41 protein-coding genes and 2 pseudogenes are annotated in these 41,861 nt (G+C 59.0%); 19 read left to right on the top strand and 24 right to left on the bottom strand.

Going from position 1 to position 41,861, the window contains the following annotated elements; translation table 11 throughout:
• Positions 1 to 28: 28 nt before the first annotated feature.
• Together VZP09_RS09585 and VZP09_RS09590 are read right to left on the bottom strand one after the other, a co-directional pair.
• Positions 29 to 1,066, bottom strand: a complete 1,038-nt coding sequence (locus VZP09_RS09585; RefSeq protein ID WP_002906792.1) for an NADP-dependent oxidoreductase — start codon at positions 1,064 to 1,066, stop codon at positions 29 to 31.
• Between the two features lie 65 nt (positions 1,067 to 1,131).
• Positions 1,132 to 1,713, bottom strand: a complete 582-nt coding sequence (locus VZP09_RS09590; RefSeq protein WP_002906794.1) for a helix-turn-helix domain-containing protein — start codon at positions 1,711 to 1,713, stop codon at positions 1,132 to 1,134.
• 162 nt (positions 1,714 to 1,875) lie between these two features.
• On the opposite strand from VZP09_RS09590, the gene VZP09_RS09595 reads away from it, so the two are divergent.
• Both VZP09_RS09595 and VZP09_RS09600 read left to right on the top strand, forming a co-directional pair.
• The gene (locus tag VZP09_RS09595) at positions 1,876 to 2,394 is read left to right on the top strand and encodes a GNAT family N-acetyltransferase (protein ID WP_002906796.1); all 519 of its coding nucleotides are present in this window, start codon (positions 1,876 to 1,878) and stop codon (positions 2,392 to 2,394) included.
• Entirely contained in the window at positions 2,391 to 2,840 is a 450-nt protein-coding gene (locus tag VZP09_RS09600) for a DMT family transporter (RefSeq protein ID WP_004180135.1), read from the top strand. Before VZP09_RS09595 ends, VZP09_RS09600 begins: the two co-directional genes overlap by 4 nt.
• Positions 2,841 to 2,848: 8 nt before the next feature.
• Here the strand turns inward: VZP09_RS09600 and VZP09_RS09605 are convergent, their stop codons facing one another.
• Positions 2,849 to 3,082: a YdcY family protein gene (locus tag VZP09_RS09605; protein WP_328795083.1), complete on the bottom strand. Its 234-nt coding sequence runs from the start codon at positions 3,080 to 3,082 to the stop codon at positions 2,849 to 2,851.
• A gap of 16 nt (positions 3,083 to 3,098) precedes the next feature.
• Complete coding sequence (locus tag VZP09_RS09610; protein WP_009484786.1) at positions 3,099 to 4,697, bottom strand: ABC transporter substrate-binding protein; 1,599 nt, start codon at positions 4,695 to 4,697, stop codon at positions 3,099 to 3,101.
• Between the two features lie 269 nt (positions 4,698 to 4,966).
• Between VZP09_RS09610 and VZP09_RS09615 the strand changes: the two genes are divergently transcribed.
• Positions 4,967 to 6,400, top strand: coding sequence for an aldehyde dehydrogenase (locus tag VZP09_RS09615; protein ID WP_004180137.1), 1,434 nt, complete (start codon positions 4,967 to 4,969; stop codon positions 6,398 to 6,400).
• A 13-nt stretch (positions 6,401 to 6,413) separates the two neighbouring features.
• On the opposite strand, the gene VZP09_RS09620 is transcribed toward VZP09_RS09615, so the two are convergent.
• The gene (locus VZP09_RS09620) at positions 6,414 to 7,163 is read right to left on the bottom strand and encodes an alpha/beta fold hydrolase (protein ID WP_004200090.1); all 750 of its coding nucleotides are present in this window, start codon (positions 7,161 to 7,163) and stop codon (positions 6,414 to 6,416) included.
• A gap of 88 nt (positions 7,164 to 7,251) precedes the next feature.
• Positions 7,252 to 7,425, bottom strand: a complete 174-nt coding sequence (locus tag VZP09_RS09625; protein ID WP_002906888.1) for a GhoT/OrtT family toxin — start codon at positions 7,423 to 7,425, stop codon at positions 7,252 to 7,254.
• Between the two features lie 195 nt (positions 7,426 to 7,620).
• Here VZP09_RS09625 and yncL point away from each other — a divergent pair, with 195 nt between their 5' ends.
• Positions 7,621 to 7,713 (top strand): stress response membrane protein YncL, encoded by a 93-nt coding sequence (gene yncL, locus VZP09_RS09630; protein WP_002906891.1) that lies wholly within the window; start codon positions 7,621 to 7,623, stop codon positions 7,711 to 7,713.
• A 51-nt stretch (positions 7,714 to 7,764) separates the two neighbouring features.
• Here the strand turns inward: yncL and VZP09_RS09635 are convergent, their stop codons facing one another.
• Together VZP09_RS09635 and VZP09_RS09640 are read right to left on the bottom strand one after the other, a co-directional pair.
• A complete protein-coding gene (locus tag VZP09_RS09635; RefSeq protein WP_002906893.1) occupies positions 7,765 to 8,016 on the bottom strand; it encodes a hypothetical protein in 252 nt (83 codons plus the stop codon).
• A 137-nt stretch (positions 8,017 to 8,153) separates the two neighbouring features.
• Positions 8,154 to 8,351, bottom strand: coding sequence for a hypothetical protein (locus tag VZP09_RS09640; RefSeq protein WP_016946523.1), 198 nt, complete (start codon positions 8,349 to 8,351; stop codon positions 8,154 to 8,156).
• Positions 8,352 to 8,499: 148 nt separating this feature from the next.
• Here VZP09_RS09640 and VZP09_RS09645 point away from each other — a divergent pair, with 148 nt between their 5' ends.
• Positions 8,500 to 8,622 carry a small membrane protein gene (locus tag VZP09_RS09645; protein WP_004175940.1) on the top strand — a complete coding sequence of 41 codons (123 nt, stop codon included), beginning with the start codon at positions 8,500 to 8,502 and terminating at the stop codon, positions 8,620 to 8,622.
• A gap of 340 nt (positions 8,623 to 8,962) precedes the next feature.
• On the opposite strand, the gene patD is transcribed toward VZP09_RS09645, so the two are convergent.
• The 6 genes from patD to VZP09_RS09675 form a co-directional block, all read right to left on the bottom strand.
• Positions 8,963 to 10,390, bottom strand: coding sequence for an aminobutyraldehyde dehydrogenase (gene patD, locus VZP09_RS09650; RefSeq protein ID WP_004175939.1), 1,428 nt, complete (start codon positions 10,388 to 10,390; stop codon positions 8,963 to 8,965).
• Between the two features lie 22 nt (positions 10,391 to 10,412).
• On the bottom strand, positions 10,413 to 11,219 hold the full coding sequence (locus VZP09_RS09655) for an ABC transporter permease (RefSeq protein WP_004143773.1): 807 nt from the start codon (positions 11,217 to 11,219) through the stop codon (positions 10,413 to 10,415).
• Positions 11,209 to 12,138 (bottom strand): ABC transporter permease, encoded by a 930-nt coding sequence (locus VZP09_RS09660; protein ID WP_328795084.1) that lies wholly within the window; start codon positions 12,136 to 12,138, stop codon positions 11,209 to 11,211. Before VZP09_RS09660 ends, VZP09_RS09655 begins: the two co-directional genes overlap by 11 nt.
• 1 nt (position 12,139) lies before the next feature.
• Positions 12,140 to 13,153 (bottom strand): ABC transporter ATP-binding protein, encoded by a 1,014-nt coding sequence (locus VZP09_RS09665; protein WP_004184243.1) that lies wholly within the window; start codon positions 13,151 to 13,153, stop codon positions 12,140 to 12,142.
• A gap of 16 nt (positions 13,154 to 13,169) precedes the next feature.
• A complete protein-coding gene (gene ydcS, locus VZP09_RS09670; protein WP_002907384.1) occupies positions 13,170 to 14,315 on the bottom strand; it encodes a putative ABC transporter substrate-binding protein YdcS in 1,146 nt (381 codons plus the stop codon).
• 304 nt (positions 14,316 to 14,619) lie between these two features.
• Positions 14,620 to 16,032: an aminotransferase-like domain-containing protein gene (locus tag VZP09_RS09675; RefSeq protein WP_004175937.1), complete on the bottom strand. Its 1,413-nt coding sequence runs from the start codon at positions 16,030 to 16,032 to the stop codon at positions 14,620 to 14,622.
• A gap of 686 nt (positions 16,033 to 16,718) precedes the next feature.
• Between VZP09_RS09675 and VZP09_RS09680 the strand changes: the two genes are divergently transcribed.
• The 5 genes from VZP09_RS09680 to VZP09_RS09700 all read left to right on the top strand — a co-directional run bounded on the left by VZP09_RS09680 (position 16,719) and on the right by VZP09_RS09700 (position 20,028).
• Complete coding sequence (locus tag VZP09_RS09680; protein WP_004151214.1) at positions 16,719 to 18,116, top strand: cytochrome ubiquinol oxidase subunit I; 1,398 nt, start codon at positions 16,719 to 16,721, stop codon at positions 18,114 to 18,116.
• On the top strand, positions 18,116 to 19,126 hold the full coding sequence (cydB, locus tag VZP09_RS09685) for a cytochrome d ubiquinol oxidase subunit II (protein ID WP_002907458.1): 1,011 nt from the start codon (positions 18,116 to 18,118) through the stop codon (positions 19,124 to 19,126). The genes VZP09_RS09680 and cydB overlap by 1 nt, the downstream gene beginning before the upstream one ends.
• The gene (locus tag VZP09_RS09690) at positions 19,126 to 19,251 is read left to right on the top strand and encodes a DUF2474 domain-containing protein (protein WP_002907461.1); all 126 of its coding nucleotides are present in this window, start codon (positions 19,126 to 19,128) and stop codon (positions 19,249 to 19,251) included. The genes cydB and VZP09_RS09690 overlap by 1 nt, the downstream gene beginning before the upstream one ends.
• A 95-nt stretch (positions 19,252 to 19,346) precedes the next feature.
• Complete coding sequence (locus tag VZP09_RS09695) at positions 19,347 to 19,649, top strand: acid shock protein (RefSeq protein ID WP_114262012.1); 303 nt, start codon at positions 19,347 to 19,349, stop codon at positions 19,647 to 19,649.
• A gap of 148 nt (positions 19,650 to 19,797) precedes the next feature.
• Positions 19,798 to 20,028, top strand: coding sequence for a DUF2554 family protein (locus VZP09_RS09700; protein ID WP_004143781.1), 231 nt, complete (start codon positions 19,798 to 19,800; stop codon positions 20,026 to 20,028).
• A 12-nt stretch (positions 20,029 to 20,040) separates the two neighbouring features.
• Here the strand turns inward: VZP09_RS09700 and VZP09_RS09705 are convergent, their stop codons facing one another.
• The gene (locus VZP09_RS09705) at positions 20,041 to 22,002 is read right to left on the bottom strand and encodes a peptidase U32 family protein (RefSeq protein ID WP_002907469.1); all 1,962 of its coding nucleotides are present in this window, start codon (positions 22,000 to 22,002) and stop codon (positions 20,041 to 20,043) included.
• Between the two features lie 33 nt (positions 22,003 to 22,035).
• Between VZP09_RS09705 and VZP09_RS09710 the strand changes: the two genes are divergently transcribed.
• Entirely contained in the window at positions 22,036 to 22,203 is a 168-nt protein-coding gene (locus VZP09_RS09710; RefSeq protein ID WP_004220096.1) for a hypothetical protein, read from the top strand.
• A gap of 10 nt (positions 22,204 to 22,213) precedes the next feature.
• On the opposite strand, the gene VZP09_RS09715 is transcribed toward VZP09_RS09710, so the two are convergent.
• Positions 22,214 to 22,783 carry a helix-turn-helix domain-containing protein gene (locus VZP09_RS09715; RefSeq protein WP_002907473.1) on the bottom strand — a complete coding sequence of 190 codons (570 nt, stop codon included), beginning with the start codon at positions 22,781 to 22,783 and terminating at the stop codon, positions 22,214 to 22,216.
• Between the two features lie 185 nt (positions 22,784 to 22,968).
• Between VZP09_RS09715 and VZP09_RS09720 the strand changes: the two genes are divergently transcribed.
• Positions 22,969 to 24,135 carry a benzoate/H(+) symporter BenE family transporter gene (locus VZP09_RS09720; RefSeq protein WP_009307732.1) on the top strand — a complete coding sequence of 389 codons (1,167 nt, stop codon included), beginning with the start codon at positions 22,969 to 22,971 and terminating at the stop codon, positions 24,133 to 24,135.
• On the opposite strand, the pseudogene VZP09_RS09725 reads toward VZP09_RS09720, so the two are convergent.
• Positions 24,112 to 24,980: pseudogene (locus VZP09_RS09725) on the bottom strand (helix-turn-helix domain-containing protein). The gene VZP09_RS09720 and the pseudogene VZP09_RS09725 sit on opposite strands and share 24 nt — an antisense overlap.
• A 180-nt stretch (positions 24,981 to 25,160) precedes the next feature.
• On the opposite strand from VZP09_RS09725, the gene VZP09_RS09730 reads away from it, so the two are divergent.
• The gene (locus VZP09_RS09730) at positions 25,161 to 26,057 is read left to right on the top strand and encodes a DMT family transporter (RefSeq protein WP_004175913.1); all 897 of its coding nucleotides are present in this window, start codon (positions 25,161 to 25,163) and stop codon (positions 26,055 to 26,057) included.
• 46 nt (positions 26,058 to 26,103) lie between these two features.
• On the opposite strand, the gene VZP09_RS09735 is transcribed toward VZP09_RS09730, so the two are convergent.
• The 3 genes from VZP09_RS09735 to tehA all read right to left on the bottom strand — a co-directional run bounded on the left by VZP09_RS09735 (position 26,104) and on the right by tehA (position 28,630).
• Entirely contained in the window at positions 26,104 to 26,772 is a 669-nt protein-coding gene (locus tag VZP09_RS09735; RefSeq protein ID WP_004184252.1) for a DUF3313 domain-containing protein, read from the bottom strand.
• A 260-nt stretch (positions 26,773 to 27,032) separates the two neighbouring features.
• Complete coding sequence (gene tehB, locus VZP09_RS09740) at positions 27,033 to 27,629, bottom strand: tellurite resistance methyltransferase TehB (RefSeq protein WP_004891517.1); 597 nt, start codon at positions 27,627 to 27,629, stop codon at positions 27,033 to 27,035.
• Positions 27,626 to 28,630: a dicarboxylate transporter/tellurite-resistance protein TehA gene (gene tehA, locus VZP09_RS09745; RefSeq protein WP_328795085.1), complete on the bottom strand. Its 1,005-nt coding sequence runs from the start codon at positions 28,628 to 28,630 to the stop codon at positions 27,626 to 27,628. Before tehA ends, tehB begins: the two co-directional genes overlap by 4 nt.
• A gap of 111 nt (positions 28,631 to 28,741) precedes the next feature.
• On the opposite strand from tehA, the gene ydcK reads away from it, so the two are divergent.
• Entirely contained in the window at positions 28,742 to 29,722 is a 981-nt protein-coding gene (ydcK, locus tag VZP09_RS09750; RefSeq protein ID WP_004175903.1) for a YdcK family protein, read from the top strand.
• Here ydcK and rimL read toward each other — a convergent pair.
• Positions 29,708 to 30,286, bottom strand: a complete 579-nt coding sequence (rimL, locus tag VZP09_RS09755; RefSeq protein ID WP_032415040.1) for a 50S ribosomal protein L7/L12-serine acetyltransferase — start codon at positions 30,284 to 30,286, stop codon at positions 29,708 to 29,710. The genes ydcK and rimL overlap by 15 nt on opposite strands.
• A gap of 53 nt (positions 30,287 to 30,339) precedes the next feature.
• Entirely contained in the window at positions 30,340 to 31,995 is a 1,656-nt protein-coding gene (locus VZP09_RS09760) for a glucan biosynthesis protein D (RefSeq protein WP_002907489.1), read from the bottom strand.
• A gap of 437 nt (positions 31,996 to 32,432) precedes the next feature.
• Here VZP09_RS09760 and VZP09_RS09765 point away from each other — a divergent pair, with 437 nt between their 5' ends.
• Positions 32,433 to 33,521, top strand: coding sequence for an NAD(P)-dependent alcohol dehydrogenase (locus VZP09_RS09765; protein ID WP_328795086.1), 1,089 nt, complete (start codon positions 32,433 to 32,435; stop codon positions 33,519 to 33,521).
• 46 nt (positions 33,522 to 33,567) lie between these two features.
• Here the strand turns inward: VZP09_RS09765 and VZP09_RS09770 are convergent, their stop codons facing one another.
• Both VZP09_RS09770 and hglS read right to left on the bottom strand, forming a co-directional pair.
• Entirely contained in the window at positions 33,568 to 35,073 is a 1,506-nt protein-coding gene (locus VZP09_RS09770) for a carboxylesterase/lipase family protein (protein WP_023278953.1), read from the bottom strand.
• 41 nt (positions 35,074 to 35,114) lie between these two features.
• Complete coding sequence (hglS, locus tag VZP09_RS09775; protein ID WP_328795087.1) at positions 35,115 to 36,458, bottom strand: 2-oxoadipate dioxygenase/decarboxylase HglS; 1,344 nt, start codon at positions 36,456 to 36,458, stop codon at positions 35,115 to 35,117.
• Positions 36,459 to 36,697: 239 nt separating this feature from the next.
• Between hglS and pcaH the strand changes: the two genes are divergently transcribed.
• The 4 genes and pseudogenes from pcaH (at position 36,698) to VZP09_RS09795 (ending at position 41,830) form a co-directional block, all read left to right on the top strand.
• Entirely contained in the window at positions 36,698 to 37,438 is a 741-nt protein-coding gene (pcaH, locus tag VZP09_RS09780; protein WP_002907552.1) for a protocatechuate 3,4-dioxygenase subunit beta, read from the top strand.
• Positions 37,435 to 38,055, top strand: a complete 621-nt coding sequence (gene pcaG / locus VZP09_RS09785; RefSeq protein ID WP_004184258.1) for a protocatechuate 3,4-dioxygenase subunit alpha — start codon at positions 37,435 to 37,437, stop codon at positions 38,053 to 38,055. Before pcaH ends, pcaG begins: the two co-directional genes overlap by 4 nt.
• 177 nt (positions 38,056 to 38,232) lie before the next feature.
• Positions 38,233 to 39,156 carry a LysR substrate-binding domain-containing protein gene (locus VZP09_RS09790; RefSeq protein ID WP_004143800.1) on the top strand — a complete coding sequence of 308 codons (924 nt, stop codon included), beginning with the start codon at positions 38,233 to 38,235 and terminating at the stop codon, positions 39,154 to 39,156.
• 300 nt (positions 39,157 to 39,456) lie between these two features.
• Positions 39,457 to 41,830: pseudogene (locus VZP09_RS09795) on the top strand (membrane-bound PQQ-dependent dehydrogenase, glucose/quinate/shikimate family).
• Positions 41,831 to 41,861 lie beyond the last annotated feature (31 nt).

A 41,861-nucleotide genomic window follows, 5' to 3' on the forward strand; every position in this document is an offset into this window, starting at 1 on the left:
GGGGCCTGTTAAGTCGAAGCCCGCCAGGCTAGTCGTCCGCCGCGACGCGGATCACTACCTTACCGAAGTTCTCACCTTTTAACAGGCCGATCAGCGCCTGCGGCGCCTGGTCCAGACCGTCGATCAGCTGTTCGCGATATTTAATTTTCCCCTCCTGCACCCAGCGCCCCATCTGCTGCTGGAATTCGGCGATCCGATGCCCGTAATCCTGGCCGATAATAAAGCCCTGCATCCGGATGCGCTTTTTGAGGATGGTCGCCATCAGCAGCGGCAGACGATCTGGCCCGTCCGGCAGCCCGGTGGCGTTATAGCCGCTCACCAGCCCGCAGACGGGTACCCGCGCTGCGGTATTCAACAGCGGCAGCACCGCGTCAAAAACCTTGCCGCCGACGTTTTCATAATAAACGTCAATACCCTGCGGGCAGGCCTGGGCCAGCTGTTCGGCAAAATCATCCGCACGATGGTCAAGGCAGAGATCAAAGCCTAACGTCTCAACCGCATAGCGGCATTTTTCCGCGCCGCCAGCGATGCCGACGGTGCGGCAGCCCTTAATTTTGCCGATCTGTCCAACCGTGGCGCCAACCGGCCCGGTCGCCGCGGCGACCACCAGCGTTTCGCCCGCCTTTGGCTGGCCGATGTCCAGCAAACCCATGTAGGCGGTGAAGCCGGGCATCCCCAGAACTCCCAGCGACCAGGACGGGTGTTGCGGATTGTCACCCAGCTTCACCAGTCCGCTGCCGTCGGAGAGTTCATAATCCTGCCAGCCGCTGTAGCCCAGCACCCAGTCGCCGGGTTGATAATCGGCATGATTTGAGCTGACCACGCGACTCACGGTCCCTCCCACCATCACCGCGCCAATGGCCACCGGCGGCGAATAGGACGGCGCGTCGCTCATGCGCCCGCGCATATACGGGTCGAGCGATAAATAAACGGTACGCAGCAGCACTTGACCCGGGCCTGGCGTCGGCACTTCGCTCTCTTCCAGGCGGAAATTCTCTGCCGTCGGTTCACCATGGGGACGGGAAGCCAGCACCCAGCGGCGATGGCGTTGCGGTTGATCTGTCATAGCAAACTCCTCTTGTTAGCAGACTGTACTGAGGCTAGCTGCTTTATGCGTATTATGCTTTAACATTAAGAGCCGGATGGCGATTGATTAAGGCGAACCACCAGATAGACGCAGGTCTCTGCGGATTCATTAATAAAGCGACAATCGTTGGGCGGGCCAAGCTCCAGACAATCCCCCGCCTGCATCTCATGGCGGGTATTGCCTTCGACAAACACCAGCTCGCCCTGTTGCAGCCAGATTAGCTGGCGGGCAAGCGCATAGGACGCGGCGGGCATCGGCACATCGCTACCGGGCGGCAGCTCAATCTGCACCAGATCGATCGGCAAATCGCTGCGCGGCGAAACGTGGCGGCGGAGATAGTGGCTTTGCGGGTCGCGCCATACCGGCTGGCTGGCAAAGCGCAGCAGCTTGCCCTCCTGCATTTCCGCGCGGGCGATCAGGGTCGACATACTGATGCCGAAGGCACCGGAAAGGCGGCCCAGCATCGAGGCGGTCGGGCTGCTTTCGCCACGCTCGATTTTATGGATCATCGCCCGCGAGGCGCCGGCCCGTTCGGCGAGGTCGTTCAGCGACCAGCCGCGGGACTCGCGCTCGATGCGGATGCGCGCGCTGATGCGCTGATTGAGGTTGTCTTCTATAGTATTCATAACGTAACACTATAGTGTGCGCCCCCCCATTACACAACCATCCACCGAGACGCGTTATTCCCGGGTTAGCCGTTAAAATTATGCTGAAAACGGATGACAGCGTGGCGTTCATTATTGTAATAGTATTGTACTACTATAGTGTACGAAAAATTGAGGTTTGCTATGTCCATTCGCCCTGCCATTAAAGACGACTGCGCGGCGATCGCCGAGATCTATAATCATGCCGTCGTCCATACCGCCGCCATCTGGAATGATAAAACTGTGGATACCGACAACCGCATCGCCTGGTTTGAAGCCCGCCAGCTGGCTGGATTTCCGGTACTGGTGAGCGAGGAAGACGGCGTCATTACCGGTTATTCCTCGTTTGGCGACTGGCGGGCATTTGACGGCTTTCGCCATACCGTGGAGCATTCGGTGTACGTTCATCCCGAACACCAGGGGAAAGGGCTGGGCCGCAAGCTGCTGGTCGCCTTGATCGCCGAAGCGCGACGGCTGAATAAACATGTGATGGTCGCCGGCATCGAGTCGCAGAATCACGCTTCGCTGCATCTGCATGAAACGCTGGGCTTTATCACCACCGGGCAGATGCCGCAGGTGGGCACCAAATTTGGCCGCTGGCTGGATCTGACCTTTATGCAGCTGCAGCTGGATGCGCGTCAGGACCCGGACGGCAAAGCATGAACGCGTCGCTCACTCTCGCCTGCCTGATCGCCGCCGGCGTTGGCCTGGTAGTGCAGAACACTCTGATGGTGCGCATCACCCAGTCGGCGTCGACGATCCTTATCGCTATGCTGCTCAATTCGCTGGTCGGGATCGTTATCTTCGTGACGATGTTACTGCTGCGCCAGGGCGTCGCCGGCTTTCAGGAGCTGGCCCTGAGCGTGAAGTGGTGGACGCTGATCCCCGGCCTGCTGGGGTCCTTTTTCGTCTTCGCCAGCATCAGCGGTTATCAAAACGTTGGCGCGGCGACGACCATTGCGGTACTGGTGGCCAGCCAGCTGGTGGGCGGGTTGATCATGGATTTAGTTCGCGCCCACGGCGTGCCGGTGCGGGCGCTGATCGGACCGTTATGCGGGGCGGTGATGCTGGTGGTGGGCGCCTGGCTGGTGGCCAGACGCCAGTTCTGAGCGCATCTTCAGAGGATCGCGCCGCCTTTGGTCAACTGCTCGCTGCGCGCGTCCTGCTCTTCCTGATGCTGTCGCCCATGATGGGCGATGGCGGTGCGCAGACGCTGCTGTTGGATATAGCGTTCCTCACGACTGAGTTGCGCATCATCACTCAGGGCGATTAGCAGCTCATTCATATGCGCGATAACGCCCTCGGCCAGGGTGTCATCGACTTTGACGATAACCTCATCCAGATGTGCCATCCTGTTCTCCTTTCGCTTAATTCAGCTTCGCTTTGGAAAAATCGCTCCCCATCATGCTGACGGTGTAGCCGCTGACGTTGCTGCGCGTCGCATAGAAGGTTTTCCCGGTCGCCAGGGTGATCCATGGCGCCTGCTGATAAAAGATCTCCTGCGCCTGTTCGTAGAGTTTGGCCCGCGCCTGCGGATCGCTCACCAACAGCGCTTTCTTTACCAGCGCGTCATAGGATTTGTCACACCAGCGGGCGGCGTTGGAGCCGGTCTGGATATTATCACAGCTGAGCAATGTGCCAGCAAAGTTGTCCGGATCGCCGTTGTCCGACATCCAGCCATACAGGGCGCTGTCGTGCTCCCCTTTACGCATACCGGCAAGGTATTCGCCCCATTCATAGCTGACAATTTTGGCTTTCACCCCCACTTTCGCCCAGTCGTTTTGGATCATTTCGGCAATGCGTTTTGAGTTTGGGTTGTAGGGGCGCTGGACCGGCATTGACCACAGGGTCACTTCCGCGCCTTGCTCCAGACCCGCCTGCTTGAGCAGCGCTTTGGCTTTCTGCGGATCGTAGTCATAGTCCGGGAGATCTTTCTTATACCCGAGCATCGTCGACGGGATCGGTGATTTCGCCACGCTGCCGGAATCGAGGAATACCGCCTTGACGATCGCCTGCTTGTCGGTAGCGTAGTTTAACGCCTGGCGCACCAGCACATTATCAAACGGTTTTTTCTCGGTGTTAAACGCCAGATAGCCGACGTTCAGCGCCTCAATCGCATGCAGCGCCAGATCTTTATTGCCCTTAATCACCGGGAACTGTACCGGCGACGGCGCGGGAATAATCTGGCACTCGTTGGTCTGCAGTTTCGCCAGACGGGTCTCGACGTTCGGCGTAATGGAGAAGATTAAGTGCTTGGTCGGTACCTCGCCTTCCCAGTAGTGGGGATTGGCAATATAGCGGATTTGCGAATCCACTTTATACTGCTGCAGCGCATACGGCCCGGTACCGACAGGCCAGTTATCAACGTTTTCCGGCGTTCCTTTCTTCAGCATCGCCTCACCATACTCTGCCGACAGAATAGAGGCGAAGTCCATGCCCCAGTCGGCAAGAAACGCCGCGTTCGGCTCGTTGAGCTCGAACTGGACATGGTAATCATCCACCTTTTTCACCGATTTAATCAGCTTATCGAGGCCCACGTCGTGGAAGTATTCATAGTTCCCCTGCGACACCTTGTGATAAGGATGCTGAGGATCCATCTGGCGCAGCACGGAGAACAGGACGTCGTCGGCGTTAAAATCGCGGGTCGGTTTGAAGAATTTGTTGCTGTTGAACTTCACCCCCTGACGCAGAGTAAAGGTCCAGGTTTTGCCATCCTCAGAGACGTGCCACTCGGTGGCCAGCGACGGGATCGGCGTATTTTTCACCGGGTCAAAGCTCACCAGACGGTTATACAGTACCTGCGAGCTGGCGACGAACGACGGACCGGAGCTGGCGATCTGCGGATTGAAGGACTCCGGAGAGGCTTCTGAGCAGTAGACCAGAGTGTCATTGCCTGCGGCCCAGGCGGCGCCGGCCGGCAGCAGTGCGCTCAGCAGCAGCGCCAACGTGGTTTTCCCTGTAGACATGGTTATAAGTCCTGATTATTGATTATAAGATCAGTAATAACAGCACAGCCGCCTGACGGCGGCAAATAATCAATGGCTATCACCTTATGCAAAACGCGTGGAATTTGCTGGTTTAATCGACGTTGCGCTGCTTTTTACGCCAGAGGGCTTCGGGATGATGTGAGCCACACAAAATTCCTGCAAAAAAATGTGCGATAACCGCCCGGCTCACGCTTCCCGTCAGTGCCGCCCGGTACACTGGGGGAACCGCAGAACAAGAGGTTTCCACCATGACAATCACCTGCAATCTGTACATTAACGGCCAGTGGCACGATGCCGAAGGCCGCCGCACCTTTACCCGACGCCACCCGGCCCACGATGAGGCAGCCTCGGTGGCCGCTGCCGCCAGCCTCGCCGACGGCAAACGCTGCGTCGAAGCCGCGGCCTGCGCCTTTCCGCTGTGGCGCGATACTGCGCCGGCGGAACGACGTCGCTTACTGCTCGAGGCGGCGGAACAGATGCTGTTGCGGGAGGCGAAATTTATCGCCGCCATGGCGGCGGAGACCGGCGCGACCGCGCACTGGGCCGGATTTAACGTTCATCTGGCGGCAGATATTCTGCGTGAAGCGGCGGCGCTGACCACCCAGATTGAAGGGCAAATAATTCCGTCCAACGTGCCGGGTAACCTGGCGATGGGCGTCCGCCAGGGGGCGGGAGTGGTGCTGGGCATGGCGCCGTGGAACGCGCCGCTGATTCTGGCCACCCGGGCCCTGGCGACGCCGCTGGCCTGTGGCAACACGGTGATCCTTAAAGGCGCCGAACTTTCCCCCGCCACTCAGGGACTGATTATCGACGCCCTTGACGCGGCGGGCTTCCCGCCGGGCGTGGTGAACTATCTTACCTGTGCGCCTGAAGATGCGCCGGCGCTGGTGGAATCGCTGATCGCCCACCCGGCGGTGCGGCGCGTTAACTTTACCGGCTCCACACCGGTGGGGCGCATTATCGCCCGCACCTGCGGACAGTATCTGAAACCAGCGGTGCTCGAGCTCGGTGGAAAAGCGCCCCTGCTGGTGCTGGACGATGCTGATATTGAGCAAGCGGCGGCGGGCGCTGTTTTTGGCGCCTTCGCCAACGCCGGGCAGATCTGCATGTCCACCGAGCGCATTATTGTCGACAATGCCGTAGCGGAGGCGTTTATCCCGCTGCTGGCCAGGCGCGCCGCCGCCCTGCCTGCCGCCCTCACGGGCCCGGTTGTCGATATGAACACCATCGCCCGCTGCAACGCGCTCATTGACGATGCGTTAGCGAAAGGCGCTCGCCTGCTGACCGGTGGTAGAGCCAACGATACCCATATGAGCCCGACCCTGCTGGACGGCGTGACCCGCGAGATGCGCCTGTGGCGTGAAGAGTCCTTCGGTCCGGTGAAAGCGATTATTCGCGTTCATAGCGAAGAGGAGGCGCTGGCGGTGGCCAACGACAGCGAATATGGTCTTTCCGCTGCGGTCTACAGCCGCGACAGCGCCAGAGCGTGGAACGTAGCGCAACGTCTGCATACCGGGATTTGCCATATCAATGGCCCAACGGTGCATGATGAGGCGCAAATGCCGTTTGGCGGCTGCAAAGCCTCCGGCTATGGCCGCTTTGGCGGGCGGGCCGGGATCGCGGAATTCACCGAGCTGCGCTGGATAACGATCCAGACCCAGCCCCGCGAGCTTCCCTTCTGAGGCCCAGCGCCTCTTAACTATGGCTGGCGATAAGCTGCGCCAGCCCCTGCGGATTTTCCCACGCCATCGAGTGTCCGGCATGGGGCACGATGCCGACCGGGATCCCTTGTGCCTGAACGAGGTCGCTATCCGCGTAAGGGAGCGACCGCTCTCCGACGATCAGCATTTTCTGGCAGCGCAGCTGGCATAGCTGGGTAAACCAGGGCGTGTCGCTGCCGCGTATCAGGCTGCTGGCAGCCCGCCAGACGGCCCAGGGGGCGCTGTTTTGTAAACAACCCGCCCACGGCGAGCGCTCCTCCGCCAGCAGCCTGGCATAGCCGTCAGCGACAAAGGCTGACTCTGACTGCGCCGCAATGCGCCTGCTGTACTCGCCGCCGCCGGCGAACAGGTTGGGTTCCGAGACCAGCAGCGTGGTCACCCGCTCGCCCAGTAGCCCCGCCGCTTCGATGGCGATGCTCCCTCCCATGCTATGCCCGAACAGCGCGAAGCGCTGCAGGCGCAGGTGGCTGAGGAACTGCTCCAAAACTAAAGCCTGCTCATGTATGTTGTAACTAAACACGCGCGGTTTATCGCTATAGCCGAAGCCCGGCAGATCGATGAGTATTTTGCGCCGTTCTCGGAGCGCGGGATCGCTGGCAATGCGGGGATAATCGTAGGATGACGCGCAGCCAAGGCCGTGGATAAACACCACCGGAAGGCCATCTCCCGGGAAATCGTGCCAGCGCAGCGTGGCGCCAGCGACGGACGAATAAAAACCGTTCACCTGTATGCCTCCATGATAAGGTTACTGTTTTTTTATACAGTAACCTTATCCTTTGTGCTACCCCTTTCTGCCGTCTAGCGCCTGAGGGTTAAAACAGCGAGACGAGCAGCGCCATCGGGAAGCTGAACGGCCAGGTGGCGCCGATCAGCAGGGCCGCCAGCAGGCGGATCATCCGGCTCTCTTTGGTTAAAAACCAGCTAATCACGGCGCATATCACGCCCATAATGGCGTAAAACACCAACATTTTTTGATATAACGTCATTCTTACTTTTTCCTTCCCTGANNNNCGTTCCATGGTGGGATGATTATCTGCCATGACGTCGTGATTCAGAGATACCTGTATAACAAAATCAGAAACGGGCTGAATATTCAGAATAAAGCCTGATTCGTCTTAATCTGATAGCGCAACCGCTGGCGCCGTACTATACCTTTAGGACTTACTCATTAGGGTGGCGCTATGGATGTCTCCAGTAAAACCGTCGTTATGATTAATGTCTGCGCCGCGTTCGCGCTTATCAGCCTGCTGTCCGTAAGATTTGGCTGGTTTTAATCATTTAATTCAGCAACGAAACCTAAAAAAGCAGCCCCGGAGGCTGCTTTTTTACGCGCGAACAACAGAGTTGTTATCTTGCTGTCGGGCGGCGGGGGCTAACTGCGCGGCAGCTATTACCTTATTAAGACTGGGGTTATAGCGCGGCAGTACATTGACTTTTTCACTATCCCATTCGGCGGCGGCGCAGACGGCCTGCCCTACGCCCATCTTCTCACAGCTTTGGATTCGTTTCGCCGGGGCATTACCATAGCTCAGCGCCACAGCGCCGATAGCCAGCAGAATAAAAGCAAAAATTTTCACAGCGACATCAACGTCAAAACCTAATATGCCCTAAATGATCGCATGAGCGGCGGCGGAAAGTCAAACCCGGGGCGCGCTACCGGGCGGCATCCGGTATTTGCCTCTGCCTCAGGGCTATAAAATATTCAGAACAAATATCATGCGATAACCGTAAATATTAAAAGCTTATCTCTAGCCGTGAAATACTTTCTGTTCAGGGGAGTTAATTTCGCTAATAAGGAAAATATTTCGCCGTCGGCAAAGGGAAAAGGATCGCCGCCTTCGCCACAGGCGCAATATATCGCGCGGGCCGTCATCGTAAGAAGATAAATGGCGATGGCAAGCCGTTGTAACATAACCTCTTCATCTCCGTCATCACGGATAAGAGCCAGAAATAGCGCTAAATGACAACAAATATCATTTGCCTTCGCGTCAGATAATACTTACATTCATAACCATTGGTAATGCTTTAGCGCAGTTCGCGCTTTGAATTTCGAGGTGGATATGTCCGGAATCATCACGCTGGTCATCGCGCTAATCCTGCTGGTCGCGGCGGTGTATAATCTTATTTCCTACATTCGTGACCGGCGCAGCGCCAGCCTGCCCAGCAAAAAAACCAAGCGCTGAAAGTAATTAAAGCGGTATTCTCGTTACCCCGGCGCGACTGGCCGGCTCATCTCTTCGCTCTTCTGCGAGCACAAAAAAGCCCCTGCCGACAGACAGGGGCCGCAATTCGGTCGCGAACCGCGATGTTGCCGCCCCACCCGCCGGGCGCTGTGCGCCCAGGGTGACTGGCGGACCCCATCCGGCGCTTATCTCCGGCACTCATGATGGCTTAGCTCTTGAAGGGGCATCAGAATAATCTCATATCCCCTGGGTTGAGTTTTGACAATTTTTGCCATTGTGACTATTAGCGGCCTAACACACCCATCGCGCAATAGTCGCCTGGCGCTAAATGGTCAATCCTTTAGCTATGCTTAACCATCACATGGCGGACCACGGTATAATCCTCAAGGCCATACATCGACATGTCCTTGCCGTAGCCTGACAGCTTCTGGCCACCGTGCGGCATTTCGCTGACCAGCATAAAGTGGGTATTGACCCAGGTGCAGCCGTACTGCAGCCTGGCGCTAAGACGATGGGCGCGACCGACATCTTTCGTCCATACCGAGGAGGCCAGGCCATACTGAGAGTCATTCGCCCAGCTCAGGGCCTGCGCTTCATCGCTGAAAGGCGTCACGCTGACTACCGGACCAAACACTTCGCGCTGGACAATAGCGTCTTCCTGCCGGGCGCCGGCGAGCAGCGTCGGCTGGAAGTAATAGCCCGCGCCGTCAGCCCGACTGCCGCCGGTGACCACTTTAATGTGCGGCAGCGCCCTGGCGGCTTCCACCGCCGCGCTAACGCGCTCAAGATGGGCCAGCGAGCTCAGCGGACCCAGTTCGGTGGCAGCGTCCTCCGGCGCCCCCATTTTCAGGCTGGCCACCGCCGCCCCAAGTTTCTCCACCAGCTGGTCATAGATACCCTGCTGGGCGTAGATCCGGCAGGCGGCCGTGCAGTCCTGGCCGGCGTTGTAAAAACCGAAGGTCCGCACCCCATCCACCACCGCATCGATGTCCGCATCGTCAAAAACGATCACTGGCGCCTTACCGCCCAGCTCCATGTGGGTGCGTTTAATCGACGAGGCGGTATGGCCGATGATATGGGCCCCGGTGGCAATCGATCCGGTCAGGGAGACCATTCGCACTTTAACGTGGGCGGTCAAGGGGTCGCCCACCGTTTTACCGCGGCCAAACAGCACGTTGATAACCCCCTCCGGGAAGATATCTTTTGCCAGCTCCGCCAGCTTCAGCGCCGTCAGCGGGGTGATCTCCGAGGGTTTTATCACTACGCAGTTGCCCGCCGCCAGCGCCGGGGCCAGCTTCCAGGCCGCCATCATCAGCGGATAGTTCCACGGCGCGATGGAGGCCACCACGCCCACCGGATCGCGGCGGATCATTGAGGTATGCCCTTCGAGATACTCTCCGGCCGCCATCCCCGGCAGGCAGCGAGCGGCGCCGGCGAAGAAGCGGAAGACGTCGGCGATGGCCGGCATTTCATCATTAATCACGCAGTGCAGCGGCTTGCCGCAGTTCAGCGACTCCAGCTGCGCCAGGGTTTCAGCCTGCGCCGAGATGGCGTCCGCCAGCTTCAGGAGACATTCCGCACGCGTCTTCGGCGTCGTCTGACTCCAGGCATCGAATGCCCGGTCCGCCGCCTCAACGGCGGCATCGACCTGGGCCGCTGTCGCTTCGGCAATCTCCAGGATCACTTCGCCGGTTGCAGGGTTATATACCGGAACCTTCTCGCCTTCACCTGCCACTAACTTACCGTTTATCAATAGGTTGTGTTGCATAGCATTATCCTGTTTCATGGTTTTATTTCCCGTTTCCGGCGTCGTTATCGCCGTCGCGGGTGAGCCACCAGGCCCCTAAGATTGGTATCGTCGTTACCAGCATCACCAACAGCGCGACAACGTTGGTGACGGGCACATCTCGCGGCCGCCCCAGCTGATTCAGCAACCACAGCGGCAAGGTGCGTTCATGCCCCGCGGTAAAAGTGGTAACGATAATTTCATCAAACGACAGAGCGAATGCCAGCATTCCCCCCGCCAGCAGCGCCGACCCCAGATTGGGCAGCACTACGTAACGAAAGGTCTGCCAACCGGTAGCGCCTAAATCCATCGAGGCTTCCACCATACTCCACGAAGTCCGGCGGAAGCGGGCGATGACGTTGTTAAACACCACCACCACGCAGAAGGTCGCGTGCCCCACCACGATCGTCAGCAGGCCAGGCTCAAGGCCGACCGCTTTGAACGCCGTCAGGAGCGCCAGGCCGGTAATGATCCCCGGCAGGGCGATAGGCAGCAGCAGCAGTAGCGACACCGCGTTTTTGCCAAAAAAGGCGCTGCGCCACAGGGCTCCNGCAGCCAGCGTGCCAAGCACTAAGGCAATGGCGGTCGACAGGGCGGCGATCTTAAGTGACAGTGTCACTGCCTGCAGAATGTCGCTGCGCCCGGCCGCCTCGCTGAACCAGCGCAGCGTCAGCCCCTGCGGCGGAAAGCTAAAGGCTGCATCTTCCGTATTAAAAGCATAGATGGCGATAATCAGCAGCGGAAAGTGGAGGAATATCACCCCGCCCCAGGTCGCCAGTCGCAGATACCAGGGCGCGCGTTCAGAGTGCATCGAAGGCTCCCAGACGTTTCACGAACGCCAGATAGAGGGCAATCAAGACGATAGGCACCAGGGTAAACGCCGCCGCCATCGGCATATTGCCGATCGCCCCCTGCTGCGAGTAAACCATATTGCCGATAAAGTATCCCGGCGGGCCCACCAGCTGCGGCACGATAAAGTCGCCTAGCGTCAGCGAAAAGGTGAAGATCGACCCAGCGGCGATGCCGGGAATGGCCAGCGGCAGCACCACGTAGCGAAAGGTCTGCCGCGGGGCCGCGCCCAGATCGGCCGAGGCCTGTAGCAACGATCCCGGAATACGCTCCAGCGCCGCCTGCACCGGCAGGATCATAAACGGCAGCCAGATGTAGACGAACACCAGAAAGCGTCCAAGGCCGGAGGTGGACAAGGTATTGCCACCGACCGCCGGGACGCTCAACAGCGCGTTCAGCGCCCCCTCCAGTCCAAGATGACCGAGGAACCACTGCGCCACGCCATCTTTCGCCAGCAGCAGCACCCACGCATAGGCTTTGACGATATAGCTGGCCCACATTGGCAGCATGACCGCGATATAAAAGAAGGCCTTCATTTTGCCGCTGGTATAGCGCGCCATATACCAGGCCATCGGCAGCGCCAGCAGCGCGCTGGCCAGCGTGACGCACAGCGCCATCACCAGGGTCCGCACAATAATATCGTAGTTGGCAGGGTTGAACAGCGCCCGCAGGTTAGCCAGCGTGAAATCGCTGGCCACTGACATGGTGAAGTCGTCAAAGGTATAAATGCTCTGCCACAGCAGGGTCAGCAGCGATCCCAGATACACGATGCCAAACCACATCAGCGGCCCGAGCAGCAGTAAAAACAGGCCCAGCGCCGGTCGGCGCCAGAAGATCCCCGATATGCGCCCGGTCTGCGCAGGAATTATTGCCATGGTCATCTCAGCCTCCGCTTTCCAGCGGGGTCATCGCCGAGCGCGACCATGACGCCTGTACTATTTCCCCGGTTCGCGGAACGCTGGCCGCCGCCGCGCCATCGATGTTGGCCTGGCTGACCAGCAGTTTGTCGCCATCCGCGAGGCGGAGCTCGATCCGCGTCGCCGCCCCCTGATACTGCACCGCCTGCACCACGCCCTGCACCTGCACCTCGCCGCCGCCCTGCAGGCGAACATGCTCCGGACGCAGCGACCAACTGCCCGCCATCCCGCACAATCGTCGGGCCGCCTCGGCTGCAAAAACGTTGGCGGTGCCGACAAAACCGGCCACAAACGCGGTCCTGGGGTGCAGATAGAGATCCTGCGGGGCATCCACCTGCTCAATGCGCCCGTTGTTAAACACCGCCACGCGATCCGACATCGACAGCGCTTCGCTCTGGTCGTGGGTCACGAAGATGAAGGTGATCCCCAGCGACTGCTGCAGCTTTTTCAGCTCCACCTGCATCTGCTCGCGTAGTTTCAAATCCAGAGCGCCCAGCGGCTCATCGAGCAGCAGCACCCGCGGCTGGTTCACCAGCGCCCGGGCAATCGCGACCCGCTGCCGCTGGCCGCCGGAGAGCTGGGAGGGCTTGCGATGATGAGCAAAGCCAAGGGCCACCTTCTCCAGCGCCTCCTGGGCGCGGGCATGGCGCGCTTTCTTCGCCATGCCTTTGACCATCAGGCCGTAGGCGACGTTGTCAAGGATCGACATGTGGGGAAATAGCGCGTAGTCCTGGAACACGGTATTCACATCCCGCTGCCAGGGCGGCAGTTCGCTGGCCGGCTGACCAAAGATATGGATGGTTCCGCCGGAGAGCTGCTCAAAACCGGCAATCAGCCGCAGGCAGGTGGTTTTACCCGAGCCGGACGGACCCAGCATCGAGAAAAATTCTCCATCGCGTATGCCAATGCTAACCCCATCCACCGCCCGCACATCGCCATACAGGCGCGATACATTCTGGAACTCAACCGCGTACGTCATTGTTTGCCTCCGATCCTTAGCGGCCGCCCATTATCGCAATATAGTCCTGAGTCCAGCGGCTATAGGGCACGTATTTCCCGCCTTCCGCAACCGGCGTTTTCCAGAAGTGAATGCGGTTAAACTGCTCATAGCCGTTGGTCTCACAACCTTTATCACCGAGCAGCGCGCTGGCTTTACAGCCCTCAGGCACCACCGGCAGCGAACCGAACCATGCCGCCACATCGCCCTGCACCTTCGGCGTGAGCGACCAGTTCATCCATTTATAGGCGCAGACCGGGTGCTTCGCCTCGCTGTGCAGCATGGTGGTATCCGCCCAGCCGGTTACCCCCTCCTTCGGGAACACGGTGGCGACCGGCTGGCCTTCCGCCTTCAGGCCGTTGGCTTGATAGGGCCACGAACTGGAGGCGGCTACCCCTTCGTTTTTGAAGTCGTTCATCTGTACGGTGGCGTCATGCCAGTAGCGATGGATCAGCGGTTGCTGGTCGCGCAGGACTTTCAGCACCGCGTTGTACTGGGTTTCGGTCAGTTGATAGGGGTCTTCGATCCCCAGCTGCGGCTGGGTGGCTTTGACAAACAGCGCGGCGTCGGCGATATAGATCGGGCCATCATAGGCCTGCACCCGCCCCTGGTTGGTTTTACCATCCGGTAGATCCTGCTTGACGAACACCACGCGCCAGCTGTCCGGCGGCGTCGGGAATACGCGGGTGTTGTACATCAGCAGGTTCGGCCCCCACTGATACGGCGTGCCATAGACTTTACCGCCGACGTTAAACCACGCCCCCTTCGCAATACGCGGATCAAGGGAGCCCCAGCCGGCAATCAGCGCCGTGTTGATCGGCTGCACGCGTTTGCCCATGATCAGGCGCAGCGAAGCATCACCCGAGGCGGTGACCAGATCGTAGCCGCCTTTGGCCATCAGACTGACCATCTCGTCAGAGGTGGCAGCGGTTTTGACATTAACCTGGCAACCGGTGTCCTTTTCGAACTGACTCACCCAGTCGTACTGTTTGTCGGTCTGACCGCGTTCGATATATCCCGGCCAGGCAATAATATCGAGCCGCCCTTCCGGTTTATCCAGCGAGGTGAGCGGCTCTGCCGCCTGAACGGTCAAACAAGCCATACCCAGCACATAAAGGCTGCAACGGGCAATTTTTTTGCTCATCAGGTGTTACTCCTGTCACAAAGGAATTAGCGGCAGCCGTGCCGTAAAAATATCTCCTGAAATAAGGGTAGTCAGCGGATTAACGCCCCCAGGGGAATTTATTCAGGTTGTGACCCGGGACGCATTACGTAAAAATCGCCAACACAAGCAGGACTTTATGGATTATAGACAACGAGTTAGGGAATGAGGAGGGGTATGCATATTTCCTATGGTGAGCGCCGGTAAAATAATGACCGGCCTCGATAAAAATCCTCTTTCGCTTATTTTCGCAGAATGTTTATGATGAGAAAAATAAACGACAGGGTCAGGCAAGCTGTTCGCGAATAAGCTCCCCCAGGCGCTTCACCCCCTGCTCTTCGCGTTCCCCCCAGCCCCAGGCGGTATTAAAACGGAAAAACGAGGTCCAGCTGTCGGAGGTGGAGAACATTTTCCCTGGGGCAATGCTGATGTGCGACGCCAGCGCCCGGGCGCTAAGTGCGCTAGCGTCGGCCCCTTCCGGTAGTTCGATCCACAGAAAGTAGCCGCTGTCGCTGTGGTGGACGACGACCTCCGGCGGCAGATGGCGCAGCAGCGCCTGCCAGGCCTGCTGTTTACGCTCCGCCAGCTGACGACGTAGACGGCGCAGGTGGGCGTCATAGCGCTTGGTGGACAGGTAATCCACCAGGGCTAACTGCATCGGCGAACTGGTGGAAAGCGTACTCATCAGCTGGAGCTGCTGGATCCGCCGCGCCTGTTTGCCGGCCGCCACCCAGCCGATACGAAAGCCGGGTACCAGACATTTTGAGAACGAGCTGCAGTGCAGCGTCATCTCCTGGCGATCCCAGAACTTCGCCGGTAACGGCTTTTCGCGGCCAAAATAGAGCTCGCTGTAGACATCATCTTCGATCAACATCACGTTATAGCGCGCCAGCAGCGCCACCAGCGCCGCTTTTTTTTCAGCGCTGAGGGTGAAGCCGAGCGGATTCTGGCCGTTGGTCATCAGCCAGCAGGCCTTCACCGGATAGTTTTGCAGGGCCGCCTCCAGCGCCGTCAGATCAATGCCTTCCCTGACGTCAGTGGCCACCGACAATGCTTTCAAACGCAGCCTCTCCAGCGCCTGCAGGGCGCCGTAGAAGCAGGGGTTTTCCACCACCACCCAGTCTCCCGGCTCGGTCACCGCCTGCAGGCTGAGGTTAAGCGCCTCCAGCGCCCCGGCGGTGATGACGATCTCGTCCGGCGAGACGTTCATCCCCTGCAGGGCATAGCGACGGGCAATGGCATGCCGAAGTTCTGCATTCCCCGGCGGCAGATTCTCAATGACGCTCATGGCGGTGGCGGTTTTACTCACCTGCGCCAGCGAGCGGTTGAGCTGCTGCAGCGGGAAGAGACGCGGGTCCGGAAAGGCCGAGGCAAAGGGCAGCATCGACGCCTGGCGGCTGGCCTGGAGCACCTCAAAGATATAGGTATTGATATCGACGGCTTCATCGCGAGTGACCTGGGCAGGCGGCGCCGGCTGGCGGAGCTTCACCGGCTGGGGGGCAACATAATAACCCGACTGCGGACGGGCGACGATGCGCCCCTGGCTTTCCAGCAGCTGATAGGCATGGCTGACGGTCATAAAGCTCATGCCGCTGCTGATCACCTGCTCGCGCAGCGACGGCAGCCGATCGCCAGGCAACCAGACGCCAAGGGCGATCTGCTCGGTCAGTTGCTGCGCCAACTGTTGATACTTTTTCATTGCGGCCGTCCCCGTACGATAACGTCCCATTATCATATATCAGTTATAAAAAAATCATAGTTTCCTGTAACTGTTATATCTGCAGCGGCGGCCGCGTCGCCGTGATAGCACGGGATGGGTTTAAAATATCACCACCCAGAATAGCGAGATTAAAACAAACCAGAAGATAATCATTACGCCAAGCGTAATGCACAGACTCTGTAATCCTTTTTCAGACATTGGCATTCCCTTTTATTTATTCCCGAGCTCATACAGTACAAATTAGCCGCGGAGCCGACAATTTATTATTATTTAATTTACGATTAACCGGCTCAGCGTTTTTACTTATTCTCATACTAATGAGTGACAATAAATCAGAGTAAAAATCCGTGGCGGATTTCGTAAGCCAAAATATGCGCCACGGCGGGTGGTAAGGATATATTATGCCGACCAGGTGACTACGCCATACCGGCGGCAGGGCCGCGTAGCCAGCCGTTAGCAATAATATGACAGACAGCGGAATAGCGCCTAATCACCTTCCGCAGGGATTAATCAAGGTTGCGCAAGGATATTTTCTCGCCCTGGCAACAGCTGAAAAATCATAACAGCGGCCAACTGTTATGATAAAAAATGGCGTGACTGCCTCTGCCCCTCAGTCGTCACCCCACCTAAAATTGCGCTGAATCAATTTTGTTGTGGAGTCCTGCATGTTCGGTCTTGATGCATTCCATCTGGCGCGAGTTCAATTCGCTTTTACGGTCTCATTTCATATTATCTTCCCCGCCATTACCATCGGACTGGCCAGCTATCTGGCGGTGCTCGAAGGCTTATGGCTAAAAACAAAAAATCCCGTCTGGCGCTCGCTGTACCATTTCTGGTCGAAGATTTTCGCCGTCAACTTCGGTATGGGGGTCGTTTCCGGGCTGGTGATGGCCTACCAGTTCGGCACCAACTGGAGCGGTTTCTCACAGTTTGCAGGCAGCATAACCGGCCCTCTGCTGACCTATGAAGTCCTGACGGCATTTTTTCTGGAAGCGGGCTTCCTCGGGGTGATGCTTTTCGGCTGGAACCGCGTGGGGCCGGGGCTACACTTTTTCGCCACCTGCATGGTGGCGCTGGGTACTATCATCTCCACCTTCTGGATCCTCGCCTCTAACAGCTGGATGCAGACCCCGCAGGGGTTTGAGATCGTTGATGGCCAGGTCGTGCCCGTCGACTGGCTGGCGGTGATCTTTAATCCGTCGTTCCCCTACCGATTATTGCATATGACAGTAGCGGCATTTCTCAGTAGCGCGCTGTTTGTCGGCGCCTCGGCGGCCTGGCATCTGCTGCGCGGCAATCAGTCGCCGGCGATCCGTAAGATGTTCTCGATGGCGCTATGGATGACGCTGCTGGTCGCCCCCGTCCAGGCGCTGATCGGCGATATGCATGGCCTGAATACCCTGAAGCACCAGCCGGCGAAAATCGCCGCCATTGAGGGGCACTGGGAAAATCCGCCGGGTGAGCCAACGCCGTTGCTGCTGTTTGGCTGGCCCGATATGGACCAGGAGCGCACCCGCTACGGGCTTGAGATACCGGCCCTGGGCAGTCTGATCCTCACCCACAGTCTTGATAAACAGGTGCCGGCGTTGAAAGAGTTCGCTCCTGAGGAGCGCCCGAATTCTACTGTGGTGTTCTGGTCATTTCGCCTGATGGCCGGGCTGGGCATGTTGATGCTGCTGCTGGGCGTGCTGGCCCTGTGGCTGCGTCGCGGCGACCGGCTATACCACTCGCGGCCGTTTCTGCGTTTTGCCCTGTGGATGGGGCCATCCGGCCTGATCGCTATTCTCGCCGGCTGGGTGACCACCGAGGTGGGCCGCCAACCCTGGGTGGTGTATGGCGTTCAGCGCACCGCCGATGCCGTTTCCGCTCATGGCGATCTGCATATGTCGGTCAGTTTATTGACCTTTATCGTAGTGTACAGCGCCGTCTTCGGCGTCGGCTACAGCTATATGCTGCGCCTGATCCGCAAGGGGCCGCAGGAGATGCTCCCGGCGACAACCGGTACGCCAGCCCGCCCGCTGTCCGCCGCCACTGAAGGTTATCTGCAGAAGGAGTCCCGCTAATGGGTATCGAATTATCGGTGATCTGGTTCGTGATTATCGTCTTTGCCACGCTGATGTACATCGTCATGGATGGCTTTGATCTGGGCATCGGCCTGCTGTTCAGCACGGTGCGGGGCGGCGGGGATCGCGACGTAATGGTCAACAGCGTCGCGCCGGTATGGGATGGCAATGAAACCTGGCTGGTGCTCGGCGGCGCCGGCCTGTTTGGCGCCTTTCCCCTCGCCTACGCGGTGATCATCGACGCCCTGTCGATCCCCCTGACCCTGATGCTGATCGGCCTGATTTTTCGCGGCGTCGCCTTTGAGTTTCGCTTCCAGGCTACGCCGTCGCACCGGCCATTCTGGGATCGCGCCTTTTTTGGCGGCTCCCTGCTGGCAACCTTCAGCCAGGGCGTGGTGGTCGGGTCGGTGATCAACGGTTTCACCGTCAGCGGTCGCGCCTTCAGCGGCGGCATGTTTGACTGGCTGACCCCGTTCAGCCTGTTCTGCGGACTCGGACTATGCGTGGCCTATGCGCTGCTCGGCGCCACCTGGCTGGTGATGAAAAGTGAAGGCGCGCTGCAGCAGAGAATGCGCAGCGCATCGCGGCAGTTGCTGGGTGCCCTGCTGGCGGTGTTTGCCGTCATCAGCCTGTGGACTCCGCTGGCGCACCCGGCGATTGCTGCCCGCTGGTTCAGCCTGCCGAATCTCTATTTCCTGCTGCCGGTACCGCTGCTGGTGATCCTCGTTAGCGGCTGGCTGTGGCGCACGCTGCATCAGCGCGACCGCCATGTTTCGCCCTTCACGCTGACGCTGGGCCTGGTCTTTCTCGGCTTCAGCGGACTGGGGATCAGCATCTGGCCGCATATTATCCCGCCGGCCATCACGTTGTGGCAGGCTGCCGCTCCCCCGCAAAGCCAGGGCTTTATGCTGGTGGGCGCCCTGCTGATTATTCCGGTCATTCTTGGCTACACCTGCTGGAGCTATTACGTGTTCCGCGGCAAAGTTCAGCCTGGGGAGGGATATCACTGATGCATACTGCCTGGCCTAAACGTCTGCTGTGGCTGATCGCGCTCTGGGGAGGTAGCGTACTGACGCTGGCCGCCATAAGCCTGCTGTTTCGCCTGCTGATGACCGCCGCAGGGCTAAAAGTCTGAGTGGGATGCAGAGAAGTCCGAAAAGGGACTTCTCCATCTTATCTTCACTTTTGCCTGATGAAATACGGCGCTACATCTGAAGAAAGGATATTGCTATGAAGAAGTTAGCTATACTCTCCGCCATAATGACGCTGGGAATGTCGTCATGGGCTTTCGCTGCCGACAACCCGCCGCCGCCGGAAAAAGGCGCGCAGCATCAGGGTAAACCGCCGGTGAAAAACGGCCAACACGATGGCAAGCAAGCGCAATACAACAGCAAACAGCCACAACGAGACGGCAAACAGTCACAACGAGACGGCAAACAGCCGCAGCACGACGGTAAACAGCCGCAGCACAACGGCAAGCAGCCGCCAAAAGGGAGCGAGCACAGCGGGAAACCGCTGCCGCCGAAAGCGTAGCACTCTGGCCTGGNTTCCGCGTCAGGCCTTTTTTCATCCTTCGTCAGCCATCGTTGACAAACTCTTGCCGTTCTTTGAGATGCCCGAAAAAAAGCCTGCATTGCGCCTGACATAGTATGTCCACGCCATTGTTCCGTCGAGAAAAGGTATGTTAAAGAGAAGCATAAGCGCCCTGCTGTTGCTGTGCGCATTATTTTCCGGGCATCTGTTGGCCCATCGTCAGGGACACGAGTACTTTCCGGTGCAAAGTCTCGAACAGCAGCTGCTGCACGAAGCGGATAGCGATGAGCTTCGCAGCCAGCACGAGGAGGCCGCCGCAGACCTGCGCGAACATCACCGCTGGCAGGACGACCGTAAACCGCGGGCATCCTGCCAATAGCATCGACTCGAATCAGGCCCCTTTGCGCTTCGGCAGCGTCTTCATCAGATCGTCCGGGCTGACGGAGGCCACAATGCTGCCCGGGTGCGGCATTTTGAGGATATGGTTTTTGATCTTGCCGACCACGTGCATTTCGCACGGACGGCAGTCAAACTTCAGGGTCAGGACCTCATCGCCATGGATCAGCTGCATCGGCGTGGCTTTCCAGCTCTTGATGGAGCCTTTCGCCTGCTTCGGGCAGAGGTTGAAGGCGAACCGCAGACAATGCTTAGTGATCATCACCGGCACATCGCCCTTCTCTTCGTGCGCTTCATAGGCGGCGTCGATCAGCTGTACGCCATAGCGCTGGTAGAACGCCCGCGCCTTGTGGTTATAGACGTTGGCGAGGAAGGAGAGATGGGTCTCAGGGTAGACCGGCGGCGGTACGGAGACCGGCTTGCGGGTGCCGCGCTGCCAGGCGTTGAGGCGCGCTTCATCCAGCATCTCCGCAGTTTCCCGACGCAGCTGGTTGAGCAGGCTGTTGGGCACAAACAGCGGCGGCAGATTAACCTGCACCTCGCGCGCATAGTAGATGGTTTGCCCCAGTTTTGTGACACCGTCACGCAGGTTGGCCAGCGCTTTCTCCGCCTGGTTAGCTTCGGCGAACTCCCCGTCAAGGGTGTGGGTCACGCTGACGCCATCTTCACAGGTCATGGTGAGAACCAGCTGCTCCTGCCAGCCGCTCAACGTCACATCTACCGCGATGCGGCGTTCGCTGGAGGTCTTTAGCAGCGCCTGTTGCCAGTTATGATCGAGGTTGCGGTTGAGCGGCTGATGGGGGCGCACTTTATGCAGATCCGCTGGCATCTCGTTCGGCCATACCCGATAACGGTTTTCGCCGGTTTTTTCCACGGTATTAGCACGGAAGCCCACCACTTCGCGCTTAATCATCACGTTGAGACCATCGCCGTTGGTTAACGGTTCACTGACTTCAACGTCGAGATGGTCTTTGCCTACCTTCAGAACTTCACCTACCGGCAGGCCGATAAATTTCGGCGAATCAAAGGCGCCGATATCGCCTTTGCGGGCATTAACAAAGTAGTCAGTGCTGCCCCGGTGGAAGGTTTTATCCGTGGACGGGATAAAGAAATGCTCAGTGCGTCCAGCCGAGGCGCGCGCCAGGTCGCCGCGATCTTCGATAATGGCATCCAGCATTTGACGGTAGTGCGCAGTGATGTTTTTCACATAACTCATGTCTTTGTAACGGCCTTCAATTTTGAAGGAGCGTACGCCAGCGTCGATCAGCGCCGCCAGGTTGGCGGTCTGATCGTTATCCTTCATCGACAGGAGATGTTTCTCATAGGCCACCACCCGCCCCTGATCGTCCTTCAGGGTATACGGCAAGCGGCAAGCCTGCGAGCAGTCGCCGCGGTTGGCGCTGCGTCCGGTCTGGGCGTGCGAAATGTAACACTGCCCGGAATAGGCCACGCACAGCGCGCCATGGATAAAGAATTCGATGGTGGCGTCAGTGTGGTCGTAAATGGCTTTGATTTGACTGAGGTTCAGTTCGCGCGCCAGCACGATCTGACTGAAGCCGGCGTCGGAGAGAAACTTCGCTTTTTCCACGCTGCGAATATCGCACTGGGTGCTGGCGTGCAGCTCAATCGGCGGCAGATCCAGCTCCATGATCCCCATATCCTGGACGATAAGCGCATCGACGCCTGCGTCGTAGAGATCGGTAATCAGCCGCTGCGCCGGCTCCAGTTCATCGTCATGCAGAATGGTGTTCAGCGTCACAAATACCTTTGCGCCAAAGCGATGAGCGAAAGGCACCAGCCCGGCGATATCGCTCAGACTGTTGCTGGCGTTGTGGCGGGCGCCAAAGCCAGGTCCACCGATGTAAACGGCATCGGCGCCGTGAAGGATCGCTTCGCGAGCGATACCGGCGTCGCGGGCAGGACTAAGAAGTTCAAGACGATGATTGTGCAGGCGCATACGCGTGTTGTTATCCAGTATAAGGGGGTCGAAATGGCGGCTATTGTAGTCAGAACCGGGCGCAGACGAAAACCTTTTCCGCCGTCACACGACGACGAATTTTCACTTTTCAACAAAGTATTGACGGAAAAGATATTTCCCTCAAATCACGGCGAAGAGTACTGTCATCACGTATTCCGGATTTTCCTCGTCACGTTGTGAGTGGTTATCATCAGTCATCTTGTCTGGCCGCGGGTTCGCTCGCGGTTTTTTCTTTTGGATAATGGATAAGAGAATGGAAATGGGCCGCCTGGGCGCCGCGGTTACGATACGCATGCGTCGCGTCGCCGGCGAAACGCCTACCCTCACCCGCCTGCAGCGAGTGCCACTCCCCTTGTAAGCACAAATCCAGCGTACCACTTATCACTACCACATGCTCAATCACCCCTTTCTCATGCGGCGTTGATTCGCTCAGCGCGCCGGGGGCAAGGGTTATCGAAAAATGGTCAAAGCGCAGCTCGGGATCCCACGGGAATACTGGCGTCACCACCATCGCCTGCTGCTGCGGATCAAACGCGGAGGGCGCGGCGCTGGCGTCCGGGACGATGAACGCCGAAAACGGTACGTTCAGCCCGGTGGCAATCTTCCACAGCGTCGCCACCGTTGGACTTGATTCATTCCGCTCAATCTGCCCGAGCATGGCTTTCGACACCCCGGTCTCTTCCGCCAGTCGCGACAGGCTCCAGCCTCGCTGCTGGCGCAGGGTTTTAAGCGTTGCCGCCAGATGTTGCGCAATATTCATCCTTCCTCCCGTTTTTACTGCGCAAAGTATACCGCCATTTGTCTGATTTTTTCAGGACGTTTAACGGCATCGTACGCCACTGGCGGCGAGTTTTTCTCCCAGGGTAGCTGCGCGAACCACCGCTTGTGCGTTATAACGCACAATGATACAGTGAATGGATGTTATAACGCACATGAGAATCATCGATGCGCTCGTTTAGTCTTCCGCTTCCCACTCTGTTCGCTGGCTTCGTCGCCGTGTTGGTGGGGTACGCCAGCTCCGCCGCCATCATCTGGCAGGCCGCCGCCGCGGCCGGCGCTACCCCCGGGCAGATCGCCGGCTGGATGACGGCTCTTGGCCTCGCCATGGGCATCAGTACTCTCGCGCTGAGCGCCTGGCGGAAAGTTCCTGTGCTCACCGCCTGGTCAACGCCGGGCGCTGCGCTGTTAGTTAGCGGCCTGCAGGGGGTGACCCTCGCCGAGGCCGTGGGGATCTTTATTTTCGCCAACGCGCTGATCGTTATCTGCGGCGCCACCGGCCTGTTTGCCCGGCTGATGAAGATCATTCCCCATTCGCTGGCCGCCGCGATGCTGGCTGGGATCCTGCTACGGTTTGGTTTGCAGGCCTTCGCCGGCTTACAGGATCATCTGCCGCTGTGCGGCGGGATGCTCGCCGCCTGGCTGCTGTGTAAAGCGCTGTGGCCCCGCTTCGCCGTGGTGGCCGCGCTGGTGATTGGAGCGCTGATTGCGGCGGCGTCCGGGGATGTGGCTAGCGCCGCCGTGCCGCTGGCATTTGTGACGCCGGAATGGGTCGCCCCGCAGTTTACTCCGGCGCTTTTGCTCAGCGTCGGTCTGCCGTTCTTCCTCGTCACCATGGCCTCGCAGAACGCTCCAGGGTTCGCCACCCTGCAGGCATCAGGCTATACCGTACCGGTCTCCGCACTGATCGTCGTTTGCGGGGGGTTGGCACTACTGCTGGCGCCGTTTGGGGTTTATTCCATCTGCATCGCGGCGATCACCGCCGCCATATGCCAGAGCCCGGAGGCGCACCCGGATCCGAACCAGCGCTGGCTGGCGGCCATAGCCGCGGGCGGTTTTTATCTGCTGGCCGGTCTGTTCGGCGGGTCAATCACCGCCCTGATGTCGGCCCTGCCGCCGGCGTGGATCCAGATGCTGGCGGGTCTGGCGCTGCTCGGCACCATCGGCGGGAGTCTGTTTCAGGCAGTGCATCAGGCCAGTGAGCGCGATGCGGCAGTGCTAACCTTCCTGGTCACCGCCAGCGGGGTGACGCTGGCGGGAATTGGCTCCGCCTTCTGGGGCGTGGTGCTCGGCGGGGTGAGTTACGGCGTGCTATCCGCGCTGCGCCGCCCGTAGCTGGGAGGGCGTCAGGNGGTGGCGGCTTTGACCCGATGGCTGAAATGGCTGGGGGAGCTAAAACCACAGGCCAGCGCTATCTCGGTTAACGGCAGCGCGCTATGGCAGATCAGGTTTTGCGCCTTCGCCATTCGCTGCTGCATGACGTACTGATGCGGAGCCATATTTAGCGACTGACGAAACATACGAGCAAAATGAAACTCGCTCAGACCCGCCTGCTGCGCCAGGTCGGCCAGGGTCAAGGGCTGATCGAGATGAGCATCGATCCAGGCCAGTACGTGACGCTTTACGCCTGGCGCCAGCCCGCCGGTGACCGTCGGCAAACGCCACTGCACGGTGGAATAGTGCTGGATCAGATGGGTAAGCAGTAAGCTGCTGGCGGCGCTGAGGGTCAGCTGGTTCGCCGGCTGCCGCCAGTCGTTAGCCAGCAAAAACTGACGATACACTGCGGTGATTTTATCATCGCTGGCGAAGGTCTTTTCCTGCAGGGTGAAGTTCGCCGGGCTGCGGTCCCACACCTCCTCGCCGACGCGACGCAGGTGCGCATCGGTACAGTAAAGATGCACAAACGACAGATCGCCGCGGATATCCCATACGCTTTCATCGCCTTTCGGCATCAGACAAAAACGATCCGGGCCGCCGCCATTTTTCCAGCCGTGCGGCGTCTTTTGATAGCTTTCGTAGCCATCAGCGACGTACAGACTTAAAGTATGATGGTCGCTGCGCACCGTCACGGTATCGCAATTGTTATACCAGGCGGCCAGTTGAATACCGGAATTCAGCTCCACGGTCCCCTTCAGCACCGCGTTCTGTCGCCGTAATGTTTCAAATGTCCCGTAACCCATCGTCTTCACACATTGTCTGTAAAAGCCCTAGTCTAGGGAGACTACGGCGCGGTTTCCAGTCCTCACCGCCAGCGGATAGCAAATAAGCGCAAGAATTTGCAAGCCGACAACAAACCGGTGAAAGCCGTAGCAGGCGGCAGCCGGCATACTCCTCCCATCAACAGGTAGAGGAGAACCAGGGTGAACGCATTACTCTATGCACTCGTTGTCGTGATCTGGGGTACAACGTGGATTGCGATTTTTTTACAACAGGGACCGGTGGCCGCGCCGGTATCGATTTTCTGGCGTTTCGCCGTAGCCAGTGTCACGATGCTGGCGATTCTGCTCGTCACACGACGCCTGCGGCCGCTGGGCGCGAAAGATCATCTCTGCTGCCTGCTGCAGGGCTGCTGCGTCTTCTGCTTTAATTTCTGGTGTTTTTATACCGCCGCCGCCTGGATCAATACCGGTCTGGAATCGGTGATCTTTTCGATGGCGGTACTGTTTAACGCCATCAACAGCTTTCTCTTTTTTCGCCAGCAGCCGCCGGGCCGCTTCTGGGCCGCCGCCGCGCTGGGTCTCGCCGGTATCGTCATCCTGTTCTGGGACGACCTGCTGGCCAACGGACTGAACGCCTCGCTGCTGTGGGGGATCGGGCTGAGCGCCCTGGGCACCTACGGTTTTTCGCTCGGCAATATGTTCAGTATTCGCCACCAGCGCCGCGGGCTGGAAACGCTGACCACCAACAGCTGGGCGATGCTCTACGGCACGCTGGTGATGGGGGCGATCGCTCTGCTGCGCGGCGATAACTTTATGCCAGAATGGACCGTCAGCTATCTGGGCGCCCTGCTTTACCTGGCGCTGTTCGGCTCGGTCATCGCCTTTGGCGCCTATTTCACTCTCGTTGGGCGCATCGGCGCCAGCAAAGCCGCCTACAGTACGCTGCTGTTTCCGCTGGTCGCCTTATCCATTTCCACCGTCTATGAAGGGTATGTCTGGCACAGCAACGCCGTGATCGGGCTGGCGCTGATCCTGCTGGGTAACCTGGTGATGTTTGCCAAACCGGAACAGCTATTGCTGCGCCGAAGGCTGGCCTGAGGAGGCTGAAGAAAAACAGCGCCGTCGTCAGACGGCGCTGGCACGATTAACGCTGAGAGGGATCGAATTTAACGGCGTCGACCGCCATATCATCGATAACCTGCTTCAGGGTATCGACGGTCAGCGGTGTATTCTCATTCGCCAGGGTTTTGCCTTCCCCTTTACGTACGACCTTGATGACCGGCTTATTGGTGCTGGCGTCAATGACCTCCGCCTCAAAGTACAGATCGGTGTCCATGGTACGATGGCCGGTGGCGGCCTGGGTGCCGGCGACAATCATAGCGACCGGGATCACTTCATAGAACTGCAGCCCCTCTTTGCTGGAGTCCACCCCGGTGATCGCCCCGCGGAAGATGAGGCTGCGCTTGCCGGCGGTAGTGGCCAGCGGTTTACGCTCGGAAATAGCCTGTTTCAGCTCTTTGTTGGTGTAGTTAAGAATATCCTGCAGCGCCTTCTCCCCTACCTGGGTGGTCGGCTTCGGTACCGGATAGTAGGTCACCGGGTGATAAACGATATTGTCATAGTTGGCCGGATTGAAGTTCGGATCGATCCAGCGCAGCTCCGGCTTGCCGGAGGCAGAGGTCGTTTCTTTCAAACTGGAATAATCTTTTAAGAAGCCCGAATACTGATCCGGTTGCGCCACTTTCGCCGCACAGCCGGTCAACGCCAATATTCCCGCCAGAGCGGCGACTTTCAGTAAAACGCGAGTACGCATAGAGAGATCCCTGTAAATGCAGTTTTTTTTCGGCAGACGTTATAGCAAATAGGACCCACTAGTTTTGTGACAAAAAAANGGCTTCGTCAAGGAAGATTTATAAATATTGATTGCCTGAACATTACGTTAATAAATAATCACTTAAAAGGGGTATCGCGCGGTTTTCCAGGCTCATTTTCGCCGCAACGGGTCTCTGTCTTGCCCAGGCTCTGGCGGGGAATGCGGCGCGGGCCATGCTCAGCTTCCCACGCCGCGGCGAATCAGGCAGGCTTGCGCGCCAACAGGGTGGCGAAGCGCAATTTGATGCGATTGCCGTTGGCGTCGGTGCGATGCAGCTCACCGACGTCCTCATTGTATTTCAGCAGCTCCCAGCCCTGGTAATAATCACGAAGCTCATCAGGTTTAAAGGCAAACGGGAAGCCGACGGTGCAGGGATAGTCTTCGGTATCCATCGCCGCCACAATCAGGTTATAGCCGCCGGCGGCGGTGCAGCGCTGCATATTGGCGATCAGGCCGGGGATGGTGTCAGGCTCGAGGAACATCATCACTACGGTGGAGAGGATCAGGTCATACTCGCCGTCAAAGCTCAGGCTGTTGAGGTCTTTCACCGCCGTTTGCAGATTATCCAGTCGCTCGGCGGCGCGAATACTTTCCAGATTGTTGAGGCTCATCGGATTTTTATCCCACGCCGTCACCGCGAAGCCGTTCGCCGCCAGATAAAGGCTGTTACGCCCGTTGCCGCAGCCCAGATCCAGCGCCCGCCCCGGCGGCACAATCGTCGCGGCATGCAGCACCTCGGAATGGGTGCGGGTCAGGCTGTATTTTTGACTAAAATAATCCGCGTCACGCTTTGTCATGATCCTTCCTTCTTATTCAGGAGTGTTTCCCGGTCGACCTGGAGCAACAGTTTTCCGCTGACCAACAGCAACGCTGTACGCAGCAGCAGCAGGCCGACAACCANATTGCTAAAAATAAACAGCGGCATCGCCAGATGATGAAAAAAGCCGTCTCCCCTGGCCTGGCCGAGATGCAGACCGGTGGTGGCCAGCGCGGAAATGCCGAACGAGAAGCTCCAGAAAGAAGCATTGAACGGCTGACGAAGATACCAGGGCATCAGACGGAGCATAAACAGTAGCTGCAGCAGGCCGTAACCAAACAGCAGCTTAGCGAAGGTATCGGCCTCCCCGCCGTTGACGCTGAGCCAGGCGCTGCAGGCCACCAGCGCAGGCGCCAGCTGGATCCCCAGCGAGGTGCGCAGCGGCGTCGGCAGCTCGCCTGCGCTGCGCAGACGCTGGAGGATCGCCGGCTCGAGGCTCAGCCAGGAGAAGACCCCGGCGCCGAGGAACACCAGTCCGGCATCGGAAAATCCCAGCGCGCCGCAGGCCATCGCGCTGATAAAATTATTGGCTACTGTCGGTAGATACAACCCCGGCGTGGTGGCCTCGCGAGGATGGTTCCCCCGCCATAGCCCACCGCTTTGCCAGGCGGCATAGGCGAGCTGCAGCGCCACGCCCGGCACAAACAGCCCGATCGCCAGCGGCCGGCACCAGGGAGCCAAACCAATCGCCACCAACAGCGTGGTGGCCGGAAACAGGCTGACGAAGCTGCTGCTCACCGGATGACGCATCTCCCGCAGCACGCTCGCCGGAAAGCGGATCGCCCGGCTGATAAACGCCATGCTGAGCAGGACCCACATCGCCATCGCCAGCGTCACCAGCCCATCACCAATGCTGCGGCTGACCGGCCAGAGGGTGCTGGCGTAACGCCAGGCGAAGCCCATTCCGATGGTGCCGAGCACCATGCCAAAATAACCCGCCGGCAGGTTTAGCACCTGCCGCGGCGTTTGCGTTTTATTCATTTTATTGATGATATCAATTTAATTTGAAGTTGCATTCTAAAGGAACCTTATCCCGCGCGCTATGGCGATCTTTGCTATGTTTATGTTAACCATAAGTAATAAGGATCGGCCATGCGTAAATACCGTCTCAGCGAACAGACCCGGCAGTATTGTTATGAGGAAGAGCATGGCAAACAAAGCGTCACCCTGCGCCAGATAGTGGCGCTTATTGATTTCGCTGACGTTAAAGCGGGCAGCGAAGGCGGCTGGGTGGATGAGGAATGCGCTCTCAGCCAGCAGGGGGAGTGCTGGATCTACGATGTCAACAGCGTGGTCTTCGCCGGGGCGCGCATCCGTGACGACGCCCGCTTAACCGGGTTCTGCGTGGTCAGCCATGAGGCCACCATCGGCGGACGGGCCTGCATTCACGCCTCGCAGATCAGCCATCACGCGCAGATCAGTGACAACGTCACGGTTATGCAGAGCCAGGTGCGCGGTTATTGTCGCCTTGCCGACGAGGCGCGTCTTCTCCCCCACTGCCAGGTGATTGCCGCGCGCGGGTTAACCGCCGATCGCGACAAAGTCCTGCAGATCTATCAGCGAGCCACCGTCAGCGCCTCGCGCATTCTCCACCAGGCGCAAATCTACGGCGATGCCTTCGTTGAGCATGCGTTTGTCGAACATCGGGCGGAAGTGTTTGACCAGGCAAGACTTGAAGGGAACGAAGAAAACGACGTCTGGGTATGCGATAACGCCCGGGTATACGGGCACGCGCGTCTGATCGCCGGTCGTGGAGAGGATGCCATTCCCACCGTGCGCTACAGTTCGCAGGTGGCAGAGAATGCGGTGATTGAAGGCAACTGCCTGCTGAAGCATCGGGCGATGGTCGGCGGCGAGGCGCAGCTGCGAGGTGGTCCGATTCTGCTCGACGACGATGTGCTGATCCAGGGGCGGACAGTCATCATCGGCGATGTGATCGTTGAGCACCAGGTCTCCATCAATGACGAGGTGCAGATTGCCGCACAGGAGGGAGAGGCCATTCATCTGCGCGGCCCGAAAACGCTTGACGGCCAGCAGCACATCACCCGCACGCCGCTGTTAGGCGCGCTTTAATGCCTCATCGCGGTCAATAATGCGGGCGTAGATATTCTGATCGTCATAGCTACCTTTCAGATACTCGGCTTGTCGGAGACAGCCTTCCAGAACAAACCCGTTGCGCAACGCTACCTGGTTGCTGCGGGTGTTCGCCACCCGGCATTTGATCACAAACCGGCGCACCAGCCCGCTGGCGGCATAATGGCGGATAAAGGCCTGTAATGAACGGGAAAGCAGCCCTTGCCCCTGGTGCTCTTCATCGATCCAGTAGCCAATATAGGCCGTTTTATTCTGCGGCTCGATCTGATTGAACGACAGGACGCCGACTAGCTGCTTATCGAGAAACAGCAAAAACATTTTGGCGTAATCCCGCTGATGCAGCATCACGTTGCCCTGCACATGGCGGCGGGTCTCGTCTTCGCTGCGCACCTCGGCGGGCCAACTGAGCGACTGCTGTAGCCAGCGCTGGTTTTTGACCACCAGCTGGTGCAGGTCGCTAACGTAGCGCTCATCAATGGCGATTAGCGTCAGCGCGTCGGTTACCGGGATCGACTCAGGTACTGCTGGGATATCTGCGGTCATAGCGCTCTCTTCTGGCCCGCAGGGACTGCCTGCGGGCGTCGGGTGACTCAGGGTTATTTCATGATCCGGTCGTCAACGTAGTTGCGTTTATCTGCTGCCGGCGGGAAATACTGATAGAGCCAGGTTTCGCTGATGGCTTCTCCCTGACAGCGCAGGAACAGACGCATCTCCACCGGGTCGGTTGAGTCGGTGGTCGGATACCAGTCGAAAAGGATCCGGTAGCCATCGAACGGCTCGACGTAGAGGATCTCAATCTGCTTCGCTTCCCCGCTGGAGAGGGTGATCACCGGTTCAATACCGCGCGGCGCGGCCGCCTTCAAATCGCCGCCGACAAAGTCGATGGCAAAACGACGCGCCCACTTATCCGGGTAGTGTTCACCCGGCGCCCATCCCTCGGGGAAGCCCCCCATCCCGGTGCGGGTGGCCAGAACGCGCGCCAGCGGAGTGCTCACCGGCGGCTGCGCGCTCCAGTAAAGACGGTAGCGGAAGTCCAGTTCGTCGCCCGCCTTCACCGCCTTTTCCGGCTGCCAGAAGCAGACGATATTATCCAGCGTTTCGCCGGTAGTTGGGATCTCCATCAGGCTGACCGCCCCTTTGCCCCACTGGTTACGCGGCTCAACCCACAGGCTGGGACGCTTGTTATACCAGCCCATCACATCCTGGTAGTGGGAGAAATCACGGTCCAGCTGCAACAGACCAAAGCCGCGCGGGTTCTTGTCCTGGAAGGCATTGAACTGCAGCTTCTGCGGGTTATTCAGCGGCCGGCAGACCCATTCCCCGTTGCCCAACCACATTGACAGCCGATCGGAGTCGTGGATTTGCGGATGGATGGTGTCGCACATCCGCCGCTCATTATTGCCGCAGCTGAACATACTGGTCATCGGCGCGATACCCAGCTGTTTGATATCCTTGCGGGCGTACAGGTGGTTTTCCACGTCCATGATAACCTGGGTATCCTGGCAGTGGATGGTGAACTTGTAGGCGCCAGTGATGCTCGGGCTGTCCAGCAGCGCGTAAACGGTAAACACCGTGGCGTCCCCTTTGACCGTTTCGAACCAGAACGACGTAAAGTCGGGAAACTCTTCCGGGGTATCGGTAAAGGTATCCACCGCCAGACCGCGGGCCGACAGGCCATACTGATAGGTGCTGTCTACCGCGCGGAAGTAGCTGGCGCCGAGGAACGCCACGATATCGCGGCGCGCCAGCTCCGGCGCTTTAAACACCCGGAACCCGGCGAAGCCGAGGTCAGACTGTCCTTCCAGCTGACGGGTATCCACACCGGCGTCATTGTACTTAAACAGCTCCGGACGGAAGTGGATCTCGCGCGCCTGCTGGGTGCTGGCGTCTAAAGAGAACATCCGCACGCGGCGACGGAACCCCATCCCGACGTGGAAAAACTGGATGTCCAGCTTACGCTCTTCAATATTGTTCCACAGCGAGTGGTTGGCATCGTACTGGATGCTGTTATAGGCCTGCGGGGTGAGATTGGCGAGCGTCGGCGGCAGATCGCGCGGGGCGCCGCCCCACGGCTGGCGCGCCAGATCGTGAGCCATCGCCTGCAGAACAGCATAATCAAAACGACGCGTTTGCCCGTCGGCAATGCCCGCGTCTTCGGCAAAAGCGGCCTGACTGAATAAGGAAGCGACTCCTGACGTTCCGCATACGGCGGCAACAGCCATGGAAGATTTAAGAAAACGTCTGCGGTTCATGCCTGAGAAAGCGTCCTTCTGCACGGGTGAATTGATTCGCAACGCGTCATCACGCTGCGTGATAATTTCCGCCCACTCTAGACAAAAACGATTAATAATCCAATTGTTGCCAGCAGAAAAAAGGTAAAAAAGCCCTGTCCAGAGGAACAGACTGTTTTTTTCATTTCCTCTGACGTGTAGCCTGGGCATACACGCTGCCTGCCGCTTTTTACCCCTGACTATTCAAGGGAAATCTATTCTCCAGTGCTGAATATTCACCCCATGTATCGCTCCTCGCCGCGCGCGTTTTTTAGGCACGATTCGCGCAAATTCCCATCGCGCCTGGTGCTAACTTTTCCCCGATAACCGCTATCTTTCTTCACGTTAGCGGCCAACAGGGGAGAGCCGTTCGGGCTGTCCCGCCACGCTCTCCAGGGAATTCATTCAGGAGTCATGCCATGCAAGTGAAAGCAGCCGTTACGCTGGGCTACCAGCAGCCTTTTGTCATCAAAGACGTCGAGGTCGCCCCGCCGGGGAAGGACGAGATATTAGTGAAAATTGTCGCCACCGGCGTCTGCCATACCGACGCCGTGATGCGCGACAACCCCGGGGTGGTGCCTATGCCGGCGATCCTCGGCCATGAAGGCGCCGGGATCGTTGCCAGCGTCGGCGAGGCGGTTAGCGGCATCAGAGTAGGAGACCACGTAGTGCTCAGCTACGCCGCCTGCCACCACTGCGAAAATTGTTTAAGCAACCACCCTTCGGCTTNCGAAGATTTTAATACGCTTAATTTTGGCGGCCGACGCGAGGATGGCACCACCCCCTACCGGCTGGGAGACCAGGATCTGTCCCTGTTCTTTGGCCAGTCGTCTTTCAGCCAGTATGTGGTCACCCGCGCCAGCAACGCGGTCGTGGTCGACCCGGAGGTTGATCTCACCCTGCTCGGCCCGCTGGGCTGCGGTATCCAGACCGGTAGCGGGACGGTGCTCAACCGCCTGAAACCGGTGGTCGGCGAATCGCTGGTGGTGTTTGGCTGCGGCGCGGTGGGGCTCAGCGCCATCATGGCAGCGAAATTAACCGGCTGTTCGCAGATTATCGCGGTGGATATCCATGCCAGCCGCCTCGCCCTGGCGCGCGAACTGGGCGCCACCCATCAGATCAACGGTAAGGAACAGGATGCCGTCGCCGTGATTAAACAAATCACCGGTAAAGGCGCCCACTACGCGGTGGAAACGACCGGCGTCTCCGCTATCGTTCTGCAGGCCGTACACGCGGTGAAACCGCTGGGAACGGTGGCGATTGTGGGCTTTACCGGAGATATCACCCTTAACGTGCAGAACGACCTGATGGCGGAGGGAAAATCGCTGGTCGGGGTGATTGAAGGCGACGCCGTGCCGGCGCTGTTTATTCCGCTGTTGGTGCAACTCTATAAACAGGGAAAATTCCCTATCGATAAGCTTATCGCCCGCTATCCGTTGGCCGATATCAACCAGGCCTTCGCCGATTCGGCGTCCGGCAAGGTGATCAAGCCGGTGGTGGTCGTGTGAGATAACGTCGCCACCGGTCGGTGGCGACAGTTGCGCATTATGGGATTTATTCCAGCGTCACGTGATGCTTCATCACCCGGCGAAACAGCGCCAGTCTGGCGCGCATAAAGCGGTTCTCCACTTTAAACCCGGCGCGCTTATGCAAGCCAATGCGCAACAGGCGATCCCGCCCGCGCAGGCACGCCGGCCAGCGCACCGCGCCGGAAAGCGTCTGCTCGCCGCTGGCGAGGCGGGCAAACTGCGCCCAGTAGTCAGCGACCTGAGCGGCGAAGGCCAGATCCGCTTCGCTGGCGTACTGCCGCACCGGGTCGGTCAACCGCAGGTTATCAAACACGTAGGGCACCTCGTTGCCATGCCAGGCCCCATGCGGGTAGGCGTCATGCTCCGCTTCCGCGACATAATCAAACCAGTAGCGCCAGCACGGCTGACCCACGCGCTGTTGCGCCTGCATCACTACATAACCAAGGGTGGTGAAGGCCATGTCGCGGCATACTTCCCGCCCCAGCGCTTCATCGCCCTTCACGCCGGGATAGAGGAGTTTGATCAGCCCCAGCCCCAGACGGCGCTCTCGGCGCAGCTTCTGGATCTGCCCGGCAATATCGACGCCGAACACGGCCATCACGCTGGCTTCATCGCTATTGGAGCCGATCATCACCGGTATCGGATGCTGGCGGCCGGCAAAGAAGGTCTCCAGCATCGGCTGCGGCAGCACCGCGTCTCCGGCAATAGGCGCTGGCCCGGTATTCAGCGGCGCGGTGAGCGACCAGAAGGCCTCCGCCGGGATCGCCCGCAATTCCTCAGCGCTGGCTTGCGGTAAGGCGAAGTGTTCCGCCAGCAGGCGCCCTTTTTCCAGCGCTTTTTCCCGCGGCAGATCGGGTAGCGTATACCCGCTCTGAATAATCGCTTTATGAAACAGCCCTTTCGCTTTCGGGGAGGCCATTAGCGACAGCACGCTGCGCGCCCCGGCGGATTCGCCAAACAGCGTGACGTTGGCGGCATCCCCGCCGAAGGCGTGGATATTCTCCTGAACCCACTGCAGAGCGGCAATCTGATCGAGCAACGCGAAATTATAGAGACGTTCGCCCGCCTCTTGTTCCAGCGCCGGATGGGCGAAAAAACCGAGATGGCCCAGCCGGTAGTTAACTGTCACCACCACCACGTCGCGGCTGGCAAGCGCTTTGCCATCGTAAGGCGGCAGGCTGCCGGCGCCGATGGTAAACCCGCCGCCGTGNAGCCAGACCATCACCGGCAGCGGCTGCGCTGCGCTGGCCGGGGCCCAGACGTTGAGATATAAGCAGTCTTCGCTGAAGGCGCCAGGATCGCCGCCGCCGAGCTCGCGGCAGTAGTCAATGTCCTGCCAGCTGGCGGCGGAAAAGGTCTCAGCTGGACGTACCCCCTGCCAGCGGGCGGCTGGCTGCGGCGCGCGCCAGCGCAGCGGGCCCACGGGCGGCGCGGCGTACGGAATGCCGCGCCAGATATGAATCCCCTGTTCTGCGCTCCCGGCAAGCGTTCCCTGACGGGTTTTCGCCAACGGTTTCGACGGATGTTGCATAACCTGCTCCCTGTAAGGCTGATGCCAGCAGGGTACTGATTTTACAGCAGACCGCAACGTCGTTTGCTGCGCTCCTCCGCCTGTCGGTATAGTTCAAACTCATCCTGCACCGGGCAGCCCAGAGCTGCCTCAAACGCCTCGCGACTGGCGTTCCCGTGGCTGCGCGCCTGGGTTTCGTTGCCCAGATTGGACTGAAAAATGCCCGCCGCGCTGACCGGTAAAAAATCTTCATAAATAATCGGCTGGGCGACCACCCACCCGCGCTCAATCAGCGGCTGCGGATCGTCGCCCGGGCGAAACGCCTGGCGATGTGCCNCACCCGTGGGCGTCAGGCGGTAGCGAAACCAGGCCAGCCCCTGCTGACGGAGCAGAAATTCGCTGTCGGGAAATTCGCTAAACACCTCCTGTAGATGCTGCTGGTGGCTGAGATTATCTTTCCCGGTTCCTGCCGCCTGCAGCAGCCGATCGTACAGCGCGCGCCCTTTCGGCGTCAGCGCCACGCCCCGCTGCTCAATTTCGCCAAAGCGGGCGCTATGGGTGCCTCGGTGTTCTCCGGCGAACATCACCGGCTCCTCAAGCGCCTTAAAGCTGGTCTGCCGCAGGAGGATCGGGACCTCCCGGCGCGGTGGCCCTTCAATCAACGCTTTGGGTTCAATACCGCACTCCGGCATCAGGGACTGGACGCGGTCAATATCCAGCGTCCGCGGCGTGAGATGGTTGATATGACACCCCGGGAAACAGACCACATCGGCAATCAGGCGGTGCTCGCGATGCAGAGCATGGTAAGTCTCCTCATCGACGGTGGCTTGCCGGTGCCAGCGGAACGTCTCCAGCGCCTCCTGGACAAACTCGCGCGCGTCGGCAGAGGTGAATTCGCCCTCTGCTTCATACTGCGCAATCAGCGCCAGGCAGCGGGGGGTGAAGATTTTGCGCCGCGCGAGGATCGCCTCGGCCCGCTCGCGCAGGGCGCGATTTTCAATCAGCTCCAGGCGCAGCAGCGAGGTGAAAATCCGAAATGGATTGCGCGCCAGCGCGGCATCGTCGATGGGACGAAACGCCGTGGAGTGGACCGGCACGCCGGCCTGCGAGAGATCGTAATAGCTAACGGGATACATCCCCATGATGGCAAACATGCGACGGAGCGTCGCCAGTTCTTCCGCTGTGCCCACGCGAATCGCGCCGTGGCGCTCCACGTTTAAGCGCGCCAGCTCGTCAGCGTTAGCGAGCTGTTCATGCAGCTGCGGATTATTTTCCAGTACCGCCAGGTTGACGTCAGCCACCAGCTCCAGCAGCGTTCCGTACTGCGGAACTTCCTGCTGGTACATGGCCGACATGGCCTGCGAAAAGTGCTCCCGAATCTCATCAGCCGTGATGGTGTTCGCCATGATGTGTTACCTCCAGTGAATACTTCCTGGAGTGTAGGAAAGCTGCCTCGCGGCGGGGGGAAGAATTTACAAACTGTGATGGCGATAACCTGCCGCCGGTCCAGGTCATTGCGCAAAACATAACCCATAGTTATGAAAAACACCCTGTAATTTCACTTTAAATTAACAATACATTTACACACACTGCTTCTGGCGACATTACAACAATATGCCCCTCTACCGTCTACACGGAGTACCCTATGAACGACAAATGGTCCCCACGTGAGGTTGTCCATCGCGATTACAGTAGCCACCCGCCCGCTTACGCGCCGGGCTATAAAACCAGCGTCCTGCGCTCGCCAAAAAACGCCCTCATCTCTCTGCAGAACTCGCTGTCAGAGATCACCGGCCCGGTATTTAGCCGCGACGACCTGGGCCCTCTGGATAATGACCTAATCCTGAACTATGCCAAAGAAGGCCTGCCTATCGGCGAGCGGATCATCGTCCACGGTTACGTGCGCGATGGATTCGGCCGACCGATGAAAAATACGCTGGTGGAAGTCTGGCAAGCCAATGCTGGCGGTCGCTACCGGCATAAAAAAGATCAGTATCTGGCGCCGATTGACCCGAATTTTGGCGGTTGCGGCCGGGTGCTTACCGATGAAAACGGCTATTACTGTTTTCGCACCATCAAACCCGGCCCCTACCCCTGGCGCAACCAGGCCAGCGACTGGCGTCCGGCGCATATCCATTTTTCTCTCTCGGGCGACGCCTGGGCCCAGCGCCTGATCACCCAGATGTATTTTGAAGGCGACCCGTTGATTAAGCAGTGCCCGATCGTCAGGACTATTAATAATGACGACGCCGTGCGCACGCTGATCGCCGAGCTGGACATGCACGCCGCCGTACCGCTGGATTGTCTGGCCTACCGCTTCGACCTTGTTCTGCGCGGCCACCGCGCCACGCTGTTTGAAAATCGCACTCAGGGGGCCGCCCGATGAAAGAGTATCTGCCTGAAACCGCCTCGCAGACGGCGGGACCCTATGTTCATATCGGCCTGGCGCCGGACGCCGCAGGCTTTCATATTTTTGAGAAAAATTTTGGCCCGGTCCTCACTACCGCCGATACCGCCGGGGAGCGCATCACCATTGAAGGCCGGGTTATCGACGGCTCCGGGACGCCGGTCCGCGATGTGCTGCTGGAGATCTGGCAGGCCAACGCCGCGGGTCGCTATAACCATCCTGACGATCGTCAACAGCAGAAAGCCGTCGACCCGGCCTTCCGCGGCTGGGGGCGTACCTGCTCTGATTTCACCTCCGGCATTTGGCGCTTTGAAACCATCAAGCCGGGCCCGGTGGTCGGTCGGGATGGCCGGCTGATGGCGCCGCACGTCAACCTGTGGGTGGTGGCGCGGGGGATCAATATTGGCCTGAATACGCGGATGTACTTTGCCGATGAACACGAGGCCAACGCCAGCGACCCGGTGCTGAATCTCATCGAGTGGGAGGTGAGACGCAAAACCTTAATCGCCGAGCGCGAGGTTCGCGGTACGGAAGTGGTCTATCGTTTTGACATTCATCTGCAGGGCGAGAACGAAACCGTCTTTTTCGATATTTAGCCGTCGCGGTGACCACCACCTTCGCCCCGTTTCTGCGGGGCGAAGGCGTTTTCAACCACAGGGAAAGATCTTGTCATGTAACCAACCCAAATGTTAATAATATTTTGCTATCTGGTTATCAAATTTAAACAAGTCCGCTTGTCTCTTTCACCGCTGTGTTTTTAACATCATCTTACTATGGAAAAAAATGGTCTCTTCAGTCAGCGCATTCGCTTGCGCCATCTACACACCTTCGTGGCCGTCGCTCAACAGGGAACGCTGGGGCGCGCGGCTGAAACATTAAATCTGAGCCAGCCAGCACTCTCGAAAACGCTTAACGAGCTAGAACAGCTGACCGGTACCCGGCTGTTCGAGCGGGGTCGTCTTGGGGCGCAGCTAACCCTGGTCGGCGAACAGTTTCTGACGCATGCCGTTAAGGTGCTTGACGCCCTTAATTCGGCCGGCCAGGCGCTGAACCGCAAAGAGGGCCTGAATAACGATATCGTGCGCATCGGCGCGCTGCCCACCGCCGCGCTGGGGATCCTGCCGACGGTGATCGGCCAGTTTCACAAGCAGCAAAAAGATATCACGCTGCAGGTCGCCACTATGAACAACACCATGCTGCTCGCCGGCTTAAAATCCGGGGAGATCGACATCGGCATTGGACGTATGTCCGACCCGGAGCTGATGAGCGGGCTGCATTACGAACTGTTGTTCCTTGAATCCCTGAAGCTGGTGGTTCGCCCGGGACATCCCCTGCTTCAGGAGACGGTGACCCTTAGTCGGGTGATGGAGTGGCCGGTGGTGGTCTCACCTAAAGGCACCGTGCCGCGGCAAAACGCCGAAGCGCTGCTCCAGAGCCAGGGCTGTAAGATGCCCGCCGGCTGCATCGAGACCCTCTCCGCCTCCCTGTCGCGCCAGCTGACGGTGGATTTTGACTATGTCTGGTTTGTCCCTTCCGGGGCGGTAAAAGACGATCTTCGCCGTGGCGTGCTAACCGCCCTGCCGATCGCCACCCAGGGCGCCGGAGAGCCCATCGGCATTTTAACCCGCGTCGATGCGACACTGACCCCGGGTACGCAGACGCTGCTCAGCGCTATCCGTAAGTCCATGCCTGCCTGACCCCCCTTTCTCCCCGGCCCGCAGCGGCCGGGGAACCTGCAAACGCGCCGACGCCGCTCCCCATGACGTTAGACATATTCGGCAAAATAATCATTTAGTGCGAAATTATTTATTAACATTTGCGCAAACTTCTTTAACAGATCTATCATGTCTCGATTTCACCAAATGGTTCACTCGAAATCTAATCAAGCAACAAATACAGTCTTATGAAGGTTAAAACCACTTCATTCAAAAATGATTCAAAAGCAACATGTTTCATTTGGTTCACAGTGAGGTGGCTGGTGTGGTTAAGGAGATTACATGGCAACTGGCAACGCGCCNNCGCGGATTCCCCCGGATCCTGCAGTGGCTTCTCGCCGGACTGATGCTCATCATCGGTCTGGCTGTGGGTATTCTTGGGGCAAAACTGGCCCTCGTCGGCGGTACACTGTACTTCGCGCTGATGGGCGTGGTCATGGTCATCGCGGCGGTGTTGATTTTCCGCAACCGCCGCGGCGGTATTCTGTTATACGCCGTGGCGTTTATCGCCTCGGTGATCTGGGCGATTAGTGACGCTGGCTGGAACTACTGGCCGCTCTTCTCGCGCCTGTTTGCGCTCGGCGTACTGGCCTTCCTGGCCGCCCTGGTCTGGCCTTTCCTCGCCAGCCCACCGGCGAAAAAAGGCCCGGCCTATGGCGTCGCCGCCGTTCTCGCCGTGGCGCTGGCGGTGAGCTTTGGCTGGATGTTCAAATCCGCACCGCTGGTCAGCGCGACTGAAGCGGTACCAGTCAAGCCCGTCGCGCCAGGCGAACAGCAGAAAAACTGGGCGCACTGGGGTAACACCACCCACGGCGACCGTTTCGCCGCCCTCGACCAAATCAACAAACAAAACGTCAACCAGCTGCAGGTTGCCTGGGTAGCGCATACTGGCGATATCCCGCAGAGCAACGGCTCCGGCGCGGAAGATCAGAACACCCCGCTGCAGATTGGCGATACTCTCTACGTCTGTACCCCTTACAGTAAAGTGCTGGCGCTGGATGTGGACAGCGGAAAAGAGAAATGGCGCTATGACTCCAAATCCTCTTCACCCAACTGGCAGCGCTGCCGCGGCTTAGGGTATTACGCAGATAGCCAGGCGCAAACCGCGCAAGCGTCAGGCACGCAGCCGGCCGCCTGTTCCCGTCGTCTGTTCCTGCCGACCATCGACGCCCGCCTGATCGCCATTGATGCCGATACCGGCAAACTGTGCGAAAGCTTCGGCGATCGCGGTATTGTCGACCTCAGCGTCGGCATGGGTGAAGTGAAAGCGGGTTACTATCAGCAGACCTCCACCCCGCTGGTGGCGGGCAATGTGGTGGTGGTGGGCGGCCGCGTCGCGGATAACTACTCCACCGGCGAACCGCCGGGCGTGGTCCGCGCGTTTGATGTCCACACCGGCAAACTGGCGTGGGCGTGGGATCCGGGCAATCCAGCGCTGACCGGTGTTCCGCCGGAAGGCCAGACCTACACGCGCGGTACGCCAAACGTCTGGTCGGCGATGTCCTATGACGCGAAGCTGAATCTGATCTATCTGCCCACCGGCAACGCCACGCCAGATTTCTTTGGCGGCGAACGTACCGCGCTGGACGATAAATACAGCTCCTCTATCGTGGCCGTGGATGCCACCACCGGCCAGGTGCGCTGGCACTTCCAGACCACACACCACGATCTGTGGGACTTTGACCTGCCGTCTCAGCCGCTGCTGTACGATCTGCCTGACGGCAAGGGCGGCACCACCCCGGTGCTGGTGCAGACCAGCAAGCAGGGCATGATCTTTATGCTCAACCGCGAGACCGGCGAGCCGGTGGCCAAAGTGGAAGAGCGTCCGGTGCCGGCGGGCAACGTCAAAGGTGAACGCTACTCGCCGACGCAACCTTACTCGGTAGGGATGCCGATGATCGGCAACCAGACGTTGACCGAGTCCGATATGTGGGGAGCGACACCGATCGACCTGCTGCTGTGCCGTATTCAGTTCAAAGAGATGCGCCATCAGGGCGTCTTTACCCCGCCAGGTGAAGATCGTTCCCTGCAGTTCCCGGGCTCGCTCGGCGGCATGAACTGGGGCAGTGTTTCGCTGGATCCAAACAACAGCCTGATGTTTGTCAACGATATGCGTCTGGGCCTGGCCAACTATATGGTGCCGCGCGCGAAGGTGGCGAAAGACGCCAGCGGGATCGAGATGGGCATCGTGCCGATGGAGGGCACGCCGTTTGGCGCGATGCGCGAACGTTTCCTGTCGCCGCTGGGCATTCCGTGCCAGAAGCCGCCGTTCGGCACCATGTCCGCGGTAGATCTGAAAACCGGGAAACTGGTGTGGCAGGTGCCAGTTGGCACCGTAGAAGACACCGGGCCGCTGGGCATACGTATGCACATGCCAATTCCAATCGGCATGCCGACCCTTGGCGCATCGCTGGCAACGCAGTCCGGACTGCTGTTCTTCGCCGGCACCCAGGATTTCTACCTGCNCGCCTTTGATACCGCGAACGGCAAAGAGATCTGGAAATCGCGTCTGCCGGTCGGCAGCCAGTCCGGCCCGATGACCTACGTCTCACCGAAAACCGGTAAGCAGTACATCATTATCAATGCCGGCGGCGCCCGCCAGTCACCGGATCGCGGCGATTACATCATCGCCTACGCGCTCCCAGACCATCACTGATCGACATACACAAAAGGGCCCATCCGGGCCC

Origin of the sequence: Klebsiella sp. EMBS2024, assembly GCF_036233805.1 — a bacterium.
In the GTDB taxonomy this organism is placed as follows: domain Bacteria; phylum Pseudomonadota; class Gammaproteobacteria; order Enterobacterales; family Enterobacteriaceae; genus Klebsiella; species Klebsiella pneumoniae.

Coding starts and splice junctions, on each gene's coding strand:
- VZP09_RS09665 (WP_004184243.1), bottom strand. CDS start 13,153: ATGACGTACGCGGTTGAGTTCCAGAATGTATCGCGCCTGTATGGCGAT.
- VZP09_RS09585 (WP_002906792.1), bottom strand. CDS start 1,066: ATGACAGATCAACCGCAACGCCATCGCCGCTGGGTGCTGGCTTCCCGT.
- VZP09_RS09760 (WP_002907489.1), bottom strand. CDS start 31,995: ATGAACCGCAGACGTTTTCTTAAATCTTCCATGGCTGTTGCCGCCGTA.
- VZP09_RS09615 (WP_004180137.1), top strand. CDS start 4,967: ATGACAATCACCTGCAATCTGTACATTAACGGCCAGTGGCACGATGCC.
- VZP09_RS09595 (WP_002906796.1), top strand. CDS start 1,876: ATGTCCATTCGCCCTGCCATTAAAGACGACTGCGCGGCGATCGCCGAG.
- VZP09_RS09625 (WP_002906888.1), bottom strand. CDS start 7,425: ATGACGTTATATCAAAAAATGTTGGTGTTTTACGCCATTATGGGCGTG.
- VZP09_RS09705 (WP_002907469.1), bottom strand. CDS start 22,002: ATGCGCCTGCACAATCATCGTCTTGAACTTCTTAGTCCTGCCCGCGAC.
- ydcS (WP_002907384.1), bottom strand. CDS start 14,315: ATGAGCAAAAAAATTGCCCGTTGCAGCCTTTATGTGCTGGGTATGGCT.
- VZP09_RS09715 (WP_002907473.1), bottom strand. CDS start 22,783: ATGAATATTGCGCAACATCTGGCGGCAACGCTTAAAACCCTGCGCCAG.
- VZP09_RS09790 (WP_004143800.1), top strand. CDS start 38,233: ATGGAAAAAAATGGTCTCTTCAGTCAGCGCATTCGCTTGCGCCATCTA.
- pcaH (WP_002907552.1), top strand. CDS start 36,698: ATGAACGACAAATGGTCCCCACGTGAGGTTGTCCATCGCGATTACAGT.
- pcaG (WP_004184258.1), top strand. CDS start 37,435: ATGAAAGAGTATCTGCCTGAAACCGCCTCGCAGACGGCGGGACCCTAT.
- VZP09_RS09720 (WP_009307732.1), top strand. CDS start 22,969: ATGCGCTCGTTTAGTCTTCCGCTTCCCACTCTGTTCGCTGGCTTCGTC.
- yncL (WP_002906891.1), top strand. CDS start 7,621: ATGGATGTCTCCAGTAAAACCGTCGTTATGATTAATGTCTGCGCCGCG.
- patD (WP_004175939.1), bottom strand. CDS start 10,390: ATGCAACACAACCTATTGATAAACGGTAAGTTAGTGGCAGGTGAAGGC.
- VZP09_RS09675 (WP_004175937.1), bottom strand. CDS start 16,032: ATGAAAAAGTATCAACAGTTGGCGCAGCAACTGACCGAGCAGATCGCC.
- ydcK (WP_004175903.1), top strand. CDS start 28,742: ATGCGTAAATACCGTCTCAGCGAACAGACCCGGCAGTATTGTTATGAG.
- VZP09_RS09735 (WP_004184252.1), bottom strand. CDS start 26,772: ATGCGTACTCGCGTTTTACTGAAAGTCGCCGCTCTGGCGGGAATATTG.
- VZP09_RS09710 (WP_004220096.1), top strand. CDS start 22,036: ATGGCGGCTATTGTAGTCAGAACCGGGCGCAGACGAAAACCTTTTCCG.
- tehB (WP_004891517.1), bottom strand. CDS start 27,629: ATGACAAAGCGTGACGCGGATTATTTTAGTCAAAAATACAGCCTGACC.
- VZP09_RS09645 (WP_004175940.1), top strand. CDS start 8,500: ATGTCCGGAATCATCACGCTGGTCATCGCGCTAATCCTGCTGGTCGCG.
- VZP09_RS09610 (WP_009484786.1), bottom strand. CDS start 4,697: ATGTCTACAGGGAAAACCACGTTGGCGCTGCTGCTGAGCGCACTGCTG.
- VZP09_RS09700 (WP_004143781.1), top strand. CDS start 19,798: ATGTTAAAGAGAAGCATAAGCGCCCTGCTGTTGCTGTGCGCATTATTT.
- VZP09_RS09660 (WP_328795084.1), bottom strand. CDS start 12,138: ATGACCATGGCAATAATTCCTGCGCAGACCGGGCGCATATCGGGGATC.
- VZP09_RS09695 (WP_114262012.1), top strand. CDS start 19,347: ATGAAGAAGTTAGCTATACTCTCCGCCATAATGACGCTGGGAATGTCG.
- VZP09_RS09690 (WP_002907461.1), top strand. CDS start 19,126: ATGCATACTGCCTGGCCTAAACGTCTGCTGTGGCTGATCGCGCTCTGG.
- VZP09_RS09640 (WP_016946523.1), bottom strand. CDS start 8,351: ATGTTACAACGGCTTGCCATCGCCATTTATCTTCTTACGATGACGGCC.
- VZP09_RS09590 (WP_002906794.1), bottom strand. CDS start 1,713: ATGAATACTATAGAAGACAACCTCAATCAGCGCATCAGCGCGCGCATC.
- cydB (WP_002907458.1), top strand. CDS start 18,116: ATGGGTATCGAATTATCGGTGATCTGGTTCGTGATTATCGTCTTTGCC.
- VZP09_RS09680 (WP_004151214.1), top strand. CDS start 16,719: ATGTTCGGTCTTGATGCATTCCATCTGGCGCGAGTTCAATTCGCTTTT.
- VZP09_RS09605 (WP_328795083.1), bottom strand. CDS start 3,082: ATGGCACATCTGGATGAGGTTATCGTCAAAGTCGATGACACCCTGGCC.
- rimL (WP_032415040.1), bottom strand. CDS start 30,286: ATGACCGCAGATATCCCAGCAGTACCTGAGTCGATCCCGGTAACCGAC.
- VZP09_RS09600 (WP_004180135.1), top strand. CDS start 2,391: ATGAACGCGTCGCTCACTCTCGCCTGCCTGATCGCCGCCGGCGTTGGC.